40 protein-coding genes, 3 tRNA genes and 1 riboswitch are annotated in these 48,308 nt (G+C 60.4%); of the genes, 9 read left to right on the plus strand and 34 right to left on the minus strand.

Translation table 11 applies throughout. The annotated features are described in order from the left end of the window. Nucleotides 1-22: 22 nt before the first annotated feature. The 5 genes from IH971_03115 to IH971_03135 form a co-directional block, all read right to left on the minus strand. Nucleotides 23-96: transfer RNA gene (locus IH971_03115), tRNA-Met, on the minus strand. A 743-nt stretch (nucleotides 97-839) separates the two neighbouring features. Next, nucleotides 840-2,186, minus strand: coding sequence for a T9SS type A sorting domain-containing protein (locus tag IH971_03120; protein ID MCH7496826.1), 1,347 nt, complete (start codon nucleotides 2,184-2,186; stop codon nucleotides 840-842). A 198-nt stretch (nucleotides 2,187-2,384) separates the two neighbouring features. Next, nucleotides 2,385-3,698 (minus strand): ribosome biogenesis GTPase Der, encoded by a 1,314-nt coding sequence (gene der / locus IH971_03125; GenBank protein ID MCH7496827.1) that lies wholly within the window; start codon nucleotides 3,696-3,698, stop codon nucleotides 2,385-2,387. Then, nucleotides 3,691-4,986: a DUF512 domain-containing protein gene (locus IH971_03130; protein ID MCH7496828.1), complete on the minus strand. Its 1,296-nt coding sequence runs from the start codon at nucleotides 4,984-4,986 to the stop codon at nucleotides 3,691-3,693. Before IH971_03130 ends, der begins: the two co-directional genes overlap by 8 nt. Nucleotides 4,987-5,201: 215 nt before the next feature. After that, a complete protein-coding gene (locus IH971_03135) occupies nucleotides 5,202-5,417 on the minus strand; it encodes a flagellar hook protein FlgE (protein MCH7496829.1) in 216 nt (71 codons plus the stop codon). Between the two features lie 227 nt (nucleotides 5,418-5,644). On the opposite strand from IH971_03135, the gene IH971_03140 reads away from it, so the two are divergent. Together IH971_03140 and IH971_03145 are read left to right on the plus strand one after the other, a co-directional pair. After that, entirely contained in the window at nucleotides 5,645-7,573 is a 1,929-nt protein-coding gene (locus tag IH971_03140) for a S9 family peptidase (protein ID MCH7496830.1), read from the plus strand. Nucleotides 7,574-7,583: 10 nt separating this feature from the next. Further along, nucleotides 7,584-7,805 carry a prolyl oligopeptidase family serine peptidase gene (locus IH971_03145; protein ID MCH7496831.1) on the plus strand — a complete coding sequence of 74 codons (222 nt, stop codon included), beginning with the start codon at nucleotides 7,584-7,586 and terminating at the stop codon, nucleotides 7,803-7,805. Nucleotides 7,806-7,849: 44 nt separating this feature from the next. On the opposite strand, the gene IH971_03150 is transcribed toward IH971_03145, so the two are convergent. The 6 genes from IH971_03150 to IH971_03175 form a co-directional block, all read right to left on the minus strand. Further along, nucleotides 7,850-8,227 (minus strand): VOC family protein, encoded by a 378-nt coding sequence (locus tag IH971_03150; protein MCH7496832.1) that lies wholly within the window; start codon nucleotides 8,225-8,227, stop codon nucleotides 7,850-7,852. Between the two features lie 22 nt (nucleotides 8,228-8,249). Continuing rightward, entirely contained in the window at nucleotides 8,250-11,099 is a 2,850-nt protein-coding gene (locus tag IH971_03155) for a serine hydrolase (GenBank protein ID MCH7496833.1), read from the minus strand. Beyond that, nucleotides 11,086-12,195: an alanine racemase gene (alr, locus tag IH971_03160; protein MCH7496834.1), complete on the minus strand. Its 1,110-nt coding sequence runs from the start codon at nucleotides 12,193-12,195 to the stop codon at nucleotides 11,086-11,088. Before alr ends, IH971_03155 begins: the two co-directional genes overlap by 14 nt. After that, nucleotides 12,176-13,159: a hypothetical protein gene (locus IH971_03165; GenBank protein ID MCH7496835.1), complete on the minus strand. Its 984-nt coding sequence runs from the start codon at nucleotides 13,157-13,159 to the stop codon at nucleotides 12,176-12,178. The genes alr and IH971_03165 overlap by 20 nt, the downstream gene beginning before the upstream one ends. A 25-nt stretch (nucleotides 13,160-13,184) precedes the next feature. Beyond that, nucleotides 13,185-15,893 carry a DNA polymerase I gene (gene polA / locus IH971_03170; protein MCH7496836.1) on the minus strand — a complete coding sequence of 903 codons (2,709 nt, stop codon included), beginning with the start codon at nucleotides 15,891-15,893 and terminating at the stop codon, nucleotides 13,185-13,187. Between the two features lie 98 nt (nucleotides 15,894-15,991). Continuing rightward, on the minus strand, nucleotides 15,992-18,493 hold the full coding sequence (locus IH971_03175; protein ID MCH7496837.1) for a TonB-dependent receptor plug domain-containing protein: 2,502 nt from the start codon (nucleotides 18,491-18,493) through the stop codon (nucleotides 15,992-15,994). Beyond that, a riboswitch (TPP riboswitch) is annotated at nucleotides 18,478-18,581 on the minus strand. (Overlaps the previous gene by 16 nt.) A 169-nt stretch (nucleotides 18,582-18,750) precedes the next feature. Here IH971_03175 and IH971_03180 point away from each other — a divergent pair. Both IH971_03180 and add read left to right on the plus strand, forming a co-directional pair. Then, nucleotides 18,751-20,688 carry an oligopeptide transporter, OPT family gene (locus IH971_03180; protein MCH7496838.1) on the plus strand — a complete coding sequence of 646 codons (1,938 nt, stop codon included), beginning with the start codon at nucleotides 18,751-18,753 and terminating at the stop codon, nucleotides 20,686-20,688. 81 nt (nucleotides 20,689-20,769) lie between these two features. Then, complete coding sequence (add, locus tag IH971_03185) at nucleotides 20,770-21,825, plus strand: adenosine deaminase (protein MCH7496839.1); 1,056 nt, start codon at nucleotides 20,770-20,772, stop codon at nucleotides 21,823-21,825. Here add and IH971_03190 read toward each other — a convergent pair. From IH971_03190 to IH971_03300, 23 genes are all read right to left on the minus strand, one after another. Further along, entirely contained in the window at nucleotides 21,815-24,205 is a 2,391-nt protein-coding gene (locus tag IH971_03190) for a hypothetical protein (protein ID MCH7496840.1), read from the minus strand. The genes add and IH971_03190 overlap by 11 nt on opposite strands. Next, nucleotides 24,184-24,669: a 6,7-dimethyl-8-ribityllumazine synthase gene (locus tag IH971_03195; GenBank protein ID MCH7496841.1), complete on the minus strand. Its 486-nt coding sequence runs from the start codon at nucleotides 24,667-24,669 to the stop codon at nucleotides 24,184-24,186. The genes IH971_03190 and IH971_03195 overlap by 22 nt, the downstream gene beginning before the upstream one ends. Before the next feature lie 12 nt (nucleotides 24,670-24,681). Then, the gene (locus IH971_03200) at nucleotides 24,682-25,881 is read right to left on the minus strand and encodes a bifunctional 3,4-dihydroxy-2-butanone-4-phosphate synthase/GTP cyclohydrolase II (GenBank protein ID MCH7496842.1); all 1,200 of its coding nucleotides are present in this window, start codon (nucleotides 25,879-25,881) and stop codon (nucleotides 24,682-24,684) included. A 2-nt stretch (nucleotides 25,882-25,883) separates the two neighbouring features. Then, nucleotides 25,884-26,537, minus strand: coding sequence for a riboflavin synthase (locus IH971_03205; GenBank protein MCH7496843.1), 654 nt, complete (start codon nucleotides 26,535-26,537; stop codon nucleotides 25,884-25,886). Continuing rightward, entirely contained in the window at nucleotides 26,537-27,709 is a 1,173-nt protein-coding gene (gene ribD / locus IH971_03210; GenBank protein MCH7496844.1) for a bifunctional diaminohydroxyphosphoribosylaminopyrimidine deaminase/5-amino-6-(5-phosphoribosylamino)uracil reductase RibD, read from the minus strand. The genes IH971_03205 and ribD overlap by 1 nt, the downstream gene beginning before the upstream one ends. A gap of 7 nt (nucleotides 27,710-27,716) precedes the next feature. Continuing rightward, on the minus strand, nucleotides 27,717-28,784 hold the full coding sequence (locus IH971_03215; GenBank protein MCH7496845.1) for a site-2 protease family protein: 1,068 nt from the start codon (nucleotides 28,782-28,784) through the stop codon (nucleotides 27,717-27,719). Between the two features lie 34 nt (nucleotides 28,785-28,818). Further along, the gene (locus IH971_03220; protein MCH7496846.1) at nucleotides 28,819-29,379 is read right to left on the minus strand and encodes a hypothetical protein; all 561 of its coding nucleotides are present in this window, start codon (nucleotides 29,377-29,379) and stop codon (nucleotides 28,819-28,821) included. Between the two features lie 6 nt (nucleotides 29,380-29,385). Further along, nucleotides 29,386-29,477, minus strand: a tRNA-Sec gene (locus IH971_03225). A gap of 4 nt (nucleotides 29,478-29,481) precedes the next feature. Further along, a complete protein-coding gene (locus IH971_03230) occupies nucleotides 29,482-30,345 on the minus strand; it encodes an SPOR domain-containing protein (protein ID MCH7496847.1) in 864 nt (287 codons plus the stop codon). Beyond that, on the minus strand, nucleotides 30,320-31,483 hold the full coding sequence (locus tag IH971_03235; protein ID MCH7496848.1) for a tetratricopeptide repeat protein: 1,164 nt from the start codon (nucleotides 31,481-31,483) through the stop codon (nucleotides 30,320-30,322). The genes IH971_03230 and IH971_03235 overlap by 26 nt, the downstream gene beginning before the upstream one ends. Before the next feature lie 78 nt (nucleotides 31,484-31,561). Then, nucleotides 31,562-31,930, minus strand: a complete 369-nt coding sequence (locus IH971_03240) for a LapA family protein (GenBank protein ID MCH7496849.1) — start codon at nucleotides 31,928-31,930, stop codon at nucleotides 31,562-31,564. Beyond that, the gene (miaB, locus tag IH971_03245; protein ID MCH7496850.1) at nucleotides 31,917-33,260 is read right to left on the minus strand and encodes a tRNA (N6-isopentenyl adenosine(37)-C2)-methylthiotransferase MiaB; all 1,344 of its coding nucleotides are present in this window, start codon (nucleotides 33,258-33,260) and stop codon (nucleotides 31,917-31,919) included. The genes IH971_03240 and miaB overlap by 14 nt, the downstream gene beginning before the upstream one ends. A gap of 97 nt (nucleotides 33,261-33,357) precedes the next feature. Beyond that, a complete protein-coding gene (locus tag IH971_03250) occupies nucleotides 33,358-34,287 on the minus strand; it encodes a M23 family metallopeptidase (GenBank protein ID MCH7496851.1) in 930 nt (309 codons plus the stop codon). Nucleotides 34,288-34,422: 135 nt separating this feature from the next. Then, entirely contained in the window at nucleotides 34,423-34,956 is a 534-nt protein-coding gene (locus IH971_03255; protein MCH7496852.1) for a hypothetical protein, read from the minus strand. A gap of 69 nt (nucleotides 34,957-35,025) precedes the next feature. Next, nucleotides 35,026-35,181, minus strand: coding sequence for a hypothetical protein (locus IH971_03260; protein MCH7496853.1), 156 nt, complete (start codon nucleotides 35,179-35,181; stop codon nucleotides 35,026-35,028). A 17-nt stretch (nucleotides 35,182-35,198) separates the two neighbouring features. Beyond that, the gene (locus tag IH971_03265; GenBank protein ID MCH7496854.1) at nucleotides 35,199-36,248 is read right to left on the minus strand and encodes an NAD(P)-binding protein; all 1,050 of its coding nucleotides are present in this window, start codon (nucleotides 36,246-36,248) and stop codon (nucleotides 35,199-35,201) included. After that, entirely contained in the window at nucleotides 36,238-37,719 is a 1,482-nt protein-coding gene (gatB, locus tag IH971_03270) for an Asp-tRNA(Asn)/Glu-tRNA(Gln) amidotransferase subunit GatB (protein MCH7496855.1), read from the minus strand. Before gatB ends, IH971_03265 begins: the two co-directional genes overlap by 11 nt. Before the next feature lie 1,078 nt (nucleotides 37,720-38,797). Next, nucleotides 38,798-40,000: a beta-lactamase family protein gene (locus IH971_03275; GenBank protein MCH7496856.1), complete on the minus strand. Its 1,203-nt coding sequence runs from the start codon at nucleotides 39,998-40,000 to the stop codon at nucleotides 38,798-38,800. 460 nt (nucleotides 40,001-40,460) lie between these two features. Next, nucleotides 40,461-41,207, minus strand: a complete 747-nt coding sequence (locus IH971_03280; GenBank protein MCH7496857.1) for an FAD-dependent oxidoreductase — start codon at nucleotides 41,205-41,207, stop codon at nucleotides 40,461-40,463. Between the two features lie 179 nt (nucleotides 41,208-41,386). Further along, a complete protein-coding gene (locus tag IH971_03285; protein MCH7496858.1) occupies nucleotides 41,387-42,430 on the minus strand; it encodes a trypsin-like peptidase domain-containing protein in 1,044 nt (347 codons plus the stop codon). Between the two features lie 37 nt (nucleotides 42,431-42,467). Further along, on the minus strand, nucleotides 42,468-43,064 hold the full coding sequence (locus IH971_03290) for a class I SAM-dependent methyltransferase (GenBank protein MCH7496859.1): 597 nt from the start codon (nucleotides 43,062-43,064) through the stop codon (nucleotides 42,468-42,470). Then, nucleotides 43,057-43,371, minus strand: coding sequence for a hypothetical protein (locus IH971_03295; GenBank protein ID MCH7496860.1), 315 nt, complete (start codon nucleotides 43,369-43,371; stop codon nucleotides 43,057-43,059). The genes IH971_03290 and IH971_03295 overlap by 8 nt, the downstream gene beginning before the upstream one ends. Before the next feature lie 156 nt (nucleotides 43,372-43,527). Then, nucleotides 43,528-43,998, minus strand: a complete 471-nt coding sequence (locus tag IH971_03300) for a MarR family transcriptional regulator (GenBank protein MCH7496861.1) — start codon at nucleotides 43,996-43,998, stop codon at nucleotides 43,528-43,530. A 350-nt stretch (nucleotides 43,999-44,348) separates the two neighbouring features. On the opposite strand from IH971_03300, the gene IH971_03305 reads away from it, so the two are divergent. The 5 genes from IH971_03305 to IH971_03325 all read left to right on the plus strand — a co-directional run bounded on the left by IH971_03305 (nucleotide 44,349) and on the right by IH971_03325 (nucleotide 48,146). Next, nucleotides 44,349-44,813 carry a hypothetical protein gene (locus IH971_03305; GenBank protein MCH7496862.1) on the plus strand — a complete coding sequence of 155 codons (465 nt, stop codon included), beginning with the start codon at nucleotides 44,349-44,351 and terminating at the stop codon, nucleotides 44,811-44,813. Nucleotides 44,814-45,165: 352 nt separating this feature from the next. Then, a complete protein-coding gene (locus IH971_03310) occupies nucleotides 45,166-46,068 on the plus strand; it encodes a TIGR01777 family protein (protein MCH7496863.1) in 903 nt (300 codons plus the stop codon). 235 nt (nucleotides 46,069-46,303) lie between these two features. Then, nucleotides 46,304-47,383, plus strand: coding sequence for a quinolinate phosphoribosyl transferase (locus tag IH971_03315; protein ID MCH7496864.1), 1,080 nt, complete (start codon nucleotides 46,304-46,306; stop codon nucleotides 47,381-47,383). 50 nt (nucleotides 47,384-47,433) lie between these two features. Continuing rightward, nucleotides 47,434-47,982, plus strand: coding sequence for a bifunctional nicotinamidase/pyrazinamidase (gene pncA, locus IH971_03320; protein ID MCH7496865.1), 549 nt, complete (start codon nucleotides 47,434-47,436; stop codon nucleotides 47,980-47,982). A gap of 80 nt (nucleotides 47,983-48,062) precedes the next feature. Then, nucleotides 48,063-48,146 (plus strand) — tRNA-Leu (locus IH971_03325). Nucleotides 48,147-48,308 lie beyond the last annotated feature (162 nt).

Below are 48,308 nucleotides of genomic sequence, written 5' to 3' on the forward strand. Positions count from 1 at the left end.
GGAAAAGAGGGTTTCTCGAGAGTAGCGGGGGTAAGATTCGAACCTACGACCTTCGGGTTATGAGCCCGACGAGCTACCGGACTGCTCCACCCCGCATCGGGTGGGGCTCAATATTAAGCATCCTCGCCGCCTGAATCAATCGCGCCGAGGGAGATTTCGATCTCACGTCCGCCCAGCCCTCTCATCCTGCTAACGAAGGCAGCCACCTGGCCGCGAGGCAGTCGCACCCCTGCGTCGATCCTCCGACTTCCCATCCCAATTCCAGCCCCTTACCTTCACCCCCGCTCTTTGACATATCACCTCGCTTTGCCCCGCCAAAGGCGGCGGTCGGAACTTGTCCCGACCCATCGGGAGGCGGTGGTTCCACCCCGGCCCCCGCGCCCAGCCGTGAGGGGTCACGTTTGGGCCATCTTTGGGCCATCCTCTCCGTCGGTGACCGTAGACCCGGCCCAGGGGGGAGGGGGTCACCCCAAAAGCCTCTCACCCCGCACACCCCATGTCACCCTGAGCCTGAGACCCTTATCACCCTGAGGTCTGTCCTGGGCTCGCCCAAACGGCTATCGAAGGGTGAGTGTCCTAGCCCCGCCAACGGGGCTCGTTTTTGGGTCGCTACGGTATCGTTTTAGTATCACGTCGGTATCACCCCGCCCCTCGCTAGGAGTGATACCGGCAGGAGGGATCACACCTAAAGCCCCTTTCACCTGTGCCCCCGCGCTTGGCGCAGAATCCTCACTGCATCGGCCGCGCTATTGCAGGGCAGGGCGCGGGCAATGAAGCGGGCGCGTTGCTCCCGAAACGCCGTCTGCCGGGTCGGCCGAACGAGTGGGTCCAGGGCGGTACTAGCGCAGGACGGTAAACGCCCGGACGGATGACTTGAAGCCACCGCGGGTGAGCCGCATGAAGTAGATGCCTGCCGGCCAACGGTCCAGCGTAAAAGATGGCAGCGGCACGGTCACCTTCTGCCCCTCACCAAACCGGGCAATATCCAAGCGGTACAATTCCTGGCCCAAAAGATTGTAGAATGTAATGGTTTGCCCCCCTGCTGATGAGCCCGCTGCCAGGGTATATTCTATGGACAGCGCCGGCACTGCGCCCGGCCGGATGGGATTAGGATAGACATGATTAATCGCCAGCTGGACATCACTCAGTGCGGCCGAAATGAGGAGGCTGTCCTGCCCGCCGCCCACCACCAGGATGATCTCGGAGAATTGATCCAGCCCGCTCGCAAACCATTTTTGAAAGCCAATACTGTGCAGCGAAAAACCCTGGGCCTCGAGTGCCACCTGTGCCGCGTATTCGGGCGGGGCGGCCTCCACCTGTAGCTGCAGGCTGGTGGGGTGCTCCACCGCCAACGCCTGGATGGCTGTTACCCCCGGTGACAAACCGTCGAACGCCACGGTGATCTTTTCCAACACCTGCCGGTCAGCACCCTTTTCGGGGCGGGCGAGCACGGCCTGATCGGCATAAAAGTAGTGCTGCGAGCCACGGCCGTTAGCGAATAGCCGGGCCACGAAATCAATCCAGACGCCGGTTAGGCTGCGACCCGCAGGCAAAGCCCCTGCAATAGCGCCCTGACCACCTTGAGCTATAAAGGCAGCCCAGATCTCCCTCATGATCTCAATGCCAAAATTTTGAGTAAGGTAGTGACCAAAAATGGCGATGGAAGCGCCGCCGCCCCGCGAGGGGGAGGTAACCAGCGCTTGAGTGGGCCGGTTGCCGAAGTCGGGATACCAGAACGTCCAATCATTGAGTTCCGGGTAGGCAATATCTTCGAACCAGGTTGATGCTAGCTCGTACAGGAACAGGTCGTTGCTGCGCCAACCATAGGCCAGCTGCACGGCGTGAAAATACTCGTGTGCACTGGTTACGCGGGCGGCATTCAAACCGTGGGTGAAATAGTTTTCATCTGCAGCAAAATCATTATCCATGACGATGTAGGTCACGGCGGGTTCGCCAAAAGCGGGCGTGCCGAAAAATGTCTCGCCATAAACAGTGCCGCCATATTCCTGGAGGTAGACATCATAAATGCCGTCCCCGTCCGGCAGGGCAGGAACATAGCCTAGGTCCAGTAACAGGCGTCTGGACGAGTCCAGTGCGGCCGCCACACTCACGATCCAGTCGGGCACGCCGTCGGGACGGGTGGATGTCAGGTCGGGGCTGTTAGGGCCGGTGGTGTCGTAGTGCACCGCGAAGGTGCTGTCGGGAGTGATGTAAGTTGCATCAAGGTCAGGCGGTTGGGCTCGTGTGACAGCGAGGCGCTGTAGCCCTTCAAATTCTGGCCGACCCCATCCGCATTTGATCGGCTGACCATTGGCCCCCGCTGCCCCGAGCGTCAAGACTGTAGCTGCCGCAGCAACCAGGGCCCCGGAAATACCGACTCGCATCTACTTCCGGCGGAAGGAAAGCTTGATGGGCACTCCCGTGAAACCAAAGCGCTCCCGCAGGCGGTTTTCAAGATACCGGCGGTAGGGGATGGGAATCAGCCGGGGGTGGTTACAGAATAAGGCGAACAGCGGTGGCTCGCGGTGGACTTGGGTAGCGTACTTGATTTGGATGCGTTTGCCCCGGGTAGCGGGCGGGGACAGATTGCGGAGGGCATCCTCCAGAAACTGGTTGAGTGCAGAGGTGGCTATATTGCGCCGGGTTTCCTCGTACACCGCCAGCGCCAGCTGCAATACTTTCCAGACCCGCCGGTTCTGGAGTACCGACACAAACACCAAGGGCACCCAGGCCAGCGGCTTGAACACTGATCGCATGTCAGTGATCCACTGCCCCATGGTGGACGAGTCCCGCTGCACGGTGTCCCATTTGTTCACCGCCACAACCAGTCCCTTGCCCTGGTCCATCACCCTGCCCATGATCTGGCGGTCCTGACGATTGAATCCCCGCTCGGCATCGATCATCACGATGGCAACCTGGCATTCGTCAATGGACCGCAGGGTCCGAACGGTGCTGTAATATTCGATGTCGTCATCAATCTTTGCCCTGCGCCTGAGGCCGGCGGTATCAATCAGGCGCAGGCTATGCTTCATATAGTTCAGATAGGAATCGACTGAATCACGGGTCGTGCCGGGGACGGGCGTCACGATGGCCTTCTCTTCTTTCAGCACCGCATTGAGAAAGGAGGACTTGCCCACATTGGGTGCGCCAACGATGGCCAGACCAACGGCCCGCTGTGGCGCTGCCTCGTCGCTCCAGGTCCACCCCAGCTTGTCCAGCGCCGTATCCAGCATGTCCCCCACTCCCCGCCCGCTGGTGGCGCCGATGGCCACGGGGACGCCCATACCAAGCTCGTAAAAGCCGAGGACCTGTGGCTCGTGTGCGCGATCGTCGACCTTGTTGACCACCAGCAGCACCGGTTTACCCAGCCGCCTGAGACGCTCTGCGATGGCCTGATCATCCGGTGTAATCCCGGACTGACGGTCCACCAGAAAAATGACCAGGTCGGCCTCAGCTCCGGCCAGATCGGCCTGGTGGCGAATAATCACCTCCAGCGGCTCCGCTCCGTCCGCCAAATAGCCCCCGGTATCAATGAGCTGAAAAGCGTGCCCGTTCCACTCGACAGAGCCGTAGAGGCGATCCCGTGTCACGCCGGCCGTTTCATCCACAATGGCCTGCCTCCGGCCAATGAGCCGGTTAAAGAGTGTCGACTTGCCCACGTTCGGCCGGCCCATAATAGCAAGGGTGGGTTTAGCCATCCGCCAGCCCATTGACGATGTCGAGAAAACTGTCATTGGCGACCCGAAACGGCACGCCCAGCCGCTGGCTGATCTGCGGCAGTGTCATGTCGTCCAGCGTCAGCTCGCCGGCATCGTTCAGTATGCGCTGGGTCGTGTAGACGCCGTCGCCCAGGTCTCGTCCCTCGAGCCGGGCGATGAAGTCGCGCCCCGACAGCAGCCCAGCCACCGTCACCGGAGCGCCAAATAAAGTGTTGGGGATCACCTGCAACTCCACGCGCAGATTGCCAATGGTATCCAGGCCCGGCAATATGTATTCCTTGAAGAGGTTGGCGGCCAAAACTCCGGTAGCGAGCGAAATTCGGGTGGGGCTCGGCAAAGCCCGGGGAAATTGAGGCTGCTCGGCCACAAAGCGGTCCAGGAAGGCCCGCACCTGTCCGACGCCGTTCGCCTCCATGGCCAGCCCCTCATAATAGCTGGCCGACGGCACCGCCTGGTTGGCCAGGATGTACCACTCATCGCTTAGCAACAGCCAGCGCCCGCCGCCGGTAAGCCGGTATTGGCGGTCCAATTCGGAGTAGGTAGCGATAAACTCACGGGCATAAGCAGCAGTAACAGTGGGAATTTTCTGCAGCCCGGCGCGGTGGGCAGTGAGACCCACGGGCACAACGGCCAGGGAACGGAGGCCGGGAATCAGGGGCAGCAGGTCGTCCAGGGTCCGGCGGAGCTGCTCGCCGTCGTTTAGGCCGGGGCAGAGCACAATTTGGCCATGCAGTTCGATCCCCTGCGCGGTGAGATAGGACAGCTTGTCCAGGAGTTTGTCGTCCTTGCCATAAAGCAGCAGCTCCCGCCGAAGCTCGGGATCGGTGGCATGGATAGAGACGTACAGGGGCGAGAGGCGCTGTTCCACAATGCGCTGCAGCTCCTTGGTGCCCATGTTGGTCAGGGTGATATAGTGCCCGTAGAGGAAACTGAGACGATAGTCGCCATCACGGAAATAGAGCCCCGCCCTGAGGCCCGCCGGGTTCTGATCCACAAAACAGAAAACGCAGTCGTTGGCGCAGCTGCGGATGGCAAAATCTTCAAAGGTCACACCCAGGTCGGTGTCCTCCTCTTTGTCAACCGCTACCACCTGCCTGCTACCATCGATCTCCAGCTCCAATTCCGGCGAGGTAACGGCAATGCGGTACTGGTAGTCCAAATGGTCCTGCACTTTCCGCTGGTTGATCTTCAGCAGGCGGTCGCCAGGCTTGAGGCCCAGGTAGGCGCCCAGACCATCAGGATCCACCGATTTGATGCGTATGCTCAAGCTGCAATTATCCTCTCTGCCCGTGGGCCTGGCGCCGGGTCCTACCCTGGGATCCACCGGCCCCTAGCGGGTTCATGGGCAGGAAGTTACTCCCGCCGGTCAATTATTGGCAGCTCTGCCGTGATCGTCTGTAAGGAGTCACCGCAAGCCCCGGGCAAAGGCATGAGCGCTGTGTGCGCGCACCCTGGGCGGGCGGGAATGACCGGGAACCGGTCCTAGGCAAACAGGTCGAGGAGCGTGCCCAGCGTTTCGTCGGCCGCGCGGGCGACCGCGGCGCTGGCCTCAAAGCTCCGCTGCGAAGTAATCAACTCCACCGCGTTCCGGACCGGATCGCTGTCACCGACCAGCTGGGCAATCTGCGCACCCGTACGTTCCAGTTGATCCAGGGCCGCTTTCATGCCGATAAAGGCGATGTCAAGAGATGGACTCATGGTTTCTCCCGGTTTTGATGTTCGACCAGATACGCTCTATATCGGCCGAAACACGATTTGCTTGACCCACTGGGGTGAGCTGATGTGACCGGGGTCACAGGCGCACCAGTTACGGCAGCGAGTTATGCTTTGCCTGCCCGACATGGGACTCACCTGCTCTTGGCGCATACCCCAACTCATCGTACCTTCGGCCCGATTATTCTTTCGTCACCATGAGGGCGCCCCGCATGAAACTGATCACGCTCACCCTACTCTTCACGGCTCTCCTGGGCCAGTCCAGCGATGGGCTGCTTACGCTGGAGGACATTTTCCTGCACAAGTCTTACTCCCCGCCGCCCTACAAAGTTGATCAGTGGATAGCTGACGGCGCGGCCTTCCTGCGCACCCAAGAATCGGACGAAGGCGAGGTGCTGCTTCGGCATGATGTTGCCACCGGCAAGGAGACCATCGTCCCGGTGGGGGCGTGGCTCAAAAGTGTTCCGGAGGGTGCACCCGCAAGCTGGGGCACTGTCCAGTTTTCGCCGGATGAACGCTGGGCACTCACCGCCGCTGACCAGCGCAAAATCTGGCGAAGGTCTTGGGAGGCAACCTATTACCTCACGATCCGTGAGTCGGGAACTACCCACCGCCTCGCCGCAGGGAACCAACCCCAATCCAATACCCAGTTTTCGCCCGACAGCCGCAAGGTCGCCTATGTCATGGGTGGCGACCTGTATGTCCATGACTTGAACAAGGACCGCACGCGCCGCCTCACCCGTGACGGCAGTGAGGCCCTGATCAACGGACAGGCCGACTGGCTTTACGAGGAGGAATTCTCACTCACGCGGGCGTTTGAGTGGTCGCCGGACAGTCGCCAGATCGCCTTCCTGCGCTTCGAGCAGGGACACGTGCGCAGCTACGTCCTCAAGGACGACCAAGGGCAGTACCCCCGACTGACCACCATTCGCTATCCCAAGGTGGGCGAAGCGAATAGCCGGGTGCGGCTAGGCGTGATAAGCGTGCAACGGGGCAAGCCGCGTTGGCTGGACCTGGGCCCCGAGGAGGACATTTATGTCCCCCGGCTGACCTGGACCGGCCGGGATGGCGAGGTGGCGTTTATTCGTCTTGACCGGGCTCAACAGCGGTTGGAGCTGGTGCTGGCCGACGTAGGCGCTGGCAAATCTCGCGTAGCCGCCACCCAGTGGGACAGTGCCTGGGTGGACCTGACTGATGATCTGCACTTCATTGACGGTGGCAGCCGCTTCGTTTGGACCACCGAAACCACCGGCTTCCGGCACATCGAATTGCGCGCGACCGGGGGGGCGCTGGTCCGCACCCTCACGTCCGGTGCTTGGGAGGTGACCGAGATTCTCGCCGTGGATGAAGCGGGCGGGGGGGTCTATTTCACCGGCAAGCGTGAGAGCCCCGCGGAGCAGCACGTCTACCGGGTGGGGCTGGATGGCGGCGGGATTGAGCGGCTTTCAGACCCGGGGGGCTGGACCAAGTTCTCCTTCGCGCCCGGCTTCGGCCACTACGTGCAGTGGCGTTCCGCGATCGACACGCCCATCCGCGTGAGCCTGCACGCCGCTTCCGGTGAGGAGGTGCGGGTCCTCAGGGACCATACCCACATGGCGCCGCCCATGGCAAATTTGCCCGGTTGGGAATTCTTTCGGCTCACCACCCGTGACGATGCGGAGCTCCAGGCCAAAATACTGTGGCCCGGCGATTTTCGGCCCAACAGGACCTACCCCACCCTGATATATACCTACGGCGGTCCCGGCTCCCAGACGGTAATGGACCGCTGGCGCGATTCCCCTGATCGGGACTTGTGGCATCGCTACCTGGCCCAGCGGGGCTACGTAATTCTAACCGTTGACAACCGGGGTACGGGTGGTCGGGGCAAGGCCTTCAAGAACCTGGCCTATGGCGATCTGGGAAAGTGGTCCCTCCATGACCAGATCGAGGCGGCCAAATGGGTGGGCCGGCAAAGCTGGGGCGACTCCGAGCGAGTGGGTATCTGGGGCTGGTCCGGCGGCGGCTATCTCACCGCCCTCTGCCTCACGGCTGGCGCGGAGCACTTCAAAATGGGCATCGCGGTGGCCCCGGTCACCGATTTCCGGCTCTACGACACCGCCTGGACCGAGCGCTATATGGGCTTATTGCCCCGCAACATATGATGCGGCGGATGTGCTTAGCCACGTGGATGGCTATCGGGGAGGCCTGCTGTTGGTTCACGGTACTGGCGACGATAACGTTCACCCCCAGCACAGCTGGCAGTTCATCCAGCGGTTGACAGATCGAAACATGCCCTTCGACCTGATGATGTACCCCAACCAGGCCCATGCCCTGCCCGATGTTCGCTACCACCTTTACAGCAAGATGGCGGCCTTTGTGCAGGCCAATCTGTAGAGGGCGGCAGGCTAGGCTCCTGCCCGGCAAAGGGCAGTGGCGAGTTACAAGCCCCCACCCGGCACCTCGCTGAGCTCAATCTCGTAGCCGCTGGGATCGGTGATATAGACCGACCTCGATGGGCCCCAGTCCACGGTGCCATACGGCATGGAGACACCCAGAGTACGGCAGGCCTCCACCACCGCATCGAAGTTCTCAACGTGGAAACCGTAATGGTTGATCCCGGCGCCAATGTCAAGGTTGGGGTCCTCATACAGACACAGCTTGATGCTGTCATTGCCGATGATCTGGGAAGCCTGGTCCGGCTGGTCCTTGATCACCTCAAAGCCGAACAGTTGCTCGAAAAACGAGACGCTCTCAGCCAGGTTTTTCACCGTCAGATTGACGTGATCGATGGCGGTAGCCTTGAGAGTTGCAGGCATCTTGTCCTCCTTATCCAGACCGTCAGGTCTTGGCGCCTCCCCCGTCCACAATTTTTACCACGGCGTTGTGAAACTGCTGCCGTAGCGCCCTGATGCCGCCCCCTGCCCGGCTGGGATAGACCCGGTTGGTGAACAGCACCACCACCAGTTCACGGTCCGGGTCAATCCAGATGGAAGTGCCGGTGAAGCCGGTGTGGCCGAATGCCGCTGGCGAGAACGCGTCGCCCGCATGCGCGCTGGATGAGGCCATCTGCCAGGCCAGTGCCCGGCCTGAGCCTTTGGGCATGCCCTGCGGCCGCACAAAAGCATCCACCGTTTCCTCCCGCACCAGCCGCCGGCCCGAAATGACTCCGCCGTCAAAGTAGAGCGCGGCCAGTTTGGCCAGCTGATTGGCTGATGAAAATACGCCGGCGTGGGCCGAAACACCCCCCATGAAATAGGTGTTCTCATCATGCACGGTCCCACGTACCACTGCCTTGCGAATCTCACCGTCATACTCCGTGGGCACGATGCGTTCCATCCAGTCTGCCGGTGGATTATAGCCGGTGAAGGCCAGCTTCAGGGGGGTAAAAACCCACTGCCGTGCCAGCCGGTCCATGCTCTGCCCCGTCACCTGCTCCGCAATGGTGGTGAAGAGGATCATGCCCAGGTCGCTGTACTGATATTTGCTGCCGGGCTCGAAGTCGAGTTCCGTCTCCTGGATCAAGTCGACCACTTGCTCGGGCTTGATGCCCAGTTTCCAAAATTGCAGCAACGGTTTGAGGCCGGACGAGTGGGTGAGCAGATGACGAATTGTGACCCGTTCCCTGCCGCCCCCCTTGAAACCAGGGAGGTAGTGCCAGACCGGTTCATCCAGGACCAGGTAGCGCCCGTCCACCAGTTCCATAGCCACGGTACCACCCACCAGCACCTTGGTGACACTGGCCAGATCATAAATGGAGGACGTGGTCACCGCGGGCGCGTCCGGCTCGTAGGTGAAGCGTCCGAAAGCCGTATCGGCCAGCACTTGCCCGCGCTGGGCAATGAAGACTTGCGCGCCGGGGACCACACTGTCCGCAATGGCATTGGCAAGCACGGTAAAAGCCGGGCCGAAATCGGGTCGGGTGGGCGACTCACCGAAGGCGTTGACCCTGGCATGACGCACCAGCCCATGACCGCGAGGGTGCTGGTCATCCAGGGTTACGGGGAGTTTGCCGGATATGTCCGTGCGGCCAAAGATGGCGTCCGCCATGGCCCGCAGACTGACGGCCCCATAGCCATAACCGCACAGGTAGGTGGGGATCACTTTCAGGGAGGGCAGGTAGGGGCTGCCAAAACTGACGACGGTAAAGGGGATGCCAGCCTTGTTCAGGGCAACCAGCAGCTGCTGATGGGAGGCATCAATGGTGCTGACGCCCTTGTCCATACTGATACGCACCAGGGCCGTCACGAGGGTGGCCTTGGAGGACCTGGCCGCCTGCACCAGCTCTTTGATGCGCGTGCTGGAGAGCCCGTCGTTCACGACAAAGGATTTAACGCGTCCGGCGCCATAGGTGCTTTCCACGTTGCGCGAAAAGGGGAGCAGGCGCTCCCTGAGGTCGTCATCCATGGAAATGAGAATGTGGGTGAGGGACTGCCCCCGGCCGGGTCTGAGCGGTATCAGGCCGGCATCGTCTTTCACGAGAGTGATGGACTTCCTGGCGATGTCGCGGGCTGCGGACCGGAATTCGGCCAGCCCCACCTGCCGTTGGATACTCTCGCGGGTGAGCATGCGACGCTCCTCATACAGCCCCAGGTCGGCCTTCATTTTCAGCACCCGCCGGACAGATGTTTCGATGCGCTCTCGGCTGATGCGCCCCGATTCAACCGCCCGCACGATGGCGTCAACGGTCTGGTCTACGTACAGCGGCAACAGCACCATGTCGTTGCCCGCCTCAATGGAGAGAACGGCCGCTTCGCCCGACCAATTGCCCGCCGTAATGGCGCCCATCTCCATGCCGTCGGTCACGATGAGGCCGTCGAAGCCGAACTCGCCGCGCAAGAGCTGCTCAATGATGATTTCCGACTGCGTTGCCGGCCGGTTGCTGGCGTCCAGACCGGGCACGGCAATGTGGCCCACCATGACCATCTTGACGCCCGCGGCGGTGGCAGCCTTGAACGGGGCGAGTTCGGTCTTGATCAGGGCATCCCTGCTCCCTGGAATCAGCGCCAGGCTGGTGTGGCTGTCGGTGGCGGTGTTGCCGTGGCCCGGATAGTGCTTGGCACAGGCCACCAGGCCATGCTCCTGCGCCCCACGTATGAAGGCCGTTCCCATGCGCTCTACTATCGCCGGGCTATCGCTGTACGCACGGAAATTGATGATGGGGTTGTCAGGATTGTTATTCACATCCATGACCGGCGCGAAGACGATGTGCACGCCCATGGCCCTGGCTTCGAGGGCAGTGATGCGTCCCTGCTGGTAGGCGTTATCCTCATCGAACGTGGCAGCCACGGCCATATTGGATGGAAACATGGTGGCGCCTTCGATCTGTTGACCCACGCCCCGCTCGAAATCAGCCGCTACCAGCAGGGGAATCGGCGCCAGGCGCTGAAAGCGCTGGAGGTTGGTGAAGGTACCGTCCACACTTCCGCGATAGGTGATCAGGCCGCCCACCTGGTCCTCGGCGACCCAGCGCTCTACGTCGCGACGATAACTGTTATCGGCGCTATAGTAGTACCCTTCCACCCGCACCATGATCAGCTGGGCCACCTGCTGGCGCAGGCTGAGACTGGCCACTTGCACAGGCTTTCGATGCCAAACGGCGGGCTCCGGCGCTTGTCTGGGACCGGTGGCACAGGCACCCGCCAGCAGAGCAATCAAGATGAGAACAACCCACGACTTAATCTTCAACATAATGACGCTCCACTCGGGATCCAACCCGCACCATAAGTTCATATGGGATCGTCCCGGCCAGCCGGGCCTGATGTTCAAGTCTCAGGCGCGGGTCCTGGCTGAGGCCCCACAGCAAAGCCTCTTCGCCAATGGGATACTCCTCGCCGCGCAGGTCGATACTGCAGAGGTCCATGGACAGGCCGCCAATCATGGGATAGACAGCGTGGCCCAATTCCACCAGACCCGTGTCAGAAAAACTGCCCTGGATGCCATCCGCATAGCCAATCTGCAAAATGCCCGCTGTGGTATCCTCCTCCGCGCGGAAGCGGCGATTGTAGCCCACTGGTGTTCCCCTGGGAACCCCCTTGATCATGACCAGCGGCGCCTTCAAGTCCATCACCGGCTGCACCTCAAAAGGTGGCCGCACGTATTCCGAGGGGCGCACACCGTACAGCAGGATGCCCGGGCGCACCATGTTAAATATGGCTTTGGGCTCGCGGGCCAAGGCAGCACTGTTGGCTACATGAAAATACTTCACGTCGAGGGACAGCTTGCGGACGGTATGGACAAATTCGGTGAAGCGGGCAAGCTGATAGCGCAGGTAGCTCAAATCCTCCTCATCGGCGGTGGCGAAATGAGAATAGATACCCTCCAGCCGGATGAACGGCAGCTTCTTCACCTCCTGCAGCACCTCAATGGCAGCTGCATAGGGGACCCCCAACCGGGTCATGCCCGTATCCACCTTAAGGTGCACAACGTAGTCGGCGCCCGTGCTATCGTGGTGGGCGGCCAAGGTCAAAACATCATCGCTGCCGTGCAGAGTCAGGCGGATATCCTGTTGAATATACTTGTCCAGCGTGGGGCGGTCGAACCGGCCCATGTGCAGAATCATCTGGCTCAGGCCAGCCGCCCGCAGGTCGAGCGCTTCCTGGAGCAGGGCTACGCCAAAGCCATGCACGCCGGCCTCGGCCAACGCCCTGGAAACTGGCAGCAGCCCGTGCCCATAGCCATCGGCTTTCACGATGGCCAACACCTTCGCATTGCCTACGTGGTTGGTAAGCGCGCGGAAGTTGGACCTCAGCCGGCCCAAGTGGATATCAGCCCGAGGTGCGAACAAGTCGCTCACTCCAATTGTGCTTCAGGGCAGCCAGATCCACCTCTACCTCATGGAGCCGGCAGGCCATGAGTCCGGCCCCGAATACGGGGTCAATCTCGGGGGCCCGCCACTCGATTGCGGGCACGTCGTAGCACAAGGATTCCGCGAGCAGCCGCCGAAACAGGGGGCTGTTCTCAATGACGGCCCCATGCATGCCAATTACCATGCTGTCCTGGCGCAGTCCGGCCTCCTCGATCATGCCCAGCAGGTCGTCAGCCAAACTGCGCGTCCCCTCCTGGACCATGGCCAGCGCAGCTTCGTTGCCCTCCTCGGCCAGGACGCAGACGGTTTTCCCCAGAAGGGCTGTGGCGGCCACCATATTCTCGGCAGCGCCCATCAATCGAGCCGCCTCGTCAAAGCTGTCCGCCCCGCTGGCGGCCGTAATGCGGTCGCGGAGCTCATCCAGTTGCTCGTCAGACGCGCGCTCATTCATAATCAGCTGCACCATGGCCTGCTTGCCTAGCCAGTAGCCACCACCGGGATCGCCGCCCAACTGCGGGCCACGTCCGCTGGCGCGGAAGGTCTGGCCGGCGCTGTCGCGGGCCCACCCTATGGCCCCGGTGCCTACGCAAACCAGCACGCCCGGCGCCGTACCCCACACCGTTTCGTAGGCCGCCTCCACATCCGATGTCACCAGCGACCGGTCGGATACGCCCAAGGCGTCCAACTCCTTGAGCAGGCGCTCCCTGGCATCCTGGTTGGATACCCCCGCCACGCCCACATTGACCAGGTCAACCCCCTCGATGCCCAGGCCGCTCTGGTCCGCTAGTTCGGCGACAAACAAGCCCAATAGCTGCTCTGCATCGGCGTCCGCGCGACTGAGCGAAGTGGCTTCGGTTTCCCGGTGCACGCTCACCGCGCCCCCCTCGGTAAACAAAACCCCCCTTGTGCGGGAGGCGCCGCCGTCGATGCTGAGGATGACCACTGGCTAGACCACCGCCCCGGCCGATCTAATGCGCTTCATACCAGCTGGGTCCAAAACCCCAGTCAACCTTCAGCGGCACGTCCAGCGTCATGGCCGACTCCATCTCTGGCACCACCATGTCCCGCAGGCGTTGCACCTCGTCATCGGGGGTCTCGAAAAGCAATTCATCATGAATCTGAAGGATCATCTTTGACCCGAAATTTTCCGCGCTCAGCCGCTTCTGTATCTGAATCATGGCGAGCTTGATCAGCTCTGCGGCGGTGCCCTGGATAGGCATGTTCACGGCAATCCGTTCATCAGCGCTGCGCAGTCGCTGGTTACCCGACTTGATATAGGGCAGCTTCCGTCGGCGGCCAAGGATGGTCTTGACATACCCGTCTGAGCGCGCCTGTTCCAGCAAATCATCGATGAACTTACGAATGCCGGGATAGGTGTTGAAGTACCGGTCGATGAGCTCCCGGCCCTCCTGTATCGTGATGTCCAGCTCCTGGGACATGCGAAAGGGACCCGCACCGTATAGAATGCCAAAGTTCACCACCTTGGCGGTGCGGCGCTGTTCGGGCGTTATCTCCTCGGCGGGTGTCTGAAACACCATGGCAGCGGTCTGGGCATGAATATCCATCCCCGCGCGAAAGGCCTCCAGCAGGGTCGCTTCGCCGGCCATGTGCGCCATGATGCGCAGCTCGATCTGGGAATAGTCCGCCGAGAATATGCCCCAGCCGGATTCCTGGGCGCGGAAGGCCCGCCGGATTTCCCTGCCCAGCTCGGTGCGAATAGGGATGTTCTGAAAGTTAGGGTCCCGGCTGGAAAGCCTGCCGGTGGCGGCGGTGGTCTGGCTGAAGGAGCTGTGTACGCGGCCGGTGCCCGACAGTACCAGGGCTGGAAAGGCGTCCACATAGGTCGACTTGAGCTTCTTCACCTGCCGGTAATCCAGTATCAGCTTGGGCAGCGGGTGCTGGTCCTTCAGCATTTCCAGAACGGTGACATCCGTGCTACGCTTGCGCACTTCCTTCAGGGCCAACTCGTCAAACAGCACCACGGCCAACTGCTGGGGCGAGTTGATGTTGAAGGTGGCATCGGCTGCAGCGTAGATTTCCTGTTCCAGTCCCGCGATACTCTCCGCCAACTCCCCGGACATGCGCTCCAGCAGGGGCAGGTCCAGAAAGACGCCGCTGCGCTCCATTTCCACGAGCACCGGTATAAGGGGTATTTCAATGCTCCCGATTGTGTCGCTGAGACCATCGCGCTCCAACTGCGCCTGCAGGAGTGGGTACAGGAGCCCGGCCACATCGGCGTCTTCCGTGGCATAGTGGGCGATCTGCGCCAGAGGCACGTCAGCCATGGAGCGCTGCTCTTTGCCCCGCTTACCGATGAGCTCCTCGATGGGCACCATGGGGTAGTTGAGGTAGCGCTCGCTCAAAACATCCAATTTATAGGTGGGGGCTTCCGGGTCCACCAGGTGGGCGGCTATCATGGTGTCAAACACAATACCCCGTAGCGCGACATCGTAGCGGGTCATCACCAGTGCGTCGTATTTGATATTCTGGCCAAGTATGGGCCGCTCGGGGTCCTCAAGCAGCGGTTTCAGCCGCTCCAACAGGTAGGGCAGTTCCAGGCCCGGTTGCTGCTCCCGTTCAGGGTATTGAACGGGTACATACCAGCCGTGGTGCGGCCGCGTGGAGAACGACAGCCCCACAATGTCCGCCTCAAGGGGCGTTATGGAGGTGGTCTCCAGATCAAATGAAAGCCATTCCGCCGCTGATAGCTCCTTGAGCATGGCGTCCAGCTCTGCTTCCGTCATGACGATCTCATAATCTTTTTCGGGCATCTCCACTTCTGGTGGCGCCTCTTGACCGGCCAGTGCCAGCAGATCGGCAATCATGGCCCTGATCTCCAGCTCCTTCAAGGCCTCGGCGGCGGCGGAGAAGTCCATCACCTGCACCGACATTTCATCCAGCCCGATCTCCAGTGGCACATCGCAGTCGATGGTCACCAGCTCCTTGGAGAGCAGCGCCAGCTCGCGACCGCTTTCGAGCCCATCACGGGCACGCTTGTTGGCCACCTCACCGGCGTGACTCAGCACATTTTCCAGAGAGCCGTACTTAGCAAGGAGCTTCCGGGCCGTCTTCTCCCCTACCCCCGGTACGCCGGGGACGTTGTCGGAACTGTCGCCCATCAGTCCCAGCAGATCAATCATCCTTTCCGGGGGCACGCCCCAACGCTCCTCGACCTTCGCCCGATCGTAGATGGAGGCAGGCATTCTGGCACGGCCGGGCATGTAGACAAAGGTGTCATCGGAGACCAGTTGCAGCATATCCTTGTCACCGGTCACCAGGTAGGTCTGCCAGCCCTTGCCCTCCGCCCGGGTGGCCAGGGTGCCCATGATGTCGTCGGCCTCGTAGCCGGGCATTCTCAGCACCGGTACTTTCAGGGCCGCCAGAACCTGGTCGAGCGGCTCGATTTGGGAGACCAGCTCCTCGGGCATCTTCTCCCGGGTGGCCTTGTATTCGGTGTAAATCTTGTGACGGAAGGTTTTTTCACGCGCATCGAAGGTAATCGCCAGATGGTTGGGCGACTCCTCCCTCAGCAGGCGAACCAGGGTGGCCATAAACCCGAAGATGCCTGAAGTGACCTGCCCGGTGGAGGTGATAAGGGGATTGCGGATCATGGCAAAGTGGGCCCGGTAGAACAGGGCCGTGCCATCAAGGACAAACAGACGCTGGGGATCAGCCATCGCTGGGAGCCATGTTAGTGACAATCGTCCGGCGCGACAAGTCCGCAGTCGCCCCGCTCAAGACGCGGTCGGGCCGCCTGCCGCGGGTGGTTTAACCGTTACAGTCGCAGTGCCAGCTCGACGAAATAGCTGCGCGTGGCCGCCGGCCAGTAGACGTCCACCCGGTACGGGCCATCATCCCAATCCCAGTAGTTGTACCCGAACGTTTCGTACAGCGCATCCAGGGCGTTGGTGACCTTAAAGCTGAGGGTCGCCGCTGATGGCCGCAAGCCGAGCAACCTGGCGGGCCGCAGCACCAGCCCAATATTGAGCACCCGCGAGGGATCGATGGCCGCTTCCGCCGTATTCTGCCGGTCGATGAAAATCCTGCCCGTAAAGCGGGCCTCGCCCCACAGTTCCAGCCAATCGACCGTCCAATTCAGCCGCAGGCGGCCCATACTCTGGGGATGGCCCGGAATTTGGTTGCCCCCGTGGTTCACCGAGGAGTCAACCTGCCACTCGAAGGTGGTGTAGTCCACAAACCGGTTGTCGGCCACGGTCAGGGAACCGTCAAGGGCCAGCTGGTCCGTGAGCTGTTGGGAAAACTCAACCTCCAGCCCGCGGTGCACGGTGAGGTCGGCGTTACCATGTTTCAGGACGCCGTCATCGGTGATGGTGCGATAGCTGAGGGGGATGAGCTCGTTCTGGAACCACATGTTGTATAGGCCGGTGGTCACCCGCAACCCGGGGGAGCGATACGTCCAGCCCAGCTCCAGGTCCCACAGCTCTTCGGCCTGGACCAGGGGTGTATCCAGGTCTTTACGGACCGCGGGCGCCCCGTCCAGGGCCGGCACCGCCCAGGGATCGTCGGCATCATAGATGTCGCTGTCAGCCGGTTCCCGTTGGGCCCGGGCCAGATTTACGTAGACGGCTGTGCGCCTGCCGGTTACAACATGGAGTCCAGCCTTGGGAGCGATAAACGTGTAGGCCAATTCGTATTGATAGGGCTGCGTATAGGCCCCTATTTCTTCCTGATCAAACTGATAGCGGTGCCTCGTGATGCCTAGATCGGCCACCGCCGACAGGCTCGCCCCCAGCCGGAATACGGAGTGAACATATACCGACCCGCTGGTCTTGGCCGTCGCGTAGCGGTAGTATTCTACCGGCCCGGAAAAATCATGCCCGTCGTCCACCGGTCGCACCTCCCCGAAGTGAGTTGCCCCATAGCTGCGAAAACTGCCGCCCACCACCAGCGTGCCCCACGACCTGCGCAGGGTAGTCTGCGGGATCACCCCCCAATAGCCGTTGACCAGCCACTTCCGACGCATGAGATCGACACTCTGGACGGTGTCCGGTAGCACATGCTTGAGATTATACTCCCACACATCGCGCCCCCCTTTGAACTGATCGTAAAAGCCGCGCCCCGACACTCCGTATAGGGTCACCGAGAACAGGCCCTGATCGCGCTTCACGGCGTGCTGTAGCGACAGGATGTTCTGCCTGAAAACATCCCGGTTGGCATCCTTGCTGCCCCCATTGTATTCCGGATCCGAGTAAAAATTGTAGCGGCGGGATTCACGGTCATCCAGGTCAAAATCAAATTGGGGACTGATGCCATCCCAAGAGAAGTGGGTCACTTCGGAACCGGAGATCAATTCCAGTTTGGTGCTTGAAAGGGGTCGGAGGCGCTCGGCAATGAGGTGCCCCGCGTCCTGCCGGGTGCCACTGCCCAGGCGATAGCCTGCGCTGTGGATACCGCTGTAGCGCCCATAGAGCGTGAGTGCCTGCCCCGCCAGCGGCTGCCCCGACCACTGCACCGCCAGCTTACGGCTGGGGGAGACAAAGCCCCGGTCGGTAAAGTCTCCGTAGCCCGCCTTCATGGTTAGCCCCGGCGGGAGCGCCCGGGGGCTGGTCATCAGATTCACCGAGCCCCCCAATGAGGTTGTACCATACAGCGAATTCCCAATCCCCCGCTGTATCTGCACTTCGCCACTGCCGGCCAGAATGTCCCCGTGGTCCACCCAGTACACCTGGTGGCTTTCGGGGTCGTTGAGGGGGATGCCGTTGATCATCACGCCAATGCGGTCCTGATCGAAGCCACGAATTTTCAAATAGGTGTAGCCGACACCGTTGCCGGCGTCGGAGAAGGCATACACACCGGGGACGCCGCTCAGGGCCATGGGCACGTCATCTACGCCGGCTGAGGCGAAGTCGCGCTGGCCCAGCGTCGTAAAGGCTATGGGGCTCTGGCCCGCTTCGGCTCGCGTGGCCGTTACGAACACCGGCTCCCCCAGCAGCAATCTGGCGTTCAGGGCCAGTTGCAGCGGCTCAGGGGCCGCCACGGTCTGCTGAGTCACCGGCACATCTAGAGGCTCATAGGCGATATGCGTCAGGCGCAGCACCTGGCCCGGTTCCACCGCCAAACGGAACCACCCCTCCGGGTCGCTGATGGTGCCCACGTCGGTGCCCACGATGACCACGTTGACCCTTGCTATGCCCAGCTGGGTGTCCCTATCGGTGATGCGGGCATGAACGCGCGAGCCCGCGCTGAGTTGCGCGGGTGCCAAGACAAGGAAAAGCGCCGAGACAATGATCCGACGCCAGATAGGATTCGATTGCATGCTTCCCTCCGCTGGTATTATCCAGTTCAGGTTCAATGGGTGTCTTCTCAGCCGCCCGCATTTTGGAGCAGCACCCCACAGGCCCACAAGTTAATGACCCCAAGGCGTTTACACCATGTAATTGCACCGCTGCCGGCTTCACCGGCCAGTGGCCAAAGCCCGCCCTCTGGCAGGCCAGCGGGACGGGGCGCAAAGAGATTGTCACCCTCTTACCCTCGTGCTTACCTTTACGGCCAACTTATTTTAGAGGTTGCTTGATGAAACCCCTTCCGGAAATCACGCTTAAAGCCGTTATTCTGGGGATCGTCCTGTCGATCATCCTGGCCGGCGCCAACGCCTACCTGGGGCTATTTGCCGGCCTCACTGTGTCGGCTTCCATCCCTGCCGCGGTGATTTCCATGGGCATACTGCGCCTCTTCAGGACCTCCAACATACTGGAGAATAACATCGTTCAAACGGCCGCCTCAGCGGGCGAATCTCTCGCCGCCGGGGTCATTTTTACCATCCCCGCGCTCATTCTGATGGGCTACTGGACAGAATTCAGTTTCGCCGATCACTACTGGATCATCACCGGCATCGCCGCCACAGGGGGACTGGTGGGTGTGCTGTTTACCATTCCCCTGCGCCGCGCCCTCATCGTGGAGGAAAATCTTCAATACCCGGAAGGCGTCGCCACCGCCGAGGTGCTGAAGTCGGGCGAGTCCGGTGCCAAGGGGTTGAACTTTCTGATCCAGGCCGCCGTTGTGGGCGCCGTCTTCAAGTTTTGCGCTGAGGGTCTGGCCCTCTGGTCCGCCAAACTGTCGGCTGCCGCGGCCATTGGGCGCTCGTACTTCTCGTTCCAGATTAATCTGTCGCCGGCGCTCATCTCAGTGGGCTACATCGTAGGGCTCAATATCGCCACCCTCGTCTTTGCCGGCGGCGTTATGGGCCGGTGGCTGGCCCTGCCCATCATGGGACCCGGCCATGAGATCCCCCCTGACGTAATCTTCGACAGTGCCAACGATGCGGTTATCTATCTGCACAACAACGTTGTGAGATTTCTGGGCGTGGGCGCCATGATCGTTGGCGGCCTGTGGGCCCTGATCAATCTGCGCCACTCCGTGGTTCGGGGTATCAAAGCCAGCATGGAAGTATACCGTGAGTCGCGCCGGCCGGGCGAATCCAAGGTGGAGCGCACCGAAATGGATACACCCCTGCCCTGGGTGTTGGTCGCACTGGTGGTCGCATTAGTGCCCATTTTTGCCATCTACCTCACCGTCGTTCATAACGTCCTCATCACCGCATTAATGGCTGTGTTTATGTTGCTCGCGGGCTTTGTCTTTTCTGCCGTTGCGGCCTACATGGCCGGCCTGGTGGGATCATCCAACAACCCTATATCCGGCGTCACCATCGCCACGATCCTGTCATCGGCGCTCCTGCTTTACATTCTCAAGGTCTACGGAAATGTGGACGTGGGGCCGGCAGCGGCCATCTTCATTGGGGCGGTAGTGGCCTGCGCGGCGGCCATCGGTGGTGACAATCTGCAGGACCTGAAGGCCGGCTACATCGTAGGCGCCACGCCTTGGAAGCAGCAGGTCATGCAGGCCGTGGGGACGATCTCCGCCGCATTTGTGATGATGCCTATTCTGTGGCTGTTGCACAAGCGTTACGGCATCGGCATGCAGGTCACGCCAGGCGTTGATCCCCTGGAGGCTCCCCAGGCTTCCCTCATGGCCAGTATCGCCAACGGGGTATTTAACCAGGACCTCCCCTGGAACTACATCTTTATGGGTGGGATTATCGCCGCCGCCATCATCGTTCTGGACAAGATTCTGGAAGGCAGGCAATCCCCGTTCCGCACGCCGGTGCTGGCCGTGGCCATAGGGCTTTATCTGCCCTTCCATCTGGTGGTGCCCATCTTCATCGGCGGCGTCATCGCCTATCTCACCAGCAAGTCCTGGTCACTCCACTCGGACAAAGTCAACCAGCCGGGTCTGCTCTATGCCTCAGGGCTCATCACGGGGGAGGCCTTGGTGGGCATTTTCCTGGCCTTACCGCTCATGATCAAGGAATTCAGCCCCTGGAAAAGCATACCCACTGAATACGCCCTGTTTGCAACGCCCCCCTTTGGGCCCTGGCCCGGCGTCATACTGCTGGCGGTTGTCATCTACCTGCTCTACAATGTGGCCCAGCGAAACCGCAGCGATGGGGACTAGAGCTCCTCACGGGCAGGCGCTCCAGGCCGCGGCGCTCATTGCATGCAGTCCGCCTGGCGGCGTACGTAACGTAGCGGGCGCATGGAACTAGACCTGGACTTTTTCCGCCGCCTGCCCAAGGCGGAGCTGCATTGCCACCTGGACGGCTCGCTACGCCCGGAGACCATTTTCGACCTGGCAGCTCAGCAAAAAATTGAACTGCCCAGCAAGAATGTGGACGACCTCCGTGCCCTGATCTCCATCCACGGTCGCGTGGCATCGCTGGAGCACTACATCGACCGCTTCGAGATACCTCTGCAGGTTCTACAGACGCCGGAGGCCCTTGAGCGGGCCGCCTATGAACTCTGCGAAGACGTCTGGCAGGACGGCGTGCGCTATTTTGAAGTGCGCTACTCGCCCATTCTCCATACGCGGGCAGGCATGACCAGCGGAGAATCCATCGAGGCCGTGAAGCGCGGCATGGACCGGGCGGAGGAGGATCTGGGTATCCGCACCGGGATTATCATCTGCGGCATCCGCAATATATCGCCGGAAGTGTCGCTCCGGCTTGCGGACCTGGCCGTCCAGTACAAGCATAAGGGAGTGGTGGGGTTTGACCTAGCTGGCGCCGAAGAGAATTTCCCCGCCAAGCACCACCAGGAGGCATTCTTCCTGATCCTGAGAAACAATATCAACACCACCTTGCACGCCGGCGAAGCCTTCGGCCCGGAAAGCATCCATCAAGCCATTCACTACTGCGGCGCCCACCGCATAGGCCACGGGACGCGACTCCTGGAAGACCAGGATCTCATGAACTACGTCAATGACCATCGCATCGCCCTGGAGGTATGCCTGCTCAGCAATGTCCACACCAAAACGGTCCGCAGCCTGAAGGAGCACCCCTTCAAATTCTACTATGACCAGGGCATCCGCGTCACGCTCAACACCGACAACCGCCTCGTATCCAACACCACCCTGTCCCAGGAATACCTCACCGCCAAGGAAACCTTCGGCCTGACGCTTGACGACTTCCGCGAGATTATCATCAACGGGTTCAAGTCCTCGTTTATGAGTCATCAGGAACGGCGGGAAATGATTCGCGCGGTCGTTGAGGAACTGGAAGCGGAATTCGGCATCAAGCCGCTGGCTATCTCCTGATCACCGCCACCTTGCCCACGCCCGCTCCGCCCGTCTCCCGGAAGGCCGCTATCAGATAGACGCCGGAGCCGACCCACTCACCGGAGCTGTCGCGCCCATCCCACCTGGCCTGATAGGATTGGACGCCGTCTTCATTCGCGGACAGCTCCCGCACCAACCGTCCGGTAAGCGTGAATATTTTCACCTGCGAACCCTGGCGCAACCCGGCGACCACCAGCTCCAGGCCGGGTTTTTCGGGAGGAATCCTGTAGGGACTGGGATAGATCACCAGCTCGCTGTAATCAGCCACCGTCCGCTTGAAAGGAATTTTCAGGGCCGCCAGCCCTTTGGATGTTGCCAGGTAGGCTATCCCCTCCTCGTCATCCAGAAAGATGTCCAGAATTTCGTCGGATGGCAGAGGACTGTTTCCAGTATTGAAACCATCCACACTGGGCCAGAAAGTGGTGTTGTCCAGGATGACCCATAGACCGTGCTGCGGCGTCGTTATCCATTTGTTGTTCTGGGTATCCACGCGGATTTTTGACCCTTCCACAAAGGGTATCTCGCTCAGGTAGGGCCCGAAATTCGTAAAGGGTCGCAGCACCAGGTTGGCGTCAACCGTATAGCCCATGACACCATTGGGCGTGACGGTCCACAGGACCTGGTTGTGATCAAATACCAGCGACCAAACGGTGTTGGAATGATCAGCCTGCAGGCGCGCCGATACGCGGGTCCATACATCGTCGGAGCGGTCATCCAGCGATGGGCCGTAATCCAGCACCGCTATGCCGCCCGTACTGCCCCAGAAGCTGTTGACTTCGCTGGCCATCCACACCCTGCCACCAGCATCGAATGCGATCTCCGTGGGCGCCAGATTCAGGTTGCCCCGGCTGTCGGTCACGGAAAAATGGCTCCAGCTGCCATCCGTCTTTAGCACGGCGATCACTCTTTCCCCCAGCGGCGAAAAGGGATTCGCGATCCAGATGTTGCCCTGGGCATCGGCTGCCATGTGGCGCACGGTGATAAACACGAACCCATTGCCTGCATCCAGCAGGCCGTCCAGCCGCCCCCCAGTGGTGTCGTAGGTTTCGTAGCTGGCCACAGCACGCAGGTCGACCTTCAAAATGCCGCCAGCGGTGTGGGGGTTGCCTTTGAAACCGACCAGAATTTCACCGCTGGGCAGCTCAAGGATGTTCCAGGACTGTTTACCCCGAAAGTAAATGGTATCTGCAAGGAAGTAGCGGCTTTCGACGACCTGGGCGTTTCCGTGGATGCGGTCATCCTCCGGGCCTGAGAAAAATAGGAACCCGGGCATCAGATTGTACCACGAGGTGCCGTTGAACCGGGTGATGCCCCGCGACCCGGCGGCAACCAGATCTCCTGAAGCCAGCTTGAGAACGGCTGAGTAACCCTTGCCCGCCATGGTATTGGGGGCCAGCGGGGTCCAGCTCCTGGAAGGGTGGTGGTAGCGCGCCAGGCCCTGATCCTTGATGGCCACGTAGCCGATATCGTCATCCTCGCCATCTGCGTAGCTCAAAACGGCGCCAGCCGCCGTGTTGGAGGCAAAGAGGCGTCCGGTGGAAGTGAGAAAGCGCAAATGCCGTGAGTACGATATGACAAAATCACCGTTTTCCCGGCGCATCAGGTGACGCAGATCACCCCCGCCGTAGGTGCGATGAACGACCCAGCCACTCGTGTCCCTGCGGTGCAGCTCGTTGGGAACCATATAGTAATGACCGCTCGAGTCCACATGGTACTGGACGATTCTGTTCTCTCCGGAGGGCGTCATCCGTTCCCACGACAGTGGGTCCTTAAGGTTTGCGCGTAGGAAATTGCTCCCCAGTACGCCCGTCGCGGTCGTCACAAAGAGGGAATCGCCCCATACGTCCAGGTCCCGAATGTCAGTGACCGTAAAGGGAAAATTGCGGTAGTTGTCGGTATAGCTGTAGCGCTGGCCATCCCAGCGCAGTTCCAGTATTCCCCCGTCCTGTCCCTGCCGGAAGGTGGCAAAGGCACGCTCGCCCAAGGCTACGATGTGGTCAATAACCTCGAGATTAAGGTCCACAAAGTGGACTTCACCGGTGAGGAGGCTCATTATCTGGATCAGTCCCCTGGGCTTCGCGCCGCCAAGCCATAACCACTCACCGGAGATTGTCAGGGTGCTCAGATCCGTGTAGCGCAGGCCCTGGTCAACACCCAGCTCAAAAAATTCGTCTGCCTGCACATCATAGACCAGCACACCCCCGCCGGTGGCCATATACACCCGCCCCTCATGGTAGACCAATGCCTGGGGACTAATCGTGGAGGTGAAGAGCCGCCAGTCGCCTATCCGGCTTTGGCCAAAACCCATTTGCAGAGGCAGGCCGGTCAGCGCGATGATTAAGAGGAACCGGCTGGCCAAGCGAGTTTGGCGTTGAGACTGATCAGCTCAATGAGGCTTTCCATGGCCTCCCCGCCCTTGTTGCCAGTCTGGGGGTCTGCGCGCTCAAGGGCCTGCTCCACACTCAATGTGGTCAGCACGCCGAAACTCAGCGGCACAGGTACATCAATGGAAACTTGCAGGAGGGCGCGCGTCACCTGGTGAGCCAGCACTTCAAAATGGAGCGTGTCCCCCTTGATGATTGCGCCCAAGGTCAGCAAGCCGGCATAGTGGCCGGAAGCGCCCAAACGCCGGGCAGTGGCCGGCAGCTCAAACGACCCCGGCACCCACACCTTGGTGAGCTTGTCCGGGTGCCCGCCATGCCCCAGGTAGGCCGCCTCGGCCCCGGCCAGCAGCTGCTCCGTCACCTTGCGGTTGAAGCGGCTCACCACGATGGCGATCTGCTGATCTTGCAGGGCAACCTCTCCGGCAATGGATGCAGCCATTCCCACCGGCGCCTATTGAAGAATCAGATGCCCCAGTTTGTCCCGCTTCGTGGCCAGGTAGCCGGCGTTGCGGGCGTTAGCTGGCACTTCTATGGCTTCCCTGGAGACCAGCTCCAGGCCATAGCCATCAAGTCCAACAATTTTGCGGGGATTATTGGTAAGCAGCCGGAGCTTTTGCACCCCCAAGTCCTTCAGAATTTGGGCACCAATGCCATATTCACGCAGATCGGGCTTGAAACCGAGACGCTCATTGGCCTCCACCGTGTCCAGCCCTTCCTCCTGCAGCTTGTAGGCTTCCAACTTCTTCTTGAGTCCAATCCCACGCCCTTCCTGGCGCAGATAGACAATCACCCCCCGGCCTTCAGCATTGATGCGTGCCATGGCCTGATCCAGCTGCTGACCGCAATCGCAGCGCAAGGACCCGAAAATATCGCCGGTCAGGCATTGGCTGTGAACCCGGACCAGGACCGGCTCGTCCCCACCCAGATCACCTTTGACCAGCGCCAGGTGGGTGTCTTGATGGATGGTGTCCTGGTAGACAAACAGTTCAAAATCGCCGGCCTGCGTGGGAAACTGGAGGGTTGTCAGGCGCTCCACCAGCTGCTCCGTGGACCTGCGATAGGCAATAATCTCGGCCACACTGACCATCTTGAGTCCATGCCGCTCAGCGATCGCGCTCAACCGTTCGCCCCGGGCCATGGTACCGTCCTCATCCACGATCTCCACCAGCAGGGCAGCAGCCTGCTGCGCACCCGCCAGCCGAGCCAGGTCGAGACCGGCTTCGGTATGGCCGGCCCGCTGGAGCACCCCGCCCGGTTTCGCGATCAGGGGGAACAGGTGGCCGGGCCGGGCCAGATCGCTCGAGGTAGTCTGCGGATCGAGAATGACCTGCAGCGTCTGCCAGCGGTCCTGGGCCGAGATGCCAGTGGTGGTGTTTTCGACCGCGTCCACGCTCACCGTAAAGGCCGTCTCATGCAGTGCGGTGTTGCGCTGCACCATGGGATCGAGACCCAGCCGCCGCGCCCGCTCCAGAGATATGGGCACGCATATCAGCCCCCGCCCTTCTCGCATCATGAAATTGATATTCTCCGGGCTGGCCTTTTCGGCCAGAATGACGAAGTCTCCCTCGTTCTCACGATCCCGGTCATCGGTCACGATGACCATTTTCCCCGCACCGAAATCAGTCAGGGCCTGCTCAACGGCGGCAAACATGATTAGCTCTCCCCGATTCCCCAATGGCGAATTCTATCCGGGTCCAGATCCCAGTGCTCGTCATCAGAATCCAATTCGAGAAACCGCTCCAGATAACGGGCGAATACATCGGTTTCCACATTCACGGACTCGCCCACCTTTTTTATGCCCAAGGTTGTGTGTTCCAGAGTATGGGGGATCAGCGCCACCGTGATGCCCTCTTGCGAGATGTCGGCGACGGTGAGCGATATGCCGTCCAGCGCGATGGAGCCCTTGGTGAGGCAGTAGCGCAGCCAGCGCATTTCAATGGTCACTGTTATCCGCACGTCAGCGTGATCCACACTGATATTATTGATATAGCCCACCGTCTCTACGTGGCCCTGCACCAGGTGGCCGTGAAAGCGGTCACCGGCGGCCACGGCCCGCTCCAGATTGACCTTGTCACCCGGTTTCAGATCGCCAAGGTTGCTGCTCTTCAGGCTCTCAGGAATGACATGCACCGTAAATTCGCGGGCAGCCAATTTGTCCACCGTCAGGCAGACACCGTTGACATTGATGCTGTGACCCACTGCCAAGTCTGAAAACACCTCTTTCCCGCCAATGACAAGGATGTCATGATCCTTGTCGGTGACCCGGCGGATCACCCGTCCCAATTCTTCGATGATGCCAGTAAACATCAGTTGCTGCTCCTTCGCTCAGTCCGATTGACGTGGTCGGCGATGGGTAATACATCCCGTTGCGCCACCTCCAGCCGGTCGCCACCCAGCTGCTCTTCCGAAAGTACCGTCCAGCCCGCCGGCACTGACAGGACATTGCGCAGTTCCGGGATAACGTGCACGCTCTGCTCAGCGCTCCGCGCAGACGTGAAAATAACCACTTCGTCCGCCAAATCCGCCTGTAGAAATGCCCGGTGCACCGTGGGACCGCCCTCCACCATCACACTGGTCATTCCCCGGGCGCCTAATTCGGCCAAAACCTGTTCCAAGTTCACGCCCTCGGGTGCAGCCGCCACCCTGATTTGCTCGCCCCAGGGGGTCTCAGAAGTCGTCCCCACGGACGTCATGACGAGCGTGGGCGCGGCTCCGTCGCTGAAAAGCCGCAGCTCGGGCCGTAGCCGCATGTGGGTGTCCAAAACAATGCGCCTGGGATTTGCGCCCGGATAGTCCCGCACCGTGAGCTGCGGGTTGTCCAGCTCGGCGGTTCGCCGGCCCACCATGACACCGTCCACCTCAGACCGCAGCCTGTGTACCCGGGTTTTGGATTCCGGTGAGGTGAACCAGCCGTTCCCGGAAAGCGCGGCAGCCACGAAATTATCCAGGGTGCGGGCAACTTTCAATATCACGTGTGGGCGCCCTGTGAGCACCCAGCTGGCAAAGCCCCTCACAAGCCGGGCGCCAACCTGGCCCATAACCCCTTCAATCACGTCGATTCCGGCTGACTCGAGCAGGCTTAGCCCGCGGCCGTTCACCCTGGGATTGGGGTCGCGGACGGCAACCACCACGCGGGCAATCCCTGCGTCGATCAGCGCTGGGGCGCAGGGGGGTGTCTTTTTGCCGTCGCCTGCGCAGGGCTCCAGGGTGACATACGCCGTAGCTCCCCGCGCCGCTGCTCCCGCCATGCTGAGGGCCATCGCCTCGGCATGCGGACCGCCAAATTCCTGGTGGTAGCCTGCGCCCACCACCTGATCATCACGGACCAGCACGCAGCCTACGGGCGGATTGGGGCTCACCCGGCCGATACCCCGCCGAGCCAGTGCCAGTGCCTGGCCCATGAGCTGCTCGTCGCGGTCAGCCCCGGTGGCGGCCCCGTCTGTCTCGACCAAAGTAATCTGTTGAATTACTGCCGGCATATTTATCTCACACCATGCGAAAAGGTACGGGAATAAAACATAGAATGAAAATAACCAGACAGGCGATGCCGATACGCAGCTCCGGCACCGTGAGCGGCAGATTAACGTCGTGAACCGGGGGGTGCTTGACGGTGCGCATGAGCACGAAAATAAGAAATCCCCAGAAGAGCCAGTTGGGCGATAACAGCAGCCCCATGGGGATCAACGCCAGGAACACCGCCCGCCCTACCCAGACCTGTCTGTCGCCCAGTAGGGCATAGGCGATGTGGCCTCCATCCAGCTGGGCCACCGGCAATAGGTTCAGCATGGTCACCAGCAGTCCGATCCACCCGGCAAATGCCACCGGATGCAGCAGCACGTCCTCTTCCGCGCCCAGACCGGGAAACATGATCGCCGTGGCCAGTTTCATCAGCAGGCTGTCTCCCAGGAAAATGCCCGCCCCCTCTATTTGGACCACGGTTGACAGGTGCAATCCCAGGAACAGGGCCGGCACCGCCGCCAGAAATCCGGCAATGGGACCGGCGGCGCCGATTTCCAGCAGCGCCCTGCGGTTGGGGATGGGCCCCCGCATCCTGATGAAGGCGCCCAGCGTTCCGATGAAGGTGAGCGGAGGCGGCAGCGGAATGAAGTAGGGTGCTGACACGTCCACCTTGTGGCGGCGGGCAAAATAGAAGTGGCCTAATTCGTGAATGCCCAGAATCAGCATGAGGCTGAGGCTGAACGGCCAGCCGCTCAGCAGAGTCCAGGGCTGACGGAACACGTCGCTGCCATTCAATATGGCGCCTGCCGCCAGGGTGGTGATGACCGTCGCAACAAAGAGGATGATGTGGGTTCTTGATATTGCCCGGCTGGAGCCGTTCCTTGCGCGCATCACCACATAGCGCCGCTCATCTTTGCGGAAATAGTCAACCGCCAAATTCAGGGGTTCCAGGGCCAGCCGGTCAGCATCCTCCCGGCTCCCGTCCAGCAGCCGATAGTAAACGACCTCACCACTACTGAGCTGCCCCCGTTTTTCGATGACGGCTACCTGTGCCAGGGCCTCGACGCCCCGCTCGACGCTGCTTTCCGGGCTCATTTGGACCGGGTCATCCCTGGTGCGTGCAGGTTATTCAGGGCAACTTGAGCGGATCGGGGCGATACCACTTGCGCTGCCTGGCCGGCTGGTCAGGGACCAGGTCACCGGGCGCCACCGGCGCGGGCGGCATGGATATGCCCTCCACGCTCACGGGAAGCTCATCGGCCAGCAGGATTGTCAGGGTGTTGACCCAGTCCCGGGACGCCTGGGTGTAAGCCGCTACCACGCTATCGGGGAAGCCCGTGGCGGCCAATGCGGTGATCATCAACGCGGAGACCACCGGCAGATAGCGGTTGGCTGGGTCCCGATAAAATTGGTCGGTCCCGCGCACCAGTTCAGCCGTCTCGAACCTGCCGAGGTAGTCGCGAAACGCAGCTTCGGCCAGACCGGAGTCAACCGCCCTGATCTGCAGGAAATCATACGTCTTGCCATTGATCAGCCCCTGCACGTAGGCGCGTTTCATGGGTAGCCGGAACTCTGGGTATTCCCTGGTCAGGTCGTCGATTTCCAGCCAGTTGTAGCCATCCCAGAACAGCTTGGGCGACTGCCCCCACAGCAGGGTCATTCCAACCAGTGCGATAGATACATATTTCATGCTTCGCGGAAACGTGTCGGAGTCGAACCGACCATCCATCAACCGACAGATCAACAGTTTTGAAGACTGCGGCGCCCACCGGGGTCGCGTACGCTTCCAGGGTTAGTCCTGCGAGACAACAAGGTAGTCTATTCCGTAGTTGTCTTTCAGCAACTCACCGGCCATCTCGGCATCCTCCCGAGATGTGAAACCTTCCACCATAACCAGATGCAAGGTCCGGCCGCCCTGTTGTGTGGATACTAACTTTACCCGGTAATTTAGCGACTCCAGCAGCGCCTGCTGTCGCTCAGCATTCGTGCGGACACTAAAGGCCCCTACCTGGAGCCGTGGGCCCTTCCTGGGCGTCGCCTGCGCGGCGGTTCGGGTTGGCGGCCGGGATTCTACGGCCGGGGGAACCTTCTCGGCAGCCGGCTCCGCCCTGTATTTCAGGGCGCCTTTCCCGGGGGCGGTCGCCCTGCCCGATTCGAGATCAAACTCAAGTTCCGGGAATTTGCGCGCAAAAACCTGGGCGTAAAACAGCGCCGTATCGCGGCTGCCCGACACCAGCAGGGCATTGAGGTAGAGCCGGATGCCCTCATAGACCAGATCGGACCGGGGATAGTGCATCGGAATGCGTCCGAGATACTTTGCCGCCTGCATATAGAGACCGCGGGAGTACAGATACTCGCCAACTTTCAGCAGTGCATTGGGTGCCCGAGGACTGGTGGGATAGAGGCTGGCCACCCGCTTGAACAGCTCCACGGCCACGTCACCCTCCTGCGTGATGAGGCCCTCCAGGTAGAGCACGCTGCCATCGTTGGGGTGCTGCCGGTAGAGCTCCGGCAAGGCCGCGGCCACTTCCTCGCGGTGCCCCTGATAGGCCAGCTCAAAATATCGGTCCAGATCCTGGCCCCACACCATGGCCAGCATCCAGAGGGGAAATGAGGCGATGAGGCCGGGCTTACTCCAGTGCTTCCAGGGGATCACTGCTGGGGTCCAACCAACTCATGGGGGTTGCCGAGGAGTCCCGCTGGCTGTTACCAGCATGGGCCGCCAGACGTATGGCGTCCACCAGACGATCCAGCCGCGGGAGGAGGTTCTGGTCGGCGTCCCGCCGATAGCTGAGCTTGAGCTGTATGGCCTGGATCAGCGGGTCGTTGGCAGCTACATCCGGGATCGTGCCCAAAAGCTGCTCTGCCCGGTCCAACTCTCCTTTGCGCACGTAGAAGTTGGCGAGACTTGCCAGGCCATCCAGATTGTTGGAGTCCTTGTCCAGAATCTTCCTCAGAAACGGCTCCATGTCGTCAAAGCGCTGCAGGTAGAAAAGGGTCTCCTCCACCTGCGGCAGGATCATGGCGGTCTCTGCGGGAGACAGTTCTGCGAAAGAGGCCCAGTGAGACACAGCCTGAGAGTAAAGCTGGTCGACCTCATCCTGCCCGGCTGCCGGGGTGCGCCCGGGCTGACTACCCAGGCCATCGCCATTGGTAGACTGCCTTGAGCGACGGGCGGCCGCTTCATCGGCATAGGAGACCGCGAGGTAGTAGTGTGCCGGAGCAAAAGTTGCATCCAGTTTGAGAGCCTGTTGATAGTGCTCACGCACCGCATCGGGAGGGTCGTCGTTGCGGCGGTCGTAACCCTGCCGGAAGCGGCACCAGGCCTGCAAACTTGAGTCCTCCTTGTCGGTAACTTTCTGCCACTGTGCCAGATATTTGCCCGCCGATTCCCAGTCGCCCTGCTTGCGGTAGAAGCTCACCAGATGGCGCAGGGCCCAGCGATCGCGTTTGTCCAGTTTAAGAATGGCCAGGCCGCACTTTATGGCCCGATCGTACTGTCCCAATTCCAGGTGGTCAAGTGCCAGATGCTTGAGCAGTTCCACCCGCTCGTAAGGGGTGGGATTAGGCCGTGCCAGCAGGCTTTCGTGGAGCTTGAGCGCGCGGTCCGCAGCCCCGCCTTGCCGCATGACCTGCCCCAGTTTAAGGTAGGCCGCTGTATGGTCGGTGTCGCTCTCGACGACGCTTTTGAAACATTCAAAAGCCTGTTTGAGGTTCCCGCTCAAGAGGTGGTCGAGCCCCTCCGTGTAGAGGGCCTGAACGTCCCGCTTGTTGCGCGTGAAAGGCCACATCATGGCAGCCGGTTGCCGTCCGTTGAGGAGTGGCAGGACCAGGCAAGGGACCCCGCCGGCGGGCAGCGGAACGGGTCCGGCTCAGCCACTTTGCTGCTCGGACGATGCGTCCGGCTCGCCCGCATCTGCAGGTTCCTCGGGACCGGAATCGAACAGGTCAACGGTAAGCGGAGAATGGCGCAGCGTATTGAGTTCAGTGCGCAGCTTTTTCAACTGTTGCGCCTGCCGCCGCACCTCGACCTGTTGGGACATGATCTGTACCAGCCCGATCAAAAAACCCAGCAGAATACCCAGAGCGAGCGTGCCGACCAGAGCAGTCGCCAGACTTTTTTCCGCCAGTGTAACTCCCGGGATCAGCCAGATGTTCACCGTCTGGCTCCCATTCTGGTTAAGCCAGTAGGCCAGCCCGAGCACGATGAACAGGCCAATCAATACTTTAAGCAACCGCATGATAAGCCTCCTGATCGGACTGCAAGGCAGGGGACAGGATATGGCCCTTGAGGGCAACGCCGGGGGCGCAATCGATATGGACCTGGACGAAGTCCTTGATTGCGGCACTCCCCTTGTCGAAGACGACCCACTTGTTGCCGTCGGTGCGCCCGGCCCACTGAGCCGTTGATTTCTTGCTCTCCTTTTCCACCAGTACCTCTAACACGCGGCCCACATACCACTGGTTCCGCTCCCGGGCTTTGGCCAGTTGGAGGGCAATGAGGCGTTCCAGCCGCTCCTGCTTCACGGCCTCAGGCACCGGGTCACTGTACTCCGCGGCCTTGGTTCCGGGCCGGGAGGAATACTTGAACATGAACGCGGAATCAAAACCTACCTCGGCCACCAGCGACAAGGTCTCACTGAATTCCTCTTCCGTCTCGCCGGGAAAACCCACGATAATATCGGTGCTGAGCGTACAGTCGGGCAGGGCGGCGCGAATTTCCGCCACCAGCCGAAGATATTCGGCCCGCGTATAGGTACGGTTCATCCGCCTCAGAATGCGGTCGGCGCCGGCCTGAAGCGGCAGGTGGATGGCGTTGCAAACATTGTCATGGGCCGCCATCTCCGCAAGCAGTGCCCCATTCACGTCCGAGGGATGGGGCGAAGTGTAGCGAATCCGCCGCAGTCCGGGCACCGCCGCCACAGCCGCCAGTAATTCGGGAAACCGGTGGCTATCGTGGCGATAGGAATTCACGTTTTGCCCCAGCAACGTCACCTCGAGAAAGCCCTCTTCCACGGCTACCCGGGCCTCCCTTAGAATACTATCCACGGACCGGCTGCGCTCACGGCCACGGGTAAAGGGCACCACGCAGAAAGTGCAGAACTTGTCGCAGCCGCGCATGATGGAAATCCATGCGTTGATCCCGGCCGCGCGGGACGGAAAAAGATCCTCGTAAACCTCGAAGCGCGACAGGCGGGTATCCACGATATGATCGCTCGTGGTCAGGCGCTGTTGCAGAAGTTGGGGCAACCGGCGATAGCTGTCCGGACCGAGCACCAGATCAACATAGGGATGGGATTCCAGCAGACTGTCGGCCAGGTTCTTGGCCATGCAGCCCAGCAACCCGATGAGAATCGACGGGTCGTCGCGCTTGAGGTGTTTCAGCTGCTCCAGGCGATGCCGCACCGTCTCCTCGGCCTTCTCCCTGATAGCACAGGTGTTCAGCAGCACAACCCGAGCCTCTTCCACGCGCAGGCTGCGCTCGTAGCCCGCAGCTTCGAGCAGGCCGGAGATCAGCTCCGAGTCTGCCACGTTCATCTGGCAACCGTATGTTTCCAAATAATAGCGCATGGGCGAACCGGGGGATCGATCCAAAGTTACAACGCGCTCTGAAGGGGACGTAATATTTTCCCCCGCACGCGCCGCTGTTCTGGGCCGGAGCCGGACGCTAGAAGAAATTGACGGGATTCTGGGGTTGGTTGTAGTGCCGCACTTCGTAATGCAGGTGCGGTGCCGTGGCGCGACCGGTGTTGCCCGATTCCCCGATGGCCTCGCCGCGCTTGACCAACTGACCTTCATTCACACGAATCAGCCGCAGGTGCCCATACAGGGTATGGAAGCCATTGCCGTGGTCAATCTTTACATACAGGCCCAGATTGCCTCCCCAGCGGGCGGCGATCACTTTGCCGTTGGCGGTGGCGTGGATGGGAGTTCCGACCCGCAGGGAAATATCCTGGCCGCGATGGAAATCATAACGCTTGCTGTACGGATCCCGGCGCAGCCCGAATCCGCTGGTGTATTCCCCCATGGCCACGGGCCGGATCGAGGGGGTTGCCCGCAGCCGGCCCAGATCATCCTTAAGGGCGTCCCGCATGGCCTCGTAGCTGAGCTGCTCCAGATTCAGGCCTCGATGCAGGGCGTCGAGGCGCTCCGTGATTTGAGCCAGAGATATGTCATCCGACGGCAAGAGGTAGTCCATATCCGTCTTGACTTCCACCATGCTGCCCCCGATGCCCACCGCACGAATGCCGGCGGGTATAGCGGGCAGATTGGCGTGCTCGCGAAGGTTTTGGTCCAGGGTCGAAAGGTTGGTCACCTCGTGCTCCAGGTTGTCAATACGCCCCTGAAACTGGACCAGCAACTGCTGAAGGGCCACATTGTCTCGACGCAGTTTTGCCACCCGGTGGCTATAGGCTGTTTCAAGGAGCAGGTGCGCCCCCAGGTAAAGCAAGATGGGCGCCAGGACGATGAGGGCCATGAGTAAACGGAAGGCGGATTTGCCCGACAACGCGAACTCGCGCAGCCCTGATCGCCCTTCCTGAAGGACGAGTATTTTCAGATTTCGCAGAGAGGCTGTCAGATGATACTTGCGTCGCATATTCTCACGGCAATCAAATCCCGCATGGCAGTGAACATTTTAGCCACTAATGCCCTCTGCATGCAACAGGAAACATTGTCGCATGAAGACCCGTGCAGCTGCCGTCCTGTAGCACCCCCCAGTGCTGCACGGGACCTAGTTTTTGGCGGCGCTTGCCTTCTTGGCCGGCTTCCCGGCGGCGGCCTTCCCGGTGGAAGTAGCCCGCTTACGAACTGGGGTTGCTTTGGCCTTGCCCGCGGCGGGGGTCTTCTTCGCCCTCGTGGTAGCCGGCCTGGCCGCCGGTTTTGTGCCCGCAGCGGGTTTCGGCTTGGCAGCCGCCTCACTTTTGGCTGCATGCTCAAGATCCGAGGCCTTGGCGAGCTCTTTTTCTTTGGCCGCGATTTTCTCCCCAAGGCTAGCGACCCTCAACCGCAGGTCCTCGACCCCCGGCAACTCTTTCAGGGACACGCCCTGGTCCTGCTCCAGCGCCTTATAGGCCAGGATGCCCAACTCTGCATGCAGCCGTCCCCGCTCCCGCTGAAGCTGATAGATCTCCATCTTCAATCGGCCAATCTTGCTCAGTTCCCCAGCCTTGTTGGCGGCCACCCGCGTGAAGTGCCCCGCTTTCTCTGCGGCGGTGCTGGTCCAGGTCTTGATCTGTTCGCCCAGACTGTCCCAAATAGTGCTCATGTAAGGTCATCCTTCCTTATAGTGGACCCCGTCAAATTTATCAGGGCCGTGGGGGCCTAACAAAGACAATCAGACCCAGCGCCGCTGTACGTATGCGGCCAAGTAGAACAGGGCCGCACCGATGGCCAGGCTCATGAGTTCCAGCCCCATATCCCGGTGTTTTACCCCGCTATAGAGCCCGGACAGCACCGAGAGCAGCGCCAGCACCTGCAACGAGCGCACCACGGCCCAAATCAGTCCTCTCAGCGCCGCCCCCTCAAGTGCGACCAGCCCGAGATCAGCCGCTTGCCCAGCGAGGGCCGGGAAACGCGGTGCAAGACTGCCCAGGCCGTGCCGCTGCTCATGAGCCGCGCCGCCAGGAGCGACCGGGGAGCAGCGCCCAGACGCTCATACCAGCCCCGGTTAACCCAGGAACTTGCCATCCGCCCCACAAGTTCCTTGCGGGCCAGGGCGGCATACTGGTCGCCGTGGATCAGCGCCCGGGCAGCCAGGACGCCAGACCGGATGGCGTAGTTCATGCCGAATCCGAACAGGGCGTCCTGGAAGCCGGCGGCTTCCCCCACCAGGAGGGCGCCGCTCTCCATGGATGTGGGTCTGGGCGCGTAGCTGCCGAAGGAGCCAAACTTGACCGGGTCCTCCATGCTCAGGCCCAGCACATCCCGAAAGCGGGTCACCGCTTCACTCAGTACGTCCCCCGACGATGATGCGCCCACCCGGTAAGCGCTGGCGATGGTGCCCCGACCGCTCCAGATGATGCAGTAAGCATAGCCCGCTGGGGCGACCGTTCCGCCCAGGAGCAGATAGACCCCGTCCGGGGCCGGCGTGCTGAAGGTGAGCCCCTCAACGTACGCCTTTGCCCGCCGGGGACCGCCGGCGAAGATAGCCACCTCAGCTGCGCTGCGCTTCGAACCAAAGCGGAGCTGCACACCCGCCGCCTCCGCGGCTAGCTGGAAGGTCCGGTCCAGGCTGCCCGGCTCGGCACCGCGCCGCAGCAGGTAAAAGTAGGGGCGCTGAGCGGTGGTGCTATGGACCTGGCCGCGGTGATCGATGAAGTGGAAGGTTCGCGCGGGATGGTGGTCAAAGCTGGTGGGCAGCCCCTGCGACTGCAGGTAGTCAAGCGGATCCTGAGGGAAAATCCAGGTTTCCAGACCTTCCACATCGTTGTGCCGCTGGGCACCGCAGACCGCACCCTTTTCGTGAACCACCACTTCGCGCCCGGCGTTGGCCAGGGTGAGGGCTGCCGCCAATCCGGACAGGCCGGCCCCGGCAATGGTGATGGCGTCATGACTCATCCAATATCCGCGGCAGCAGCTGCTTAACGATTTTGGGATCACCCCGCCCCCGAGTGGCTTTCATCACCTGGCCCATGAAAAAGGCCAGCAGCTTGGTCTCGCCCCGGCGGTAGCGGCCCAGCTCGTCAGGGAGGCCGGCCACGACGCCGCGCACCGTCTCCTCAAGCGCCCCCGCATCAGACACCTGCGCCAATCCGTCCCGCTCCACGATCTCCCGCGCCGGCAGCCCCTCGGCCACCATTTTGTCAAACACGTCCCTGGCGGTGGAACGGTTGATGCTGCCAGCGTCAACCAGGGCGATGAGCTGGCACAGCGCCTCGGCGGGCAAGGCGAAGTCAGCGATCTCCTGCTGCTGGGCGTTGAGCACCCGCAGCACGTCCCCCTGCACCCACTGGGCAGCGGCCGCAGGGGCGGCCCCAGCCTGCACCAGCGCCTCAAAGTAGCCCGCCAGCGCCCGGGTGCGGGTGAGCACCTGCACGTCCTGGACCTTCAGGCCGTAGTCGTCCATGAAGCGCTGCTCCATCTGGGCGGGCAGCTCCGGCAGGGCGGCACGGATGCGCTCGATACGGTCCGCAGAAATCGTCAAGGGCACCAGGTCCGGCTCGGGGAAATAGCGGTAGTCGTGGGCCTCCTCCTTGGTGCGCAGGAGGCGGGTCTGGCCGGCGGCATCGTCCCAGGTCAGGGTGTTTTGCTCTACCTCGCCGCCACCCTCCAGCACCTCGATCTGCCGGACAATCTCATAGCTCAGCCCCCGCTCCACACCACGAAACGAGTTAAGGTTTTTCATCTCGGTGCGGGTGCCCAAGGCGGCCTGCCCCCGGGGACGGACGGAAACGTTGGCGTCGCAGCGCAGCTCCCCCTTCTCCATGTCGGCATGACTGACGCCGGTATATTGCAAGGTCTGCTTGAGGCGCGTCAGATAGCGGTGGGCCTCCTGGGGTGAGCGGATGTCGGGTTCACTGACGATCTCGATGAGCGGCGTGCCGCAGCGATTGAAGTCCACGTAGCTGCCGTCGGCGGAACTACCGGGCAGGCCGTGGATGGTCTTGCCGGCGTCCTCCTCCATGTGGATGCGGGTGATGCCCACCTTGCAGGTGGCGCCATCCTCCATGACAAACGACAGACTGCCCCCCTCGCAGATGGGCTCGTCGTACTGGGAAATCTGATAGCCCTTGGGCAGGTCGGGGTAGAAATAGTTCTTGCGTGCGAAGCGTGTCAGCGGCCGGATGCGGCAGCCCACCGCCAGCCCCATGCGGATGGCAAATTCCACCGCCTGTTCATTGAGCACCGGCAGGGCGCCGGGGTAGCCCAGGCAGACGGGGCAGGTGCGGGTGTTGGGGGGCGCGCCGTAGACCCGCCGGCAGCCGCAAAACATTTTGGACTCGGTGGCCAGCTGGGCGTGCACCTCCAGTCCGATGACCGGCTCCCACAACTCCAGCTGGGCCGGGGTGAGGGGGGCCGCTACTGCCATGCGTCAGGAGGCTGCATGGCGGAAGTTAAGCTTGCCGGGGCGGTCCGGGGCGCCCGCGCCCCGCCTGGCGGCCACCGCTTCCCGACGTATCGGGACAAGTTATGGCGGGGCAGGTATTACGCTCACCGACGGAAGTGGTGACCGGCTCGCCGTGGCGTCTACGCCGAGGCCCCTCCCACCCCCGGTGGTATCACCCTCACCGACGGGAGGGGTGATACCAAAGTGATACTGAAGTGATACCGAAGTGATACCAAAGTGACCCCCAGGAGGGCCAGCGGGCTGGACGAGTCCAGGAGACCTCACCCCGCTCACTTCGTGAGGCCCCTCTCCTTGAGGAGAGGGGAGGAGAAGCAAGCAGGGCCGGTTGTCAAAGAGCCGGAGGCCGCCGCCGTTGGCCACCGCCGTTGGCGGGACTAAGCGGGGCGAAGGAAGGTAACGGGAGGCCGGCGCTCAAGGAAGGACGAGGATTGACGCGGGTGAGAGGGCCGGGCCACTGCTTCCCGATGGATGGGGACAAGTTGCGGCCGCCGCCTACGGCGGGGCAAAGTGGGGCGATGCGGGACAAGCCAAAAAGAGCTTGGGAAGGGAGCTACTTCAGCAGCACCCCCGTATTCTGCGGGACAAGGGCCACTGCCTCCCGATGGATCGGGACAAAGGCGCTTGATGGACATGAGAAATCCTGGCAGTGACAATCTAAGAAGGTGGATGGATGAGGAACCTGCCGGCCACCAACCGATGAGTCCGGCCTCCGAAATGGTATGGTGATGGCCAAGCCGCGGCATTAGACTGATGAACTAACTACTTCAGAAGCACCTTCTGATGGCCCGCGCATGTCCCGGGCAACTGCTACTGACTCCTCTAAAACCGTCTCCATGACTCTTTTGCAGCACGTTCAACTTAGCTAAAGTGTCTCTTAGCACAATCACACGCATGATCCACAATGCTCAGACGCCGAACAATTCCGAGGCTTCACTGGCGACTTAGCCTTTCCCATCACCGGCCTGCAAAAGTGGTGTGGCTGCAGCGAAGCGAAAGCCGCGTAGCTTTTGAAAATCCCCTCGATGGCATTGTTATATTTTCATTGATTTATGAAATTACTATCAAGGTTACTCAACTTCTTCCTTGTATTAAATGATGTTCTGTTTGCCATTATTACGGATGCCAAGCCGAGATCAGGATAGACCCTCATTTCACTGTGATAACCTGCTCCACCCCCTTCTTTATAATAATATTTGACGCCGCTGATTTCCCCAACATGCCAGCCTAATGTCATCTCAATATTTTCACCTGAGTTAGTCTTTTGTTGTGAATAAAGCCCTCGCATTGCATTTTTTTCTAGTAAAGCTGAGTTTTCAGCTATTAAATCCTGCAGCACACGACTAAACGCTTTGGCAGAGCCGATGGCACCTCCAAATGCAGGGCCGTTGGCGTATACATTTCTTATATGAAGCCAGCCTCCTTCATACCCAGCCCAAACTTCTCTATCAGTTACGAAGGACTTAATTAAATTCATAAATGAGTATTTTTTCAAATACCCTTTTGCATGATTATCTTCATTATTTATCCGGAACCCAATTTCACTCGGCGTTAGACCCAACGGCTCAAAGATATTTTCGTTTATGTAGTCACTATATTCCCGATCACTTATTTTTTCGATAATTCCCCCAAGCAACCAATAGCCAATATTTGAATATCCGTATTTTCCCCCTGGTAAAGCGTCCCGCTTGGGATTAGCTGCAAGGACTTGTGAGAGAGCCTCTACTTCACTAAAACTATCATGGCTGTTTGCCAAATGAACCCATTTCAGTGGGATTGGGTTTGGAATGCCAGATGTATGGCTCAGGAGATGCCTTATAGTAATTTCGGAATTATAAGGGTGCTCTACATATTGGGATGCTTGACTATCTAACTTTATTTTCCCCCGTTGCACTAGCTGCAATACAGCAATAGCCGTCAGCGTTTTAGTCATTGAAAATGCAGCCATGGTATGAGCAAGACTTAATGGGGTTTTGTTCTTAATGTCAGCCATCCCAAAACTATGCTCGAAAACCACAGAGTTTTTATCTACAATAACGTATTGAATTCCTGGATCACTAGGCGAGGATAGCTCGGCTATCAGTTGAATTACATGTTCGTTTTTAGACACCACTTCTCCGTCTGAAGATACTGGAGAAAAACTTATCAAGGTCAGCAGCAATATTAACGATGTTTTCATTTCTATCCTCCCGGCCGTGTTGCCCATTGAAAACGTAACGGCTGCGAGTTTGCGTTGCCGTTTCACAGTTTTGACGCTACCCTGCCCCCAGAACCGCCTGGAAAACTAGGCGACGCATCAGCTCGATAAGCAAGACGGGGAGTCTGGATCGTTCGGACATAAGTTGGCGCAGTAGGCTACCCAAATATACGTGCAACGTGACGGGATAGCAAAAGCCCCCAAGGCGCCAGACAGACGGCCACGCGACCGACCGACAGCAGGATTGGTGGCGTGTCCGGCAGGTATTCGGGCGGAAGGCTATTTCAGGCCTGAAAGGCGGGCTTTTCGTGGCTCAGATCAGCCCATTATCACCGCTGGCCGGCGGGACGAGGCCGGCTGGCTAATAATGGCATGCAGCGGACGATCCCGGCCACGGGGGCCCAGGTCGGTTGGCGAGCGGGTATTTTACTGAAAGTGGTTTTGGGCTTTTTGCTCAAGCATGATCTGGGACGTGAGTTGAAACTGCAGGTCGTCCATGCTAGGCGAGTTATGGGTAGCCACGAAACAGCTCCGAGCGGATACGCTCCGGCGGAACGCCCAGGGCCTCAACCAGTTGCCCGAGCTCAAACACCAAGCTGGGTGGGCCCGCGAGGTAGTAGATGGCGTCGCCCCCGCCTGCAACCACTTCATCCAGCAAGTCCCCATCTATGCGGCCGACGCGATGATCCCAGGTTAGTTCCGGCGCAGGCTGGCTAACAGTGTAGACGATTCGGAGATTCCCGTTTGTTTGTGCCAACTCATCAAGCTGCTCCTTGTAGGCCACCTCATCCGGACTCCGATTGCCGTACACCAGGGTCAGGGGCGTAGGCAGTCCCGAGTCAGTGGCATACTCAATAATACTCTTGAACGGCGTGATCCCGATGCCACCGGTTATGAAGATCCCCGGGCGGTCGGATTCGAGGAAAAAATGCCCAATTGGGCCGCTGACGCGAATTTCGTCACCCGGTTTGAGCAAATAGAAAGCGCGCTTGAAAGGGCTCTCTGAATTGCGGATAGCGAACTCCAGGTAGTCCCTCGTCTGAGAGCTTGCGATCGACAGTATGTGCCAGTCCCGCCCCTCCTCCACATCCAGCGTAAGTTTCATGGCCTGGCTTACCTGGAAAGAAAAGCCGGCGGGCTTGGTAACCCGGATGGATCGGATCGTCGGCGTCTGATCCTTTGTTTCGAGGATCGTCACTGATTTGCTGTGCTCCCCCGGCGCGGCGGGCTTCTGCCGTAGATCATGTTGAGCCATCTGATACTCCTATCACGATAATGCTATGAACACGTGCGCTCCGTCTGGTTACAGGTCGTAAGCTTCATGGTGCTGACCTTAGCACGCTCTCAAGCGATGCTTCGCAGGGCTTGCCGGCATCAGGATCGAGCACGCTGATCAACCCTCAGCCATGCTTATCCGGATGAATACGGCCACAGCTACTCTACATCCCCAGCCTGCGACTCCTCAGGAATGATGTCCACGGATAATTTTTGGGAGCGCCGGAGGAGGGTTATGGTGGACTTTACCCCAGCCAGCTTTTCAGTCAAGAGCGGGTACAGGTCGTCAATACCGGCAACCGGTTGCCCGTCAAAACCTATGATGATGTCTCCCTCCCGCAAGCCCGCCCGGCTCGCCGGGCTATCCTGCTCACTGGTAATGACCAAAACGCCTTTTTCAGTGGACAGGCCATGCAATCGCACGATTCGTCGTGGAATGGGAACATTGTGACCCGCGATACCCAAATAGCTGCGTCGTACTCGGCCATCTTTAATGAGTTGCCCTGCTACCAGTTGAGCGGTGTTCATTCCGATAGCGAAACAAATACCCTGCGCCGGCAGAATAATGGCTGTGTTAACGCCGATGGCCTCGCCACGCGTGGAGATCAAGGGCCCGCCTGAGCTGCCGGGATTAAGAGCGGCATCGGTCTGAATAACGTTCTCTATCAGGCGTCCCGAACGGGACCGGAGCGAACGCCCCAGTGCGCTCACGACCCCCGTTGTGACTGTGCACTGGAAGCCATACGGATTACCAATCGCAATGACCAACTGTCCTACCCGAATGGATTGTGAGTTGCCCATGGGCACGGGCACCAAGTCTGGGGCATCGATTCGGATGACAGCTAGATCTGTATCCAGATCATCGCTCATGAGATCAGCCTGAAATTGTCGTCCATCCGGGAAAGTGACCTCGATCCTGGTGGCTCCGTGCACGACATGGCTGTTGGTGAGGATAAATCCATCCGGAGTGAAAATAAAGCCCGAGCCACTCCCCTGTCTTCCCCAGGGAGGTAGCGGAGTTCGCATCCGCCGGCGCCCTGGTCGCTGAAGAACGTCAATTTTAACCACAGCTGGGCTGACTTTTTCCGCCGCCCTGATCACGGCCCGTGAAAAGGCGTCCAGAAGATGATCATCGGAGGCAGCCTCACTCTCTGACATGCTGCCTGACGTCTCGGTTGAGACCCTCTCAAGAACTTCATTCATGTCTGCATCCCTTCAGCCTAAGTGGTCTTCCACATCGTCAGATCCTGGTAATGGACACCAGCCAGGCAAGGGCACCTTCCGCATGAATATGGGTTTCAAAGCGGGCTTCCTGAATCTGATCAATCCGCCAGCCATCCCGGAAGGCCGACCGGATTACATTCCGGCTCACCCGGTGGGGACCGCTCGTCCCCGGCTCCCGGTCACTGAAACACAGCATGAAATACTTGCCACCGGGAAGCAGGACGGATCGCAATTGGTTCACAAACACAGGTCGTTCCGCAGCACTGAAAACGTGAAAAAGGCCACAGTCCACAACCGTATCGAAGTGCTGGTCTAATTGATCCAATTTCATGGCGCTGGCTATCTTAAAGCTGACCTGCAGCGGACGCTGGTTGGCTTTTGACCGGGCTTGCCGGATGGCCTCTGGAGCAGAGTCAATGCCCCAGACGTCATAACCTTTCTCCGCGAAGAAGAGCGCCAGCTCGCCCGTACCGCAACCGACATCCAGGACGGAGCCCGTAATCTTACCTGCCGCCTCTAATGCCAGCAATGCTGGTTGCGGACGACCGATGTCCCAGGGCGGCTGACCTTCATAGGCCGCGTTGAAAACAGCCGAGCGCTCATCCTCACTCATGGCGGCACTCCGAGTCGTTCGTCGTTCTGCGACGACGCTTCAAAGCTCCCAGGGTTTGCACCCTAAGTCCATGCGTTGGGGACAGTTCTGAGTGCAAAAACTCCATAACGCATTTGTCGAAGTACTGATCCAAGGTGCCGCTCCAATCATCCACGCAGGCTGGGCGCAGCTGCTCTTCCGTATTCAGGACCAAAGGGCCTTGCTGCGCGATGGGTTCATTCAGGCGTCCGGCGGCGACCACGAGCGAGCATGCGCCCTCATTCCCGGTCATCACCTGGATGAGCTCACCCCTTCCAAAGATCAACACTTTGCTGGTAAGGCCTCCGCCTGGATCCGCGGCGGGGTATTCACTCTTGAACTCATCCCGTTGGAGCAAGGGGTCCAGTTCATGCAGCCGGCGTGTCCCCCTCCGCGCTGTTTTTGAGCCCAGGACCCTGCCGAACCGGAACTGTCGCGGCCTAATTCATCCTGTTCTGACTGGGTCAGTTGGCTGTCCCCTACCAAGTTTCTTGCAAAGGATTCCAAGCGTTTCCCGCTCGCCTAAGGTGAGCACTGCGAGAGCATGGGTCAGCGCCTCTACATGGATGGGCAGCAGCTGCTCAGTGACGGCCTTTCCGGCAGTGGTAAGGTGGACCTTAATAACGCGACGGTCCTTGCGGCTGCGTCGCCGCTCAACCCAGCTATGCTTCTCCAGATTATCGACCAGCAGGGTCACATTACCCCCGCTTACAAGCAACTTCTGGCCAATGACGGTCTGATTGAGGGTCCCAAGATGGTAAAGCATCTCCAGAACGCCAAACTGGGCGCTGGTGACCCCGTGCTGACCCAGACAAGGCTTGAGCATACGGCCAACTGATTCCTTAGCCCGGGACATCTTGACCCAAGTATCGAGGGCCAGGGTCTGTTCCAAGGTGCCCTTGAAGTGGGTTCCCATGATATTTAATTTAAGATTAAATTGTTTAAGCCTACAAGTTTTAAGTTTAAATTACCACCGCGAGTCCACGTTCGTCCGAAGAGCAGGCCTCATTCCGTTTATCTGTGGTAACCGCAGACTGGAACTATTAACTGTTTGGGAACAACTCAAGAGGGACTCACCCCAGGAACATTTGTTGGGAATGTGCCTGGCAGCCACCGGTGGGCAGAAGTGGCCACCCTTTAAGAACGTACTTCATGGCGCGGCGGCCTGTAGCCGTGAAAGATGAACTATTCATGAGCCTCAAGGCTTGCTAATACGATAACGGATGACGATGCCACAATGACCAAAATAAGACCTCAAGGAGAACAATGATGACAACCACAACGAATACAGCCAGCAGTTCTACCCAAGGTGAACAGATCATCCCGATGGGTAAACTGTGGCGGGTCGGGCTGATTGCGGCGGCCGGTGCATCCTTTGCCAATCTTGTTTTATTCTGGATTACCAAGGGACTGTTTGGGATTCCATACATTATCCCCATGGGAGGTCCCAGCGGCCCATTGGAGCCTATGCCGGCGGGGGTAATTATCTTTTTGAGTGTTGTTTCTGCTGTTGGAGCGACGATACTCCTGGCGCTGCTGGGTAAATTTCGAGCCCGTCCCATTCGGCTGTTTTGGATTATTTCGGGTGTCCTCTTCGTATTATCGTTCCTATTCCCCCTGACCCTACCAGCCGGTGTTGCCACCTCAACTAAAATTGGCCTTGGCCTGATGCACCCGATCGCATGGGGGGTGATTGCCGGGGTACTGACCACGCTGGGCCGTGAGAAGTAAAACGATGCCTTGGACAGTTCCGGTCAAGGAGCTCAGACCGGTGCCTGCCTGACTTGTCAAGGCCCCTCATCGGATCGGTTTCTGATGAATTTCGAAATTGGAAACGCACCTTTCACGTTGCCAATGAGTAGCTGACGCCTCAACTGAAGCACCCTGAGACCGGCAGCCTAGAGCCCCATACGAGCGGTCTAGATGAGGGGCTGGTAGTGCACCGTCCGAGATCGGCTCATTATCACCGCTGGCCGGCGGGACGATCCCGGCCGGCTCGACGCCGCCGATGCAGATGAAGTATTTGGTACCCCGGCAAGGCAATTTACGCGAAATTCAGCCGTCCAACGGGGGGGTAAACGGTTTGAATATTCTCGTCTCAGGTGCCAGCGGATTTATCGGTTCGGCACTCGTCGCTCATCTGGAAGGCCAGGGGCATCGCGTGACCCGTCTGGTCAGGCGCGACACTGACGCCGGTCCGGGCACCGTATTTTGGAATCCCGCCGAGGGGAGCCTCGATCCTGCCGGCCTTGAAGGGCTTAACGCGGTGGTACACCTGGCGGGCGAATCCCTGTCCAGCGGACGGTGGACCAGGCTCAAAAAAGAGCGCATTCTCACGAGCCGCGTGGCCGGCACCGCGCTGCTGGCCCAAACCCTGGCCGGGCTGGAACAGCCACCCAAGGTGCTGGTGTCGGCCTCGGCCATCGGTTACTACGGTGACCGGGGCGACGCTGAGCTGGGTGAGGACGCGGCGTCGGGGCGGGGTTTTCTGGCTGAGGCCTGCCGAGCCTGGGAGCAGGCGGCGGCCCCCGCCCGGGCGGCCGGCATGCGGGTCGTGCACCCCCGCTTTGGCCTGGTGCTGGGCCGGGGCGGCGGCGCAGTGGGCAAGATGCTGCTGCCGTTCAAACTGGGGCTGGGCGGCCGCTTGGGCTCTGGTCAACAGGTGTGGAGCTGGATCAGCCTGCATGACCTCGTCCGGGCGCTGGAGCATATTCTCACCCAGGAAGCACTGGAGGGGCCCGTGAACCTGGTGGCACCCAACCCAGTGAGCAACCGCCAGTTCACCAAGGTGCTGGGTCAGGTCTTGCACCGCCCCGCCGTGCTCCCCCTGCCCACAGCGCTGCTACGGCTCATGTTTGGTGAGATGGCCGATGAAATGCTGCTGGCCAGCACTCATGTGGTGCCCACCAAACTGCTGGCGTCGGGCTTCGAGTATGCTCATCCCGACCTCGCGGAGGCTCTCCGCCAGGCACTGGGGAGCAGCTAGCGGCTAGGCCCCGATTGGCATTCCAGTTCAGCCACGCCAAATTGCCGGGAGCCATGCCGCAGCCGTAAGTTCCCGGCTGCAAGTACGCACAGTGACCCGCGCCCGCTACACACCTCTGCCCCCTGAGACCTTCGACATCCCGGTCCACGAGATCCGCCGCGGCTACCGCTCGGACGTCTATTTCTGGCGCAGCAAGGTGGCCCTGGAAAATGCCGGGATGAAGACATCCGTGCTGATGCAGGTATTCCAGAAGAAGAAGGCCGTCCTGTGCGGCGTGGATGAGGCCCTGGCCATCCTGAAACTATGCACCGGCACCTATACCGATCGCCAGGCAGCCTATGAGCTCTTCGACGAGTACATCAGTTTGAAAAAGAAAATCCGGTCACTTTACTACAGCTCGAAGGAGGAGATGCTGAAGGCCCAGCGCGAACGATTGGAGGCTGAACACGCCCTGGACCGGCTATGGCGGAGTACCCCTGACGAGCTGGCCGTGCACGCTCTGCGGGACGGCGACGCCATTGAACCGTGGGAGACGGTCATGACCATTGAGGGCCCGCTATACCAATTCACCCATCTGGAAACACTCTATCTGGGGATATTGGCCCGCCGCACCAAGATCGCCACCAACGTGCGCCAGGTCGTTGAAGCGGCAGCGGGGAAACCCATCCTCTACTTTCCTGCACGCTTCGACCACTGGTTCATGCAGGGCGGTGACGGCTATGCTGCCAAAATTGGCGGCGCACGGGAGGTGTCCACCGATGCCCAGGGTGAATGGTGGGGCAAGGCCGGGGCCGGCACGATCCCCCACGCCCTCATCGCCGCCTGTGATGGCGACACCCTTAAGGCCGTCCAGCTCTATGCGGAGAACTTCCCCGACACCAACCTCATTGCGCTGGTGGACTTCGACAACGACAGTGTGAACACGGCTCTGACGGTAGCGCGGGGATTGCAGGAGCGGCTATGGGGGGTGCGCCTGGATACGGCCGCCACTCTGGTAGACGAGTCGGTGCTCCCGGGCATGGGTACGTTCAGCCCCACGGGCGTCAACCCCCAGCTGGTGGAGAACGTGCGCCGGGCTCTGGATGCCGAAGGTTTCGACCATGTAAAGATCGTGGCGTCAGGTGGTTTCGATGCCCAGCGCATCCAGGCGTTCGAAGAGGCCGGCGTACCCGTAGACGCCTACGGTGTAGGCTCGGCACTGGTTGTGGGGAAGGCCGATTTTACGGCTGACGTGGTGATGGTAAAGGGGCAACCCCGGTCAAAGGTGGGTCGTCGCTACCAGGCTAACCCGCGCCTGGAAAGATTCGAACTTTGACCCCGCGCCCGCTTATAATGCTGCGGTGACCTCATCCATGGAGCGGATACATGCTTAAGCAGGCCCTGATCATTGTCGACCTGCAAAACGACTTTTGTCCCGGGGGCTCGTTGGCCGTCGCCGAGGGCGACCAAATTGTGCCGCTGGTGAACGACCTTATCGAGCAGTTTGCCCGCGCTGGGCAGCCTATTTTTGCCACCCGGGACTGGCACCCCACAGGGCACATCAGTTTTGAGGCCCAGGGCGGCATCTGGCCGCCCCACTGCGTGCAGCAGACCCACGGCGCGCAGTTTCACCCTGACCTCCGGCTGCCCTCTGACGCAACCGTCGTTACCAAGGGAGACCACAAGGAGCGGGATGCCTACTCCGGCTTTGATGGCACCTCGCTGGCGGAGCAGCTACGTGCGGCGCAGGTGGAGCAGCTGGTGGTGTGTGGGCTGGCGACCGACTACTGCGTGCGAGCCACCAGCCTGGATGGACTCAAGGCGGGCTTCCAGGTCACGGTCATGGAGGATGCGGTGCGGGGTGTGAACGTTGCCCCGGGCGATGCAGCCAAGGCTCTGGCGGAAATGCAGGCGGCCGGGGCCGCGCTGGCCTGAACCCGGCCCCTGCCAGAGGAAAACGCTTCATACCACCCTGGGGCACAGTCTAACTTTTTCGCCGGCCACCAGACCAGCCTGCCGAGGTGGTGAAATTGGTAGACGCGCCGGACTCAAAATCCGGTGTCCGCAAGGACGTGGGGGTTCGAGTCCCCCCCTCGGCACTGACGAGGCCCCCGACGAGAAACCAGGGGCTTCTTGCTTACCCGCTATTGGTCTGGATGGGTCTGGTTCTGTCTCCAAATTGCAACCTAATTGCAACCTGCTGCTGAGCAGGTCATCAAACTTTTCGGCGTACTCCACGCGCAATGATTCAATCATGCCAG

It is taken from the genome of Candidatus Neomarinimicrobiota bacterium (assembly GCA_022560655.1).
Taxonomy (GTDB): Bacteria; Fidelibacterota; Marinisomatia; order SCGC-AAA003-L08; family TS1B11; genus JADFSS01.

What these genes read in the sequence shown, in the direction of transcription:
- der (MCH7496827.1), bottom strand. Translation starts at nt 3,698, where the DNA reads ATGGCTAAACCCACCCTTGCTATTATGGGCCGGCCGAACGTGGGCAAG.
- IH971_03135 (MCH7496829.1), bottom strand. Translation starts at nt 5,417, where the DNA reads ATGAGTCCATCTCTTGACATCGCCTTTATCGGCATGAAAGCGGCCCTG.
- IH971_03140 (MCH7496830.1), top strand. Translation starts at nt 5,645, where the DNA reads ATGAAACTGATCACGCTCACCCTACTCTTCACGGCTCTCCTGGGCCAG.
- IH971_03150 (MCH7496832.1), bottom strand. Translation starts at nt 8,227, where the DNA reads ATGCCTGCAACTCTCAAGGCTACCGCCATCGATCACGTCAATCTGACG.
- IH971_03155 (MCH7496833.1), bottom strand. Translation starts at nt 11,099, where the DNA reads ATGTTGAAGATTAAGTCGTGGGTTGTTCTCATCTTGATTGCTCTGCTG.
- polA (MCH7496836.1), bottom strand. Translation starts at nt 15,893, where the DNA reads ATGGCTGATCCCCAGCGTCTGTTTGTCCTTGATGGCACGGCCCTGTTC.
- IH971_03175 (MCH7496837.1), bottom strand. Translation starts at nt 18,493, where the DNA reads ATGCAATCGAATCCTATCTGGCGTCGGATCATTGTCTCGGCGCTTTTC.
- IH971_03180 (MCH7496838.1), top strand. Translation starts at nt 18,751, where the DNA reads ATGAAACCCCTTCCGGAAATCACGCTTAAAGCCGTTATTCTGGGGATC.
- add (MCH7496839.1), top strand. Translation starts at nt 20,770, where the DNA reads ATGGAACTAGACCTGGACTTTTTCCGCCGCCTGCCCAAGGCGGAGCTG.
- IH971_03195 (MCH7496841.1), bottom strand. Translation starts at nt 24,669, where the DNA reads ATGGCTGCATCCATTGCCGGAGAGGTTGCCCTGCAAGATCAGCAGATC.
- IH971_03200 (MCH7496842.1), bottom strand. Translation starts at nt 25,881, where the DNA reads ATGTTTGCCGCCGTTGAGCAGGCCCTGACTGATTTCGGTGCGGGGAAA.
- IH971_03205 (MCH7496843.1), bottom strand. Translation starts at nt 26,537, where the DNA reads ATGTTTACTGGCATCATCGAAGAATTGGGACGGGTGATCCGCCGGGTC.
- ribD (MCH7496844.1), bottom strand. Translation starts at nt 27,709, where the DNA reads ATGCCGGCAGTAATTCAACAGATTACTTTGGTCGAGACAGACGGGGCC.
- IH971_03215 (MCH7496845.1), bottom strand. Translation starts at nt 28,784, where the DNA reads ATGAGCCCGGAAAGCAGCGTCGAGCGGGGCGTCGAGGCCCTGGCACAG.
- IH971_03220 (MCH7496846.1), bottom strand. Translation starts at nt 29,379, where the DNA reads ATGAAATATGTATCTATCGCACTGGTTGGAATGACCCTGCTGTGGGGG.
- IH971_03235 (MCH7496848.1), bottom strand. Translation starts at nt 31,483, where the DNA reads ATGATGTGGCCTTTCACGCGCAACAAGCGGGACGTTCAGGCCCTCTAC.
- IH971_03240 (MCH7496849.1), bottom strand. Translation starts at nt 31,930, where the DNA reads ATGCGGTTGCTTAAAGTATTGATTGGCCTGTTCATCGTGCTCGGGCTG.
- miaB (MCH7496850.1), bottom strand. Translation starts at nt 33,260, where the DNA reads ATGCGCTATTATTTGGAAACATACGGTTGCCAGATGAACGTGGCAGAC.
- IH971_03250 (MCH7496851.1), bottom strand. Translation starts at nt 34,287, where the DNA reads ATGCGACGCAAGTATCATCTGACAGCCTCTCTGCGAAATCTGAAAATA.
- IH971_03255 (MCH7496852.1), bottom strand. Translation starts at nt 34,956, where the DNA reads ATGAGCACTATTTGGGACAGTCTGGGCGAACAGATCAAGACCTGGACC.
- IH971_03265 (MCH7496854.1), bottom strand. Translation starts at nt 36,248, where the DNA reads ATGAGTCATGACGCCATCACCATTGCCGGGGCCGGCCTGTCCGGATTG.
- gatB (MCH7496855.1), bottom strand. Translation starts at nt 37,719, where the DNA reads ATGGCAGTAGCGGCCCCCCTCACCCCGGCCCAGCTGGAGTTGTGGGAG.
- IH971_03280 (MCH7496857.1), bottom strand. Translation starts at nt 41,207, where the DNA reads ATGGCTCAACATGATCTACGGCAGAAGCCCGCCGCGCCGGGGGAGCAC.
- IH971_03285 (MCH7496858.1), bottom strand. Translation starts at nt 42,430, where the DNA reads ATGAATGAAGTTCTTGAGAGGGTCTCAACCGAGACGTCAGGCAGCATG.
- IH971_03290 (MCH7496859.1), bottom strand. Translation starts at nt 43,064, where the DNA reads ATGAGTGAGGATGAGCGCTCGGCTGTTTTCAACGCGGCCTATGAAGGT.
- IH971_03300 (MCH7496861.1), bottom strand. Translation starts at nt 43,998, where the DNA reads ATGGGAACCCACTTCAAGGGCACCTTGGAACAGACCCTGGCCCTCGAT.
- IH971_03305 (MCH7496862.1), top strand. Translation starts at nt 44,349, where the DNA reads ATGATGACAACCACAACGAATACAGCCAGCAGTTCTACCCAAGGTGAA.
- IH971_03315 (MCH7496864.1), top strand. Translation starts at nt 46,304, where the DNA reads ATGCAGGTATTCCAGAAGAAGAAGGCCGTCCTGTGCGGCGTGGATGAG.
- pncA (MCH7496865.1), top strand. Translation starts at nt 47,434, where the DNA reads ATGCTTAAGCAGGCCCTGATCATTGTCGACCTGCAAAACGACTTTTGT.